33 protein-coding genes are annotated in these 40,831 nt (G+C 65.0%); 15 read left to right on the top strand and 18 right to left on the bottom strand.

All coding sequences use genetic code 11. The annotated features are described in order from the left end of the window. Positions 1-137 precede the first annotated feature (137 nt). The 4 genes from ACM0PY_RS18510 to ACM0PY_RS18495 all read right to left on the bottom strand — a co-directional run bounded on the left by ACM0PY_RS18510 (position 138) and on the right by ACM0PY_RS18495 (position 5,647). Positions 138-1,742 (bottom strand): SulP family inorganic anion transporter, encoded by a 1,605-nt coding sequence (locus ACM0PY_RS18510; RefSeq protein WP_088497235.1) that lies wholly within the window; start codon positions 1,740-1,742, stop codon positions 138-140. Between the two features lie 688 nt (positions 1,743-2,430). Continuing rightward, a complete protein-coding gene (locus tag ACM0PY_RS18505) occupies positions 2,431-4,149 on the bottom strand; it encodes a thiamine pyrophosphate-dependent enzyme (RefSeq protein WP_134972218.1) in 1,719 nt (572 codons plus the stop codon). Positions 4,150-4,276: 127 nt separating this feature from the next. Continuing rightward, positions 4,277-5,131 carry an SH3 domain-containing protein gene (locus ACM0PY_RS18500; RefSeq protein WP_134972219.1) on the bottom strand — a complete coding sequence of 285 codons (855 nt, stop codon included), beginning with the start codon at positions 5,129-5,131 and terminating at the stop codon, positions 4,277-4,279. Between the two features lie 36 nt (positions 5,132-5,167). Continuing rightward, positions 5,168-5,647: a DUF3574 domain-containing protein gene (locus ACM0PY_RS18495; protein WP_134972220.1), complete on the bottom strand. Its 480-nt coding sequence runs from the start codon at positions 5,645-5,647 to the stop codon at positions 5,168-5,170. 214 nt (positions 5,648-5,861) lie between these two features. Here ACM0PY_RS18495 and ACM0PY_RS18490 point away from each other — a divergent pair, with 214 nt between their 5' ends. From ACM0PY_RS18490 to otsA, 4 genes are all read left to right on the top strand, one after another. Further along, the gene (locus tag ACM0PY_RS18490; protein ID WP_414609403.1) at positions 5,862-8,297 is read left to right on the top strand and encodes a TonB-dependent receptor plug domain-containing protein; all 2,436 of its coding nucleotides are present in this window, start codon (positions 5,862-5,864) and stop codon (positions 8,295-8,297) included. A gap of 166 nt (positions 8,298-8,463) precedes the next feature. Further along, positions 8,464-9,222, top strand: coding sequence for a trehalose-phosphatase (otsB, locus tag ACM0PY_RS18485; RefSeq protein WP_061480563.1), 759 nt, complete (start codon positions 8,464-8,466; stop codon positions 9,220-9,222). Positions 9,223-9,263: 41 nt separating this feature from the next. Next, complete coding sequence (locus tag ACM0PY_RS18480) at positions 9,264-11,045, top strand: glycoside hydrolase family 15 protein (protein ID WP_134972222.1); 1,782 nt, start codon at positions 9,264-9,266, stop codon at positions 11,043-11,045. Continuing rightward, positions 11,042-12,406: an alpha,alpha-trehalose-phosphate synthase (UDP-forming) gene (gene otsA / locus ACM0PY_RS18475; RefSeq protein WP_065178921.1), complete on the top strand. Its 1,365-nt coding sequence runs from the start codon at positions 11,042-11,044 to the stop codon at positions 12,404-12,406. The genes ACM0PY_RS18480 and otsA overlap by 4 nt, the downstream gene beginning before the upstream one ends. A 70-nt stretch (positions 12,407-12,476) precedes the next feature. Here the strand turns inward: otsA and ACM0PY_RS18470 are convergent, their stop codons facing one another. From ACM0PY_RS18470 to rluD, 4 genes are read right to left on the bottom strand one after another with little or no spacing between them, the layout of a single operon-like run. Beyond that, positions 12,477-12,914, bottom strand: coding sequence for a thiol-disulfide oxidoreductase DCC family protein (locus tag ACM0PY_RS18470; RefSeq protein WP_072167650.1), 438 nt, complete (start codon positions 12,912-12,914; stop codon positions 12,477-12,479). Then, positions 12,889-13,395, bottom strand: coding sequence for a DUF4166 domain-containing protein (locus ACM0PY_RS18465; RefSeq protein WP_111202048.1), 507 nt, complete (start codon positions 13,393-13,395; stop codon positions 12,889-12,891). Before ACM0PY_RS18465 ends, ACM0PY_RS18470 begins: the two co-directional genes overlap by 26 nt. A 20-nt stretch (positions 13,396-13,415) precedes the next feature. Beyond that, positions 13,416-14,186 (bottom strand): peptidoglycan editing factor PgeF, encoded by a 771-nt coding sequence (gene pgeF, locus ACM0PY_RS18460; RefSeq protein WP_180886146.1) that lies wholly within the window; start codon positions 14,184-14,186, stop codon positions 13,416-13,418. Beyond that, positions 14,186-15,175 (bottom strand): 23S rRNA pseudouridine(1911/1915/1917) synthase RluD, encoded by a 990-nt coding sequence (gene rluD, locus ACM0PY_RS18455; protein WP_080376926.1) that lies wholly within the window; start codon positions 15,173-15,175, stop codon positions 14,186-14,188. Before rluD ends, pgeF begins: the two co-directional genes overlap by 1 nt. Before the next feature lie 113 nt (positions 15,176-15,288). On the opposite strand from rluD, the gene ACM0PY_RS18450 reads away from it, so the two are divergent. Together ACM0PY_RS18450 and ACM0PY_RS18445 are read left to right on the top strand one after the other, a co-directional pair. Beyond that, positions 15,289-16,176: an outer membrane protein assembly factor BamD gene (locus ACM0PY_RS18450; RefSeq protein WP_026347042.1), complete on the top strand. Its 888-nt coding sequence runs from the start codon at positions 15,289-15,291 to the stop codon at positions 16,174-16,176. A gap of 191 nt (positions 16,177-16,367) precedes the next feature. Further along, entirely contained in the window at positions 16,368-17,570 is a 1,203-nt protein-coding gene (locus tag ACM0PY_RS18445) for a lipase family protein (protein WP_134970877.1), read from the top strand. A gap of 113 nt (positions 17,571-17,683) precedes the next feature. On the opposite strand, the gene ACM0PY_RS18440 is transcribed toward ACM0PY_RS18445, so the two are convergent. From ACM0PY_RS18440 to sucC, 3 genes are all read right to left on the bottom strand, one after another. After that, entirely contained in the window at positions 17,684-19,318 is a 1,635-nt protein-coding gene (locus ACM0PY_RS18440; RefSeq protein WP_134970875.1) for an NAD+ synthase, read from the bottom strand. Between the two features lie 232 nt (positions 19,319-19,550). After that, on the bottom strand, positions 19,551-20,426 hold the full coding sequence (sucD, locus tag ACM0PY_RS18435; protein ID WP_005418610.1) for a succinate--CoA ligase subunit alpha: 876 nt from the start codon (positions 20,424-20,426) through the stop codon (positions 19,551-19,553). 24 nt (positions 20,427-20,450) lie between these two features. Then, positions 20,451-21,620, bottom strand: a complete 1,170-nt coding sequence (gene sucC / locus ACM0PY_RS18430) for an ADP-forming succinate--CoA ligase subunit beta (protein WP_005418614.1) — start codon at positions 21,618-21,620, stop codon at positions 20,451-20,453. 407 nt (positions 21,621-22,027) lie between these two features. Here sucC and ACM0PY_RS18425 point away from each other — a divergent pair, with 407 nt between their 5' ends. Both ACM0PY_RS18425 and ACM0PY_RS18420 read left to right on the top strand, forming a co-directional pair. Further along, positions 22,028-23,641 (top strand): sensor histidine kinase, encoded by a 1,614-nt coding sequence (locus ACM0PY_RS18425; protein WP_061480577.1) that lies wholly within the window; start codon positions 22,028-22,030, stop codon positions 23,639-23,641. A 60-nt stretch (positions 23,642-23,701) separates the two neighbouring features. After that, positions 23,702-25,075, top strand: a complete 1,374-nt coding sequence (locus tag ACM0PY_RS18420) for a sigma-54-dependent transcriptional regulator (protein ID WP_180886144.1) — start codon at positions 23,702-23,704, stop codon at positions 25,073-25,075. A 95-nt stretch (positions 25,076-25,170) separates the two neighbouring features. Here ACM0PY_RS18420 and pilB read toward each other — a convergent pair whose 3' ends face one another. Further along, on the bottom strand, positions 25,171-26,901 hold the full coding sequence (pilB, locus tag ACM0PY_RS18415; protein ID WP_134968484.1) for a type IV-A pilus assembly ATPase PilB: 1,731 nt from the start codon (positions 26,899-26,901) through the stop codon (positions 25,171-25,173). Between the two features lie 351 nt (positions 26,902-27,252). Between pilB and ACM0PY_RS18410 the strand changes: the two genes are divergently transcribed. The 3 genes from ACM0PY_RS18410 to ACM0PY_RS18400 are packed head-to-tail and all read left to right on the top strand — an operon-like array spanning position 27,253 to position 30,591. Then, entirely contained in the window at positions 27,253-28,125 is an 873-nt protein-coding gene (locus ACM0PY_RS18410; RefSeq protein WP_180886142.1) for a glycosyltransferase family 2 protein, read from the top strand. Positions 28,126-28,136: 11 nt separating this feature from the next. Next, positions 28,137-29,351, top strand: coding sequence for a glycosyltransferase (locus ACM0PY_RS18405; protein WP_219633487.1), 1,215 nt, complete (start codon positions 28,137-28,139; stop codon positions 29,349-29,351). After that, entirely contained in the window at positions 29,341-30,591 is a 1,251-nt protein-coding gene (locus ACM0PY_RS18400) for a lipopolysaccharide biosynthesis protein (protein WP_180886138.1), read from the top strand. Before ACM0PY_RS18405 ends, ACM0PY_RS18400 begins: the two co-directional genes overlap by 11 nt. Here ACM0PY_RS18400 and ACM0PY_RS18395 read toward each other — a convergent pair. Further along, positions 30,554-31,669, bottom strand: a complete 1,116-nt coding sequence (locus ACM0PY_RS18395; protein WP_180886136.1) for a glycosyltransferase — start codon at positions 31,667-31,669, stop codon at positions 30,554-30,556. The two genes, ACM0PY_RS18400 and ACM0PY_RS18395, sit on opposite strands and share 38 nt — an antisense overlap. Continuing rightward, positions 31,666-32,478 carry an FkbM family methyltransferase gene (locus ACM0PY_RS18390; protein WP_180886135.1) on the bottom strand — a complete coding sequence of 271 codons (813 nt, stop codon included), beginning with the start codon at positions 32,476-32,478 and terminating at the stop codon, positions 31,666-31,668. Before ACM0PY_RS18390 ends, ACM0PY_RS18395 begins: the two co-directional genes overlap by 4 nt. A gap of 170 nt (positions 32,479-32,648) precedes the next feature. Here ACM0PY_RS18390 and ACM0PY_RS18385 point away from each other — a divergent pair, with 170 nt between their 5' ends. Then, a complete protein-coding gene (locus ACM0PY_RS18385; RefSeq protein ID WP_258013459.1) occupies positions 32,649-33,746 on the top strand; it encodes a glycosyltransferase family 4 protein in 1,098 nt (365 codons plus the stop codon). Between the two features lie 26 nt (positions 33,747-33,772). Here ACM0PY_RS18385 and ACM0PY_RS18380 read toward each other — a convergent pair whose 3' ends face one another. The 3 genes from ACM0PY_RS18380 to ACM0PY_RS18370 all read right to left on the bottom strand — a co-directional run bounded on the left by ACM0PY_RS18380 (position 33,773) and on the right by ACM0PY_RS18370 (position 36,635). Beyond that, complete coding sequence (locus tag ACM0PY_RS18380) at positions 33,773-34,189, bottom strand: pilin (RefSeq protein WP_151354677.1); 417 nt, start codon at positions 34,187-34,189, stop codon at positions 33,773-33,775. Positions 34,190-34,192: 3 nt separating this feature from the next. Beyond that, positions 34,193-36,082 (bottom strand): hypothetical protein, encoded by a 1,890-nt coding sequence (locus ACM0PY_RS18375; RefSeq protein ID WP_180886132.1) that lies wholly within the window; start codon positions 36,080-36,082, stop codon positions 34,193-34,195. A 115-nt stretch (positions 36,083-36,197) separates the two neighbouring features. Continuing rightward, positions 36,198-36,635, bottom strand: a complete 438-nt coding sequence (locus tag ACM0PY_RS18370) for a pilin (RefSeq protein WP_032957219.1) — start codon at positions 36,633-36,635, stop codon at positions 36,198-36,200. Between the two features lie 355 nt (positions 36,636-36,990). Here ACM0PY_RS18370 and ACM0PY_RS18365 point away from each other — a divergent pair, with 355 nt between their 5' ends. From ACM0PY_RS18365 to coaE, 3 genes are read left to right on the top strand one after another with little or no spacing between them, the layout of a single operon-like run. After that, entirely contained in the window at positions 36,991-38,247 is a 1,257-nt protein-coding gene (locus ACM0PY_RS18365; RefSeq protein WP_180886130.1) for a type II secretion system F family protein, read from the top strand. Positions 38,248-38,254: 7 nt separating this feature from the next. Further along, positions 38,255-39,118 (top strand): prepilin peptidase, encoded by an 864-nt coding sequence (locus ACM0PY_RS18360; RefSeq protein WP_005418626.1) that lies wholly within the window; start codon positions 38,255-38,257, stop codon positions 39,116-39,118. A gap of 11 nt (positions 39,119-39,129) precedes the next feature. Next, positions 39,130-39,741 carry a dephospho-CoA kinase gene (gene coaE, locus ACM0PY_RS18355; protein ID WP_180886128.1) on the top strand — a complete coding sequence of 204 codons (612 nt, stop codon included), beginning with the start codon at positions 39,130-39,132 and terminating at the stop codon, positions 39,739-39,741. Between the two features lie 79 nt (positions 39,742-39,820). Here the strand turns inward: coaE and ACM0PY_RS18350 are convergent, their stop codons facing one another. Then, positions 39,821-40,207, bottom strand: coding sequence for a hypothetical protein (locus ACM0PY_RS18350; RefSeq protein WP_100473728.1), 387 nt, complete (start codon positions 40,205-40,207; stop codon positions 39,821-39,823). Positions 40,208-40,831: the final 624 nt, after the last annotated feature.

The following is a 40,831-nucleotide window of genomic DNA, read 5'->3' as shown; positions in this document are numbered from 1 at the left end:
AGAGCCGAGCCATGCTCGGCTCAGCGCAGCCGAGCGCAGGCTCGGCTCTACAAGGCGGCAGAAGCAGAAGGGCCGGCAATGCGCCGGCCCTTGGATACCCATGAGCATGCCGGCCAACGGCCGGCACTACCGTGGGATCAGCTGTTCCCACCCAGCGGCTTCACCGGCTGCTTCTGCAGCGACAGCAGGCCCAGCAGCAGCGCCAAGGCCACGTAGGCGCCGGCAAACTGCAAACTGATGATGCGCGCCAATCCTTCCAGGTCCCACGGCAGGTAGATGCCGCCGCGCGGATCCACCGAGTGGATCAGCCCGAACAGGGTCAGTACCGCCGCCACCAGCAGGAAGCCGCAGGCACGGCGCAGGCGGCCATCGACCATCGCCGCCACCGCCGAAATCCACAGCATCGAGGTGATGATGAAGCCGTTGCCGAGGGTGAAGATCACCGCCAGCTCCGGCAGGCCGTGGCCGTCGAGCTTGGTCAGCAGCTGGGGCAGCTGATCCGGTGCGATCCAGCCGGGTGCCTTGATCGCCAGCAGGTAGGCCACCGAAGGCAGGAAACCGAACACCATCGCGCCGGTATGGTGGCGCGGCGTGGCCTGGAAGGCCTGGGTGGTGATGTCGATGGCCACGTACACGATGATCGGTGCCAGCACCGCCAGCGGCAGCCACTGCACCAGCCCGGAGATGATGCCGAGCATGCCGCCGATGCCGACGAACAGGCCGGTCAGCAGCGTATAGCCGCTGCGCGCGCCCATGTGCTTGTACGCCGGCTGGCCGATGTACGGCGTGGTCTGCGCGACGCCGCCACAGACGCCTGCCACCAGCGTAGCCACCGCTTCCACCAGCAGGATGTCGCGGGTGCGGTAGTCATCGCCGGCCGCACGCGCGCTTTCAGACACATTGATGCCGCCTACCACCATCAGCAGGCCGAACGGCAGCAGCAGCGGCAGGTAGGTCATCGCAGTGGGCAGGCCGTCGAGGAAGCCCAGCGTCGGCAGCGGCAGCACCACCTGCGGCGGCACCCACTCCGGCACATGGAATCCCGGCGCACCCAGCCCGGCCAGGCCCAGGCCGTAATACAGCACGGTGCCGAACACGAAGGCCAGCAGCACGCCCGGGCCACGCACCGGCAGCTTGCCCTTGGCGATCAGCACATACAGCAGCAGGCCCAGCGTGGTGAAGCCGACCAGCGGCGAGCGCAGCGTTTCCAGCAGCGGCAGCAGGCCCATCAGCACCAGCGCGATGCCGGCGATGGAACCCAGCAGCGCGGCACGCGGCAGCGCACGGGTGACTGCTTCACCGAAGAACGACAGCACGAACTTGAGCACGCCCATGATGACCAGCGCCGCCATGCCCAGCTGCCAGGTGGCGATGCCCGCCGCGTGCGGGTCCATGCCCTGCTGCTTGAACGCGATGAAGGCCGGGCCAAGCACCAGCAGGGCCATGCCGATGCTGGTGGGGGCATCCAGGCCGAGCGGCATGGCGGTGACGTCGTCACGGCCGCTGCGCGCGGCCAGCCGGCGTGCCATCAGGGTGTACAGCAGATTGCCTATCAGCACGCCGAAGGCCGTGCCGGGGAACATGCGGCCGAACACCACGTCGGCGGGGAACTGGAAGATCCCGACCAGGGCCATGGCGATGAAGCCGAGGATGGAGAGGTTGTCGACGACCAGGCCGAAGAAGCCGTTGAAGTCGCCGGCGACGAACCAGCGACGCGGTGCGGCGGAAGCGGGAGCGGACATGGAAGGGGCGGTGGGGGGGTGGGGAGCGCCGATGGTAGGCCCAGCGGGGCCTGGGCGCCAATTCCGCGGTGGAATGATGGGTTCCAGCCAACGGCGGGGCCCCTCATGGCTGGGCGCGGGTAGAGTCGACTGTTAGTCGACTGGCATTGCGAGTTGGGCCGGTCGGGATGGGCTGCGCAGGACACGCCGTAAACCCGTCCGTGGGGGCTCGATGGCGCCATCCATGGCGCCAACGGTCCTGCGCAGCCCATCCCGACCGGCCTCCCACAGTTTCCTGCGCGTGCCAGCCACGGAAGAGAATCAAAAGATCAAAGGCAAAGGCAGGCTCTCGTTGTAGCGCCGAGCCCATGCCCGGCTGCTGTACGCGAAACCTCCGAGCCGAGCATGGCTCGGCTCTACAGAAGATCATTCCGATCATTCTTTCGTTCATCCACGCATGGCGTGGATCTACCGTGTCGACCAAGGTCGACGCCTACCAACAGCAGCGGAAGACTGTCGAAGGCGGGGTGGGTCCGGTTGCGGGGGCGTGAGCGCCATGGATGGCGCGATCGAGCTTACATGGACGTACTTGCAGCGTCCCCCACAACCGGACCCACCCCGCCTACTCACGGCAAACCTGCTTTTGACCTTGCTTCGGCGGTTGCCGTGGTTTCGGCGGGTGCAGGGCGCAGCCCTGCATCGCCCCCCCCTACTTCTTCAGGAAGTTGTCCACCAGCAGATGCTTCACGTCATCGAAGCGACCGTTCAACACCGCCTTGGCCGCATACAGCGCAGTACCGGCGACCTGCTTGGCCTCGATCTGCGGTGGCATCACCAGCTCGGCGCGGCTGGTGTGCACGTCCAGCAATGCCGGGCCGCGCTGTGACAGGAAATCCTGCACCGCTTCCTCCAGATCCTCGCTACGGGTGACCGTGCGGCCATGGAAGCCGATCACCTCGGCCAGGCGGCCGAAGTCCGGGTTCTTCAGGTCGGTGTAGTTGTCCAGAAGGCCTTCCACCTTCTGCTCCAGCTCGACGAAGTTCAGCGAACCATTGTTGAACACCACCACCTTGATCGGCAGGTTCTCCTGCACCGCCGTCAACAGATCACCCAGCAGCATCGCCAGGCCACCATCGCCGGACAGCGAGATCACCTGCCGGCCGGGGAAGGCCTTCTGCAGCCCCAGCGCCTGCGGCATCGCGTTGGCCATCGTTCCGTGCAGCAGGCTGGTCAGCGTGCGGCGGCGGCCGTTCACGCGGATATGGCGCAGCACCCACACCATCGGCGAGCCGCCGTCGGCGGTGAACAGTGCATCCTCGGTGGCGTGCTTCGAGAGCAGCGCGGTCAGGTGCTGCGGATGGATCAATTCGCCTTCGCCCGGCTGCTCTTCCTGTTCGCGCTTCTTCAGCGCCTTGTCGCGATGCTCGATGCACTCGTCCAGGAAACTGCCGTCCTCGCGCGGCGGCAGCATTGGCAGCAATGCATCCAGCGTCGGTGCGATACCGCCGACCACGCCGAGGTTCACCGGGTGGCGGCGGCCAAGGTGGCTGCCATCGCGGTCGACCTGGATGATGGTGGCCTTGTCCGGGTAGAACTGGCCCCAGGCGAAGTCGGCGCCGAGCAGCAGCAGCGTGTCGCACGCCATCAGCGTGTGGAAACCGGATTCGATGCCGAAGATGCCGGTCATGCCCATGTTGTACGGGTTGTCCGGCTCGACGAAATCCTTCGCGCGCGAGGTATGCGCGATCGGGGCCTGCAAGCGCCGGGCCAGCTCCAGCAGCTGCGCGTGCGCGCCCTGGCAACCGGCACCGGCGTAGATGCCGATGCGCTTGCCCTGCCCCAGCAACTCAGCGATGCGCTGCAGTTCGGCGTCGGAGGGGCGCAGTACCGGCTGGGTGTAATGCACCGAGAACGGCACATCGTGCTTCACCTCGGCCTGGCTGATATCGGCCGGCAGGATCACCACCGCCACGCCACGGCGGCTGATCGCGGCCTGGCAGGCCAGGGCCACCACGCGTCGCGCCTGCTCCGGGCTGTGCACCTGCTCGCAGAACACCGTGCAGCTGCCATAGACCGACTTGAAATCCACTTCCTGCGGGAATTCCATGCCCAGCTCGCTGGTCACCACCTGGCTGGCGATCAGCACCATCGGCGCACGGTTGCGGTTGCTCTCGAACACGCCGTTGATGAAGTGCAGGCCACCGGGACCACAGGAGCCCGCACAGGCGGTCAGTTCGCCGCTCACCAGCGAATCGGCGCCGGCAGCGAACGCCGCCACTTCTTCATGGCGCACGTGCACCCAGGCGATCTCGCTGCCATGCATCGCATCGGTCACATGGTTGAGCGTATCGCCCACGATGCCGTAGCAACGGCGGACACCGGCCTGCTGCAGGGCGTCCACCACGATTTCGGCCACGCGCTTGCTCATCGGATACATCCTCGAAGGGGGGAACGTCCGAGGCTAGACCTGATGAAGTGATGCCTCCGCAAAAAAAGGGGACGGAGGGATTTAAGTCGCTTGTGCCACAAACGACTTAATTCCCTCCGTCCCCTTTCTAGTCGTTGACGTTGATCCAGCCCAGCACGTCGCCGTGCTTCGGGCTGCGATAGCGCAGCTTCACCCAGCCGTTCTGTTCATCCAGCAGTTCCACCCGATCGCCCTGCACCAGGTAACGCTTGGTGCTGGACGCACCAGGCCGGTCGAACAGGAACAGCCGCGCGGATGCCACGGTGGCCTGCTGGCCGCGCAACGGTCCATCCGGCGGTGCGCCCAGGCCATCGGCAATGGCACTCTCCAACACACGGCCGGCGGGATCATAGGTGCGCCAGACGGCCAGCGGACCCTGCTCGTCGGTTTGCTCCCACTGCAGCGCGGCGTTTACCGTATCGCCCAGCATCAGCACGCGCTCGGCGCGGTACAGATAGAGTGTCGCGCCTGCAAACCGGTACTGGTCGGTGTACCACATCGGGCCGCTGCGGCAGCTGCTGGTCAGGGTGCGGCTGGGGTGGTCGACCATCAGGCCCATCAGCTCGCCGCAGCTCTCCCTGCCGTGGGTTGCAGCCCGCAGCGCGCGGAACCCGGCACTGGCGGGATCGAACCGGTACACCGCCACCGCTTCGTTGACCATGCCGACCGGGGCGCGTGCAACCAGCTCCGGGTAACCATCGAAATCGACATCTTCGAGCGACCAGCGCGAATGGCCGTCGGCATCCGCCGCGCCGGCCAGCGTCTGCCGCTTGCCCGACGGTGACAGCTGCACCACGATGCTTCCGTCCTGCTGGGGATCGGCGTGCGCCTGCACATGCGCGGCCACCTGGAAGCGTAGCGTTTCGCCCTCGTCCTCCGCCTGCGCCGTCGGTGCCAGCGCGCCGGCCAACACCAGGCCCAGCAGGCATTCCCTGTAGTTCATCATTGCTCCCTGCGGCACCGCGGCGGCACCTTCAACTCAGAACGATACCTCGACCGGCTGCCGCGACCACAGCACCGACTGATGCCTGGTCTGCTGCTTCCACGCCAGGCGGATCGCTTCGATATCGGCGCGGCGCTGCGGGGTGTCCTCATGCAGCACCACCAGCACCTTGGTGCGCAGGCGGTTGGGCGCGGCATCGCCGCGGAACAGCCACTGGCCGTAGGCATCGAACACGGTCAGCCCATCCGGGAAGCGCGGGGTCACTTCCTTGTCCAGGAACGTGCGCCACTGCGCGTCGCTGATGGTGTCGGCCTGCGGGCGGTTGCCGGCACCCTGCTCCTCGCCCACGCCGAAGTACAGCTCACTGCGCACCCAGCCATGGCCGGCGGACGGGCGTGCGGCATCGCCCTTCAGTTCGGCGGTGGTGGCCGCATAGGCGCTGGGCGCCTGCGAAGAGAGGCTGGCACAGCCGCTGGTGGCCAGCAGCACGGCGAAGACGAGGCCAAGGTGTTTCATCGGTACAGCTCCGGGGAAGGGGACAAGGCGAGCCGGCAGCGTACAGCGCCACCGGCCCGGCGTGCTGATGCCAACCGGGCATCAGCTCCTGCCGGATCGGCAGGGGCTTGCATCGCCAGCGGTCATCACGCGAAGATAATATATCGCTTCATCCGGATGGATGTAAGTGAAACTATCTCCCCCCTTCCCCGTCGTCGTTGTTGCTGGAGCCCCCATGTCCGCCCGCCTGCCCGCGTCGCTGCTCGGCCTCGCCATCGCCCTCTCGCTTTCCTCCGCCGCCGTCCCGGCCCTGGCCCAGGACGCCACCAACCTGGACACGGTGATCGTCACCGGCACCCGTGCCGCCGACCGCACCGTGCTCGAATCCACCTCGCCGGTGGACGTGCTCACCGCCGAGGACATCCGCAAGGCCGGCGTGGTCAACGGCGAGCTGGGCAGTGCGCTGCAGGCGCTGCTGCCGTCGTTCAACTTCCCGCGCCAGTCCAACTCCGGTGGCGCCGACCATGTGCGCGCCGCGCAGCTTCGTGGCCTGTCACCGGACCAGGTGCTGGTGCTGGTCAACGGCAAGCGCCGCCACCACACTGCGCTGGTCAACACCGACAGCAAGATCGGCAAGGGCACCACCCCGGTCGATTTCAATTCGATTCCGGTCAGCGCGATCAAGCGCATTGAAGTGCTGCGCGATGGTGCCGGCGCGCTGTACGGCTCGGATGCGGTGGCCGGTGTGATCAACGTGATCCTCGACAACGGCGGCGACGGTGGCGAGATCGAGGCCAGCTACGGTGCCAACCACACCGACCTCAAGCCGATCGGCCGCACCCTCACCGATGGCCAGACCGGCAACATCAGCGCCAAGGTCGGCACCTCGCTGGGCGAAGACGGTGGCTTCCTGCGCGTCGGCCTGGAATACAAGCACCGCAACGGCACCAACCGCGCCGGCTTCGACCAGATTCCGCCGTGGGACCAGACCCCGGGCAACCTGGCACTGCAGGGCAAGCGCAACTATGTCCTGGGTGATGGCAAGAGCAAGGACATCAACCTGTGGCTGAATACCGAGATTCCGGTGGGCCAGACCTCGACGTTCTACGCGTTCGGTACCTTCAACCAGCGTGACACCGAAGGCGCCAACTACTTCCGCTATCCCGATGACGATGCCAACTGGAAGCAGGTCTATCCGAATGGCTACCGGCCGATCTCCGAAGGTGAGAACCGCGACGTGCAGGCCGTGGCCGGCGTGCGCGGGCAGTGGAGCGAATGGAGCTACGACGGCAGCCTGGACTACGGCCAGAATGACTTCACCTATCGCCTGCGTGATTCGCTCAACGCCTCGCTGGGCCCGACCAGCCCGACCCGCTTCAAGACCGCCGATTACGAATATGCGCAGACCGTGGGCAACCTAGATCTGAGCCGCGTGTTCACCCAGAACGACAGCATCAGCCACACCCTGGGCCTGGGCGTGGAAGCACGCCACGAGCGCTACCAGACCCGTCCCGGTGACCCGGCCAGCTATGCGGCCGGCCCGTACACCGACCGCCCGACCGGTTCGCAGGCCGGTGGTGGCCTGACCCCGCAGGATGCGGCGCGCCTGTCGCGCGATGTGGCCAGCGCTTATGCCAGCCTGTCCAGCCAGTTCGGCGAGAAGTTCTCCACCGACCTGGCCGCGCGCTACGAGCACAACAACGACTTCGGCGGTGAACTGACCGGCAAGCTCGGCCTGCGCTATGAGTTCACCCCGGCGTTCGCGCTGCGCGGCGCGATCTCCAACAACTTCCGCGCGCCGTCGCTGGCACAGATCGGCTACGAGTCCACCTCCACCGGCTACAACGCAGGTGGCCAGCTGGTGCAGGGCCGCCTGCTGTCAGTCAACAATCTGATCGCACGCGGCCTGGGGGCACAGAACCTGAAGCCAGAGAAATCGCTGAACACCTCGCTCGGTTTCACCAGCCGCATCGGCGAGCATTTCGACCTGTCGCTGGACTTCTTCCAGATCGACATCGATGACCGCATTGCACTGTCGGAGAGCATCACCGGCGATGCACTGACCGACTACGTGGCCGCCAACTACGGCGTCAGCGGCCTGCAGAGTGCCAGCTTCTTCGTCAACGCCGCCGACACCCGCACCCGTGGCGCCGAGCTGGTGAGCAACTGGCGCCAGTCGCTGGGCGATGGCCAGCTGCTGCTGACCGGCACCTATGCATATACCAAGACCACGCTGAAGAACGTGCTGGCCACGCCGGCCCAGCTGCAGGCGCTGGACCCGGATTATGTGCTGTTCGGAATTGAAGAGACCAACACGCTGACCGATGCCACACCGCGTACACGTGGCAGTTTCTCGGCCGCATGGAGCAACGACCACTGGTCGCTGAGCACCCGCGTGAACCGTTATGGCAGCGCCACCCGTGTGTTCAACTTCGGAGACGGCTACATCCCGCGCCAGACCTACCAGGCCGAGTGGCAGCTGGATGCGGAAGTCGAATACCGCATCACCCCGCAGTGGAGCGTGGCCATCGGCGGGCAGAACCTGACCGACAACTACCCGGATCGATCCAACAGCGATATCCACTACTTCGGCAACCTGCCCTACGACGTGCTGTCGCCGATCGGCAGCAATGGCGCGTACTACTACGGCCGCGTCCGCTATACCTTCTGATTGCTCTGGGTGTAATTGCCTTGGGTGGGTGCGGACCGTTGGTCCGCACTGCCTGGGTTCAATGCAGGCTGACCCTTTATGCCGACCAACGGTCGGCACCCACCGAAGCAAGGCCGTAGCCTGCCCTCGACCCCACGTACACGCCCACGCTGGCAAGCTGGGCTTCATGGCTGAACCGCTCCCCCTGCGTCCGCCGCCGCCATTGCTGGATGACGCCTGCGCGTTGTTCCTCGATGTCGACGGCACCCTGATTGAATTCGCTGCACGCCCGGATGCCGTGCAGCTGCTGCCGGATGTGCGCGAAGCCATCGGCCGCATCAGCGACCGCCTGGAAGGTGCCGTGGCACTGGTCAGTGGTCGCCCGCTCGAACAGCTGGATCAACTGTTCGCTCCGCTGCAACTGCCTGCTGCGGGCCTGCATGGCCATGAACTGCGTGGGCAGGATGGCCGCGTACTGCGCGACGAACACGACGACGACACCGCCGAATGGCTGCACGCACTGCACCAGCAGGCGATGCGCTTCGCCCACGGCCATCCCGGCGTGCTGGTGGAAGACAAGGGTGTCGGCCTGGCCCTGCACTGGCGCGGCGCGCCGCATGCAGCCAGGGACGTCCGCGCCTTCGCCGACCGCCACGTGCGGGGCCGTGCCAGCTACCGCCTGCAACCCGGCGACCATGTAGTCGAATTCGTGCCCGTCGGCACCGACAAGGGCCGTGCGGTGCTTCGGATGATGCAGTACCTGCCCTTCCGCGGTCGCCTGCCGGTGTTCCTCGGCGATGACCTGACCGATGAGTTCGGCTTCGATGCCGCCAACGGCCAGCATGGCTGGAGCGTGCTGGTGGGTGAACGTGAACCCAGCGCGGCGGTGTTCGCGCTGCCCGACATACGCAGCGTGCACGCCTGGCTGCGTGAGAATGCCTATTGACCCGGCCAACCCCCACGGCCGCAACCGAGATGTACCGCGTGATGACCCAACCCGATCTTGATCTGGGCGTGGTCGGCAACGGCAGCTTCGGCGCCCTGGTCGACAAACGTGCCCGCGTTGTCTGGAGCTGCCTGCCCACCTTCGACGGCGACCCTACCTTCTGCGCGCTGCTCGGCCCCAACCAGCAGACCGGTGGCGACTTCGCCATCGAGCTGGAAGACTTCGTCAGCAGCGAGCAGGAATACCTGACCAACACGGCGATCCTGCGCACCGTCCTGCGCGACGCGCACGGCGGCGAACTGGAAATCCTCGACTTCGCCCCACGCTGGCGCCAGAACGACCGTTTCTACCGCCCGGTCAGCCTGATCCGCCAGGTGCGTCCGCTGGCTGGCAGCCCGCGCATCACCGTACGCGCACGCCCGCTGGCGGACTGGGGCGCGCGCGTTCCGGAATCCACCTGGGGCAGCAACCATGTGCGCTGGGTGCTGCCCGAACACGTGCTGCGGCTGACCACCGACGTGCCGGTGCGCTTCGTGCGCGACGGCCTGCCGTTCGTGCTCAACCATCCCATCCACCTGATCCTGGGCGTGGATGAATCGCTCAACCGTTCGATCAGCGGCTATGTGCAGGAGGCCTTCCAGCGTACCCGCGATTACTGGCGCGAATGGGTGCGCTACCTGTCCATTCCCCTGGAATGGCAGGACGCGGTGATCCGCAGTGCGATCACGCTGAAGCTGTGCCAGTACGAGGACAGCGGCGCGATCATCGCGGCGATGACCACCTCCATTCCTGAAGCCCCCGGCAGCGTGCGCAACTGGGATTACCGCTACTGCTGGCTGCGTGATGCCGCGTTCGTGGTGCGTGCATTGAACCGCCTCGGCGCCACGCGCACGATGGAACAGTTCCTCGGCTACATCTTCAACCTGGCCACCACCGACGGCACGCTGCAACCGCTGTACGGCATCGGCTTCGAAGCCAAGCTGGACGAGGATGAGGTCCCCAGCCTGTCCGGCTACCGCGGCATGGGCCCGGTAAGGCGCGGCAACCTGGCCTGGGTGCAGCGCCAGCACGATGTCTACGGCAGCGTCGTGCTGGCGTCCACGCAGCTGTTCTTCGACCGGCGCCTGCAGGACCCGGGTGATGCGCACACCTTCGCCCGCCTCGAACCCCTCGGCGAGCAGGCCTTCGCCCTGCACGACGTACCCGATGCCGGCCTGTGGGAGTTCCGCGGCCGCACCGAGGTGCACACCTACACCAGCGCGATGTGCTGGGCCGCCTGTGACCGCCTGTGCAAGATCGCCGTGCGGCTGAAGCGCGACGACCGCGCCCACTACTGGCGCACACGTGCCGACACCATCCACGCGCGCATCATGGCCGAATCCTGGAGCGAAGAGCTGGGCCACTTCACCGATACCTTCGGTGGCCATCGCCTGGACGCCTCGCTGCTGCTGCTGGCCGACATCGGCTTCATCGACGCGATGGACGCCCGCTTCATCGCCACCGTCGAAGCCATCGGCCGTGACCTCAAGCATGGCAATTCGCTGTACCGCTATGTCGCTCCGGATGACTTCGGTGAGCCGGAAACCAGCTTCACCATCTGCACGTTCTGGTACATCGATGCACTGGCGGCGATCGGGCGCCTGGACGAGGCGCGCGAGATGTTCGAACTGCTGCTGAAGCAGCGCAATCACCTGGGCCTGCTGTCGGAGGATCTGGCCTTCGACACCGGCGAGGCCTGGGGTAACTTCCCGCAGACCTATTCGCATGTCGGCCTGATCACCGCCGCGATGCGCCTGTCGCGGTCCTGGCAGGAGGCATCGTGAGTCGTCTGGTCGTGGTATCAAATCGTGTGGCCGTGCCCGGCGAGAACCGCGCAGGCGGCCTGGCGGTCGGCCTGCTGGCCGCCCTGAAGGAGCGCGGCGGCCTGTGGTTCGGCTGGAGCGGCAAGACTGTAAAGGAAGGCAGCGGCACGCTGCACCGGCAGAAGGACGGTGACATCGACTACGTCACCATGGACCTGAGCAAGCGCGAAGTCGATGGCTACTACAATGGTTTCGCCAACCGCACGCTGTGGCCACTGCTGCACTTCCGGCTGGACCTGGTCGACTACGACCGCGGCACCCGCGAGACCTACCACAAGGTCAATGCGCTGTTCGCCGACAAGCTCGCGCCATTGCTGCGCGAGGACGACATCGTCTGGATCCACGACTACCACCTGATCCCGCTCGGCGCACTGCTGCGCGAGCGCGGCATCGGCTGCCGCATCGGCTTCTTCCTGCACATCCCGATGCCGTCGGCCGACCTGCTGCAGGCCATGCCCGATCATCTGCGGTTGTTCTCCGCGCTGTACGCCTACGACCTGGTCGGCTTCCAGACCCAGCGCGACGCCGATCGCTTCCAGACCTACCTGCGCCTGTTCGGTGGTGGCCGCGTGCTCGACAACGGTGAGCTGGAAGCACCCGGTGGGCGCCGATTCCGCGCGGCGGCCTTCCCGATCGGCATCGACACCGACCTGATCGCGCGCCAGGCCGGCACCGCCGCGACCAAGGCCGCAGTGAAGAACCTGCGCAGCAGCCTGCGGGACCGCCAGCTGGCGATCGGCGTGGATCGCCTGGATTACTCCAAGGGCCTGCCCGAACGCTTCCTCGGCTTCGAGCGCTACCTGCAGCGCCACCCCGACCAGCGCGGCTCGCTCACCTACCTGCAGATCGCGCCAGTCTCGCGCGGCGATGTCACCGAGTACCGGCAGCTGCGCAGCCAACTGGAACAGATCGCCGGCCACATCAACGGTGGCCACGCCGAGCCGGACTGGACGCCGCTGCGCTACGTCAACCAGAACTTCACCCATGCCACGCTCACCGGCTTCTACCGAGCGGCGGCGGTCGGGCTGGTCACGCCGCTGCGCGATGGCATGAACCTGGTGGCCAAGGAATACGTGGCCTCGCAGGACCCGGAGGATCCCGGCGTGCTGGTGCTGTCACTGTTGGCCGGCGCCGCCGACGAACTGAAGCAGGCACTGCTGGTGAACCCGCACGACCTCGACGGCGTGGCCGATGCGATCGCCACCGCGGCGACGATGTCGCTGAGCAGGCGCAAGGAACGCTGGCACGCGATGATGGAACATCTGCGCACCTACGACATCAACCACTGGCGCCGCAGCTACCTCGACGCACTCGAAGGCTGAAGAAAAAGGGGACGGAGGGGATTAAGTCGTTTGTGCACAAACGACTTAATCCCCTCCGTCCCCTTTTTCGTCAATCCAGGAACCGCGCGGCCTGTTCCGGTGCGGGTAGATGGCAGGTGTCATGCCGACCGAACCAGCGGTAACGGTTGCGTGCCAGCGCGCGATACGCCGCATCACGCCAGCCGCGCGGCACGAGCCGCAGCACGCCGGCCAGGCGCCAAGCGCCGCCCAGCCCCGCAAGTACGCGCAGGATCGCATCGGTATCGGTCCAGGCACCCTGTGCGTCCAGCAGCAGGAACGACATCGGGTCCTGCGGATCCAGCCCGTGCGCGCGCAGCATCGCGCTGCCCTTCTGCCCCTGCATCGCTGCAAAGCGGTAGCGCCCCCTGCGGTCGAAACGCAGCAGGAACCGCACCCAGCGGTTGCACAGTGCGCACACGCCATCGAACACGATCACCGCGCTGCCCGCCTCGGCGGCAGCGTCACCGCGGTTCGAGCCAACCTTCATAGCGGATCAGGGCTCCGGCCCAGGGCAGCGTCACATCGACCAGGAAAGTGTAGCGCTCGCCCTGCCAGGCTTCACGGCAGCGCACACCGCCGAACCAACGCGTCGGCAGCGGCAGCAGCCCGAACGCCCAGACCCGGCGCACCGACCAGTCGATACCACCGTCGCGGGCCTGCAGCACGAACTCGAAGCGCACCGCGCCCAGCTGCTCGCGCAGATGCCCGTCGTGCGCCCACAGCCGCGACACCATTGGCCAGCGGCCGAACCGCCGCGCCCACTGCTCGCCCTGCCGGTAGCGGTTGAACACCACCTCGGTGGGCAGCGCGTCACCGTCCTGTGGCAACCGCGCCAACGCAGCCAGCAGCGGCACCAGCCAGTGCCGCCCCCTCACGATACGCGCCCGCCCCACGTAGCGGCAGGGCAACGGCGCGGCATGCAGCGCCTGCACCGGTCCTGCCAGGGTGACGAAGGCCGGCCCCAGCACACGCGCGAACAGCGGCGGAGTCAGGGCGCGATCCAGGCCAGGGTCGCCATGCGCCCGGTGCGACGATCGCGCCGATGCGAATACAGGTCCGGGTCGGCCATCGTCGACACCGTGCCGCCATACACCTGTGCCGGGTCCATCCCCGCAGACTGCAGGCGCTGCCGCGCCAGCGCGAACAGGTCCACCTTCCAGTGTCCGGGACGGGTCGCGACGAACGCCCGCTCAGCAGCGGGATCATGGCCGACGAAGGCGTGATAGACCTCCTCGCCGATCTCATAGTCGGACGGCCCGGCGGCCGGGCCCAACCAGGCCCGCAGCTGCGCCGGCGGCGTCTGCAGGGCGGCCACCGTGGCCTCCAGCATGCCGTCGGCCAGCCCCCGCCAGCCGGCATGGGCCGCGCCCACCTCGCTGCCGTCCGCGGCGGCGAACACCACCGGCAGGCAGTCGGCGGTCAGGATCGCCAGCACCACGCCCGGCACCGAGGTTACCGCCGCGTCGGCCACCGGCTCGCTCGCGCCGGGCACCGGCGGTGCATCGAAGCGCAGCACGGTGCTGCTGTGCACCTGGCGCAGCCAGTGCGGTGCCGAGGGCAGTGCCAACCCCTGCTGCAGCAGCTGGCGGTTGTGCTCCACGTTGGCCGGGGTATCACCATCGGCCGCGTGCCGGTTGCCCAGGTTGAACTGCGCGAACGGCGCCGGCGAGATGCCCGCACCGTGCCGGCGCGTGGTCAGCGCATGGACGCCTTCGGGCGCCGGCCACTCGGCCTGCAGCAACGGCAGCGCGGCCGCCATCACCAGCGGTCCCGCTCGCGGGCGGCGAAGGCTTCGCTGTCTTCGCGCAGCACCTTCAGCAGGTGCAGCATGTCCTCCGGCACCGGCGCGGTGTTGCGCACCGGTTCACCGGTGATCGGGTGCGTGAACTCCAGGGTCTCGGCGTGCAGGGCCTGGCGCTTGAAGCCGCGCAGCGCGGCCACCAGCTCGTCGCTGGCGCCCTTGGGCAGCTTCAGCGCGCCGCCATACAGCGGGTCGCCGATGATCGGATGGCGCACGTGCGCCATGTGCACGCGGATCTGGTGGGTACGGCCGGTTTCCAGGCGGCACTCCAGCGCGGTGTGTGCCCGGAAGCGCTCGCGCAGGCGGTAGTGGGTCACCGCTTCCTTGCCGTCCTCACGCACCGCCATCTTCAGGCGGTCGCGCGGGTGGCGGTCGATCGGGGCATCGGCAGTACCACCGGCCACCAGTGCGCCCATCACGATGGCCAGGTACTGACGGTGCACGTCACGTGCCGCCAGCTGCTCGACCAGCGCGGTCTGCGCTTCCAGGGTCTTGGCCACCACCATCACGCCGCTGGTGTCCTTGTCCAGGCGGTGCACGATGCCGGCGCGCGGCAGCACCGCCACCGACGGATCGCGGAACAGCAGCGCGTTGACCAGGGTGCCGCTGTGGTTGCCGGCCCCCGGATGGACCACCAGGCCCACCGGCTTGTTGATCACCAGCAGGTGCTCGTCCTCGAACAGCACGTCCAGCGGGATGTCCTCCGGCTGGGCGTCGGTCTGGGTTTCCAGCACCGCGTTGAGGGTCACCACCTCGCCGCCACGCAGCGGATCGCGCGGGCGCACCTGGGCACCGTCCAGCAGGACCTCACCGGCCTTGATCCACTCGGTCAACCGCGAGCGCGAGTATTCGGGGAACAGTTCGGCCACGACCGCGTCGAAACGACGGCCCGCAGCGGTGTCGGGGACGATGGCCTGGCGGGCCGATTCAGAGGGTTGTTCAGACATGGCAGGGGGCATTCTTTGAAATTTTGGGGTCCCGGCGGCCGGTTTCAGTCGCTGGACAGGACACTAGGCTATCATCGACCCTTCGTATTCCAGCCGCGTCCCGCCTCGACCCCATGATCCGACGCTCCGCCATGCTCTCCGCGCCCGTCCGCCTCACCGCCCTGCTGCTGGTGCTGGTCATCGCCGCAACCGGCTGCCATCGCGGCGCCAAGAAGGGTGATCGCCCCGATGAAGGCGTGCCGGTCGAACAGCTGTACGAGAAAAGCCACAAGCTGATGCAGGGCGGCAACTGGAGCGGCGCCGAAGCCAGCTTCCGCCGCCTGGTGGCCCAGTATCCGTACGGTCCGTACACCGAGCAGGCGATGATCGAAACCGCCTACGCCCAGTACAAGGCCGGCAAGCACGATGACGCGGTGTCCAGCATCGACCGCTTCATCCGTACCTACCCGACCCACCGCAACATTGCCTATCTGTACTACCTGCGCGGCCTGGCCAACTCCAACCGCAGTACGGTTTTCCTGCGCCGCGTATGGTCGCTGGATGCCAGCCGCCGCGACCTGTCCACGCCGCACCAGGCGTACTCGGACTTCAACATCGTGGTTGATCGTTACCCGAACAGCCGCTACGCCGCCGATGCGCGCCAGCGCATGCTGGAGCTGCGTGACGTGTTCGCCCAGCACGAGCTGGACAACGCCCTGTACTACATGCGCCGCGGCGCCTGGGTCTCGGCCGCCGGCCGCGCCAACTACCTGCTGGAGACCTATCCGCAGAGCGCGTTCCAGTACGATGCCGTCGCCGTCCTGGCCGATTCCTACACCCACCTGGGCAACAAGACCCTGGCCGACGACGCCCGCCGCGTCCTGCAGCTGAACCAGCCGGACCACCCGTGGCTGGAAGGCAAGTGGCCGAAGTACCCCTGGATGATCCGCAAGCTGAACCCGTTCGCCGGCGAGAAGTCCGCCAGCACCGGCCAGCGCAACGCGCGACTGGAAAAGAAGTAAAAGAAGGCCCCGAAAAGGGGCCTTTTCTTTGTCGGCAGATCCACGCCATGCGTGGAGGGTTCGTGCGCCCATGGACCACGACACTAGGAATTCTACGAATCCCCGGCGGATGCGACGCCGGTCCCGATCGGCGTAGGCGAGGCCATCCACACTGCGGTGCAACGGCCATCCCGGCCGTGAAGGAGCGCCCCATGACCCCTCCGCCCCGCCGTTTCCACCCGCTCGCCTGCATCCTCGCCACTGCCCTGCTGGCGCTGTCCTCGAGCTCCGTGGCGGCTGCCTCACCCGCACCGGGCGATCTGCTGTCCGCAGCCCCCTATCGCGCCACCTGGGTGCCGTCCCAGGCCGCCCAGGCCTACAAACTGCACTACCGCACTCCTGACCACCGCGGGCAGCTGGCCGAAGGCACCGGCCTGCTGTACCTGCCCGCCGGCACGCCGCCCATCGGCGGTTGGCCGGTGGTGTCGTGGGCGCATGGCACCCAGGGCATTGCGGATCGTTGTGCGCCCTCGGTCTCTGGCCCCTATCAACCCGAACGCGACGGGCGCTTCCTCGATCGGTTCCTGGCACAGGGCTATGCAGTGGTCGCCGCGGATTACCAGGGCCTCGGAAGCTCAGGCGACCATGCCTATCTGCATGTGCGCACTGCCGCGCGCAATGCCATCGACATGATCAAGGCCAGCCGCCAGTACCTCGGCAACGGGACGCTGTCGCCGCGCTGGGTGTCGGTCGGCCATTCGCAGGGCGGTGCCGCCGCGCTCACGGCGGGCCACATCGCCCCCACCTATGGTGGACCGTCGCTGCAGTACCGCGGCAGCTTCACCACCGGCACGCCCACCGCAGTCGAACTGACCGCGCTGGTGATGAAGCCGGACAACCGCACAGCCAATCCTGGCGCGCTCAACGCGTATCACGCGTATCTGCTCGATGGCCTGCTGCAGGTCGCGCCACAGATCGACCGCGTCCTCAGCGACGCCGGCCGCGCCCGTGTGGCCGTGGCACGCGAGCAGTGCCTGGGCGAACTGGTCACCACGCTGGACGGCGCCGACACCGGCAGCATGTTCACTGCACCGCTGGCCAGCGTGCCGGGCATCTGGGCGGTGCTGTACGACTATCTCGGCGTACCGCGCCGCGGCTTCAGCCAACCGCTGATGCTGGGCCATGGCAGCCAGGACCGCGATGTGCCCTACCTGACCACCCTGCTGTACGCCGCTGGCCTGGCCCTGCGAGGCGAGCCGGTCGCGTTCCGGCGCTACCCCGTCGACCACCGGGGCACGCTGGACGCAGCCGCCGCCGATGGCCTGGGGTTCGTACGTGCGCGACTGGGGGACGATCCCTTCAACGACGCTGCGGAAACCGCCGGCCTCGAACAGTTGCTCGACGAAGTCCGGTAGATCCACGCGAAGCGAGGATGATCTTCGACCATCGTGCGGACCAAGCTCCGCCCCCACCGGAGAGGGCCAACGGGTTGCCGGCCAGCGGCCGGCACGACCCGCCAAGCGCTGCCTCAGCCCTTGTAGCCGTTGCTGATCGGGTAGCGCCGCTCGCGGCCGAACGCGCGGCGCGAGACCTTCGGCCCCGGCGCGGCCTGGTGCCGCTTCCACTCGCTGATGCGCACCAGGTGCAGCACGCGGTCGACCACGGCTGCGTCGTAGCCGGCGGCCACGATCTCACCGCGCGACTGCTCCTGGTCGATGTAGCGGTACAGGATGCCGTCCAGCACGTCATAGGCCGGCAGCGAGTCCTGGTCCACCTGGTTCTCGCGCAGCTCGGCCGACGGCGGGCGGCTGATCACCGCCGGCGGGATCACCGGTGCGCCGCCCACGGTATTGCGCCACTTGGACAGGCCGAACACTTCGGTCTTGTACAGGTCCTTCAGCGGCGCGTAGCCACCGCACATGTCGCCGTAGATGGTGGCGTAGCCGACCGCGTACTCGCTCTTGTTGCCGGTGGTCAGCAGCAGGCCACCGAACTTGTTGGCCAGCGCCATCAGGATCACGCCGCGGCTGCGCGACTGCAGGTTCTCTTCGGTCACGTCCGGCGCGGTGCCTTCGAACATCGGCGCCAGCGATTCCATCAGGCCCTTGAACGCCGGCTCGATCGACACAGCCTCAAGCTTCACCCCCAGCGCCCGGCACTGCTCGGCGGCCAGGTCGTTGGACAGGCCGGCGGTGTAGCGCGACGGCAGGCGCACGGCGGTCACGTTCTCCGCGCCCATCGCATCCACGGCCAATGCCAGCACCAGGGCCGAGTCGATGCCACCGGACAGGCCCAGCCACACCTTCCTGAAGCCGTTCTTGCGGCAGTAGTCCTGGATGCCACGGGTCACCGCGCGCCAGGCCAGCGCGTCCATGCTCTCGTCGCCGTCGTCCATCCACACATGCGGCATGAAGCGGCGGGTCTCACCGTCATACTCCACCACCAGCCACTGGTCGACGAAGGCAGCAGCGGCCGGGTGCACCGTGCCATCACCATCCGCCACCACCGAAGCACCGTCGAACACCAGCGCATCCTGGCCGCCCACCACGTTGAGGTAAGCGATGGCCGCCCCGCTCTCGCGGGTACGCGCGGCCAGCACGGCGTCGCGCTGGGCGTGCTTGCCACGCTCGTAGGGCGAAGCATTCGGCACCACCACCAGCTGCGCACCCGCGCGCGTGGTGTCGGCCAGCGGCTCGGCGAACCACAGGTCCTCGCAGATCAGCAGGCCGACCGGAATGCCATTGACCTCGAACACGCAGCTGCCACCATCCGGATCGACATCGAAGTAGCGGCGCTCGTCGAAGACCGCGTAGTTGGGCAGTTCGCGCTTGCGGTAGGTCTGCTCGACCAGGCCGTCACGCAGTACGCTGGCAGCGTTGTAGACCACCGCGCCAGCCGCCTGTGGCCAGCCGACCACGGCGGTGATGCCACGGCAGGCGGTGGCGATGCGGGTCAACGCCTGCTCGCACTCGTACAGGAAACCCGGGCGCAGCAGCAGGTCCTCCGGCGGGTAGCCGCTCACCGCCAGCTCGGGGAACATCACCAGCTCGGCGCCGTACTCATCGCGCGCCTGGCCGATCATCTCGATGATGCGCTCGGTGTTGCCGGCGACGTCGCCGACCGGGAAGTCGAACTGCGCCATCGCGATGCGGATCGAAGCCATGGGAATCCAGCCTGTGGTTGCAATGCTTCCATTGTAACGCCGCGTCGTGCGCGCGCCGGGGGCGTTCACTGCGTGGACAGCCCCGGCTCAGTAGATCCACGCCATGCGTGGATGGGGTTACCGGAACCGTCAGGGCGCCAGACGCAGAAAGGCCGCCCAAAGGCGGCCCTTCTGTTTCAGGCAGCCGGCCAGCGGCCGGCTCTACAGCGTCGTCTGCGCGAGGCAGTCGATCTTATTTCACCAGCTTGGCGATGGCGGCGCCCAGGTCGCCCGGCGAGCGGACCGTGACCACGCCAGCGGCTTCCATCGCGGCGAACTTGCCTTCCGCGGTGCCCTTGCCGCCCGAGGCGATCGCGCCCGCGTGGCCCATGCGCTTGCCGGCCGGAGCCGACGCACCGGCGATGAAACCGACGACCGGCTTCTTCACATGGTTCTTGATGTACTCGGCGCCGGCTTCTTCTGCGTCACCGCCGATCTCGCCGACCATGATGATGCCTTCGGTCTGCGGGTCTTCGTTGAACAGCTTCAGGCAGTCGACGAAGTTCAGGCCGTTGATCGGGTCACCGCCGATGCCGATGCAGGTGGACTGGCCCAGGCCGACTTCGGTGGTCTGCTTGACCGCTTCATAGGTCAGGGTGCCCGAACGCGACACGATGCCGATCTTGCCCGGCTTGTGGATGTGGCCCGGCATGATGCCGATCTTGCACTCGCCCGGCGTGATGACGCCCGGGCAGTTCGGCCCGATCAGCACGGTGTCCGGGTAGGAACGGGTCAGCACGTTCTTCACGCGCAGCATGTCAAGCACCGGGATGCCTTCGGTGATGCAGACGATGACCTTGATGCCGGCAGCCGCAGCTTCCAGGATCGCGTCGGCCGCGAACGGCGGCGGCACGTAGATGACCGAAGCGTTGGCGCCGGTGCTCTGCACGGCGTCGGCAACGGTGTTGAAGACCGGCAGGTCGATGTGGGTGGTGCCACCCTTGCCCGGGGTCACGCCGCCAACAACCTGGGTGCCGTACTCGATCATCTGAGTGGCGTGGAAGGTGCCCTGCTGGCCGGTGAAGCCCTGCACGATCACCTTGGTGTTCTTGTTAATCAAAACAGACATGGGAATTTCCTTCGGTGTCGTGGATCAGGCGGCGTTCTTGACCGCTTCAACGACCTTCTTGGCGCCGTCGTTGATGTTGTCAGCCGGGATGATGGCCATGCCGCTGTCACGCAGCAGCTGCTTGCCCTCTTCCACGTTGGTGCCTTCCAGGCGCACCACGACCGGAACCTTGACGCCCACTTCCTTCACGGCGGCGATGATGCCTTCGGCAATCATGTCGCAGCGGACGATGCCGCCGAAGATGTTGACGAAGATGCCTTCAACCTTGTCCGAGGACAGGATCAGCTTGAACGCTTCGATGACGCGCTGCTTGTTCGCACCGCCGCCCACGTCCAGGAAGTTCGCCGGCTCGCCGCCGTTGAGCTTGATGACGTCCATGGTGGCCATGGCCAGGCCGGCACCGTTCACCATGCAGCCGATGTTGCCGTCCATGGTGACGTAGTTGATGTCCAGCTCCGAAGCGGTCACTTCGGTTTCATCTTCCTGGGACTTGTCGCGCATCGCGACCAGTTCCTTGTGGCGGAAGTTGGCGTTGTCGTCGCTGTTGAACTTGCCGTCCAGCGCGTACAGGTTGCCATCGTCCAGGATCGCCAGCGGGTTGATCTCAACCAGCGCCAGGTCCTTCTCGTTGAAGATGCGGTACAGGTTCACCATGATGTTGGCGAACTGGCCGGCCTGCTTGGCGGTCAGGCCCATCTTGAAGCCGATGTCACGGCCGTGGTAACCCTGCACGCCCTCGACGAAGTCCACGTTCAGGGTGTGGATCTTGTCCGGGGTCTCGGCAGCGACCTGCTCGATTTCCATGCCGCCTTCGGAAGAGGCGATGTAGCTGATGGTGCGGGTGCCGCGATCCACCAGGACCGACAGGTACAGCTCCTTGACGATCTCACCGGCGGTGGTCACAAGCACCAGGTTGATCGGCAGCTCGACGCCGGCGGTCTGGTAGGTGGCCATCTTGGTGCCGAGCATCTTGGCCGCTGCGGCCTTCACGTCGTCGACGGTCTTGCAGAACTTGACGCCGCCAGCCTTGCCGCGGCCGCCAGCGTGGATCTGCGCCTTGACCATCCAGGGGCCCTGGCCCAGCGACTGGGCGACTTCAACCGCCTCGTCCGGGGTCGCCGCGACCTTGCCGGCCGGGACCGGGATGCCGTATTCGGCAAGCAGTTGTTTTGCCTGGTATTCGTGGAAATTCATGCGTCACCGTGGGAATAGGAACGACCGCACGCAATTCCTCAGGGCCCCCTCGAAGAGGCACCGGCACGGACCGCGGCGGGCCCACTATTGTGGCCGAGCCGGCGCCGGGGCGCAAAGAAGTCTGTACAAAACGCCAGACCCGGCCAGATTTCCGCCGTCATTCAGGCAGTTGCGCCCGGGGGCCGGCTGGCCAGCGGTATCCATCCCAGGCCAAATGCGCGATCCGGGCCGCACCGGCGGGCGCCCGCCGGCGGCCCTATACTGGTCAACCAGGGTGTGTAGCGTCGGGGGTGCTCGACGGCTTCCACCGCAAGCCACATCGAAGCGACGTACCGCCCGGCCTCAGGGGACGCCGGGCAGGCCCGCCGCAGATTCCAGACCCAGGCAGCCAGAAGGGGAGTTCCGGCGTGTCACCCAGTGCTTCATTGATCGACCGCATCGAATCGATTCCGCGGCGTGAGCTGTATTTCTTCGCGCTGTACCGGGTGCTGATCGCCTCGGTCATCGCCGCCCTGCTCTACAGCCCCCTGTCGGCGATGGTCGGCGAAGCCCACCACCCGCGGCTGGCCGACACCGTCGCCGCCATCTACCTGGTGCTGTCGCTGCTGGCGCTGGTGATCGGCCGCAACGAACGCTGGCTGCGCCCGATCGTGGTCAGCGGCGTGCTGGTGGACATTGTCGCCGCCACCCTGTTGTCGCATGCCCTGCCGGGTGCCAGCGCCGGCATCTCGATGTCGCTGCTGTTCAACATCGCCGCTGCCGCCACCCTGCTGCCGCTCAGCCTGGGGCTGGGCCTGGCACTGGCCGCCAGCCTCGCCACCGGCGTGGAATACACCTGGAAGCTGCTGGAAGGCGGCGATCCCACCCGTACCCTGGCCGAACTGGCCATGTTCGCCACCAGCTACCTGGCGCTGGCCTTCATCAGTTACCAGGTCGGCAGCCGCGCGCGCCGCAACCAGCAGCTGGCCAACCAGCGCGGCGACGAAGTAGCCAACCTGTTCCAGATCAACGAGCTGATCATCCGCCGCATGCGCACCGGCGTGCTGGTGGTCGACGCCGACAACCGTGTCACCCTGGCCAACGAGGCCGCCTCGATGCTGCTCGGTGACAGCGACGGCAGCGGCGAAAGCGGCCGCCTGGACCTGGCCAGCGCCGCCCCGGAACTGGCCCGTCGCCTGCAGCGCTGGCGCAACGGCTGGGCGCAGGACGAACTGCCGCTGCAGCTCAACCCCGACCAGCCCGAAGTGCAGCCCCGCTTTGCGCGCCTGCTGGCCGGCAGCGAGCTGGCCCTGGTGTTCCTGGACGACTCCAGCGTGGTCTCGCGCCGTGCCGAATCGCTCACCCTGTCAGCAATGGGGCGCTTCTCGGCCAGCCTCGCCCACGAGATCCGCAACCCGCTGGCCGCGATCAACTACGCGGTGCAGCTGCTGGAAGAAGGCACCGGCTTCAACGAAAGCGACCGCCGCCTGCTGCAGATCATCCGCCAGCAGTGCCAGCGCACCAACGGCATCGTCGAAAGCGTGCTGGGCCTGGCCCGGCGCGAGCGCGCCACGCCCGAAAACGTCGACCTGGCCGCCTTCGTGCGCCGCTTCGTGCTGGAGTACAAGCAGGGGCAGACGCTGGAGACCGACAGCATCGAGCCGATCATCAACGACACCTCGGTGCTGGCCCAGGTCGACAGCAAGCACCTCTACCAGGTGCTGACCGTGCTGGTGCACAACGCGCTCAAGTACGGGCGCATCGGCCAGCAACCGGCGCGGGTGCGCCTGCGCGTGGCGCAGCACGAGCGCAGTGCGGTCATCGACGTGATGGATCGCGGCCCCGGTATTCCCGAGAGCGTGGCCGCGCAGTTGTTCCGGCCGTTCTTCACCACGTCCGAGCATGGCACCGGGCTGGGCCTGTATATCGCCCGCGAGCTGTGCCGAGCCAACCAGGCGCGGCTGGACTACATCCCGGTTCCCGCTGGAGGCTCCTGCTTCCGCCTGGTGCTGCCCGGCCCGCATACGCTGTTGCCCACCTGATCTCGATTCTGTGCGTCAAACATTTGTCGCTTCCAGCCCCCTCGTTTATCTTTCACGCCCATGAACGAAACCCGCAGCGCCCTCGTCGTCGACGACGAACGCGACATCCGCGAACTGCTGGTACTGACGCTCGGCCGCATGGGGCTGCGCATCAGTACCGCAGCCAACCTTGCCGAAGCGCGCGAACTGCTGGCCAGCAATCCGTACGACCTGTGCATCACCGACATGCGCCTGCCGGACGGCAACGGCATCGAGCTGGTCAGCGAGATCGCCCAGCACTACCCGCGCACGCCGGTGGCGATGATCACTGCCTTTGGCAGCATGGACCTGGCGGTGGAAGCGCTGAAGGCCGGCGCCTTCGACTTCGTCAGCAAGCCGGTGGACATCGCCGTGCTGCGTGGCCTGGTCAAGCACGCGCTGGAACTCAACAACACCGAGCGCCCCGTGCCCGGCCCCGCCGCCGAACAAGGGGCGCGCCTGCTCGGCGACTCGCCGGCCATGGACGTGCTGCGCACCACCATCGGCAAGGTCGCGCGCAGCCAGGCGCCGGTCTACATCCTCGGTGAATCCGGCGTGGGCAAGGAGCTGGTCGCACGCACCATCCACGCCCAGGGCGCCCGCGCGGCCGGCCCGTTCGTGCCGGTCAACTGCGGCGCCATTCCCGGCGAGCTGATGGAGAGCGAATTCTTCGGCCACCGCAAGGGCAGCTTCAGCGGCGCCCACGCCGACAAGCCCGGGCTGTTCCAGGCCGCGCATGGCGGCACCCTGTTCCTGGACGAAGTGGCCGAGCTGCCGCTGCAGATGCAGGTGAAGCTGCTGCGCGCGATCCAGGAAAAATCAGTGCGCGCGGTCGGCGCTGCCACCGAAGAACCGGTGGACGTGCGCATCCTCTCGGCCACCCACAAGGACCTGGCCGAACTGGTCGAGGACGGGCGCTTCCGCCACGACCTCTACTACCGCATCAACGTGATCGAGCTGAGGGTGCCGCCGCTGCGCGAGCGTCGCCAGGACCTGCCGGAACTGGCCGCATCGGTGCTGGCACGGCTGGCCCGCAGCCACGGCCGCCCGACGCCTTTGCTGGCGCCGTCGGCATTGGATGCACTGGCCCAGTACGCCTTCCCCGGCAACGTGCGCGAACTGGAGAACATCCTGGAACGCGCGCTGGCACTGGCCGAAGAAGACCGCATCGGCGCCGACGACCTGCGCCTGCCGCAGCATGCCCCGCGCACGCCCGGCAGCGCAGCACACGCCGAGGCCGTGGTGGACCTGCAGCCCGGCAGCGCCGCCCTGCCCTCCTACATCGAACAGCTCGAGCGCAGCGCCATCCAGCGCGCGCTGGAAGAAAACCGCTGGAACAAGACCCGCACCGCCGCGCAGCTGGGCATCACCTTCCGCGCGCTGCGCTACAAGCTGAAGAAGCTGGGGATGGAGTAAGCACAGGGCCCGACGCGGGCCCGCCAACCTGGTAGTGCCGGCCGCTGGCCGGCAAACTCATGCATCGCGGCATCCACGCATGGCGTGGATCGACCTCAATCCTTGGTAACGCGGTTGATCTCGGCCAGGCTGGTGATGCCTGCAGCGGCCTTCTTCAACGCTGACTGGCGCAGATCGTTCACCCCGATCTGCTGCGCGGCCTCGGCAATCTGCAACGCATTGCCGCCAGCCAGCACGATCGTGGCGATCTCGTCGGTCATCGGCATCACCTGGTAGATACCGGTACGGCCCTTGTAGCCCTCGGTGCACTCGTCGCAGCCGACCGCCTCGTACAGCTCGATGCCCGCGTCCAGCTGCGCCTGGGTGAAGCCTTCGGCCAGCAGCGCATGCTCGGGCAGATTGGCCGGGCGCTTGCAGTTGTTGCACAGCCGGCGCGCCAGGCGCTGGGCGATCACCAGCGTCACCGAGCTGGTGATGTTGTACGGCGCGATGCCCATGTTCATCAGGCGCGCGATGGTCTGCGGCGCATCGTTGGTATGCAGCGTGGACAGCACCATGTGGCCGGTCTGGGCGGCCTTGATCGCGATCTCGGCCGTTTCCAGGTCGCGGATTTCGCCGACCATGATGATGTCCGGATCCTGTCGCAGGAACGAGCGCAGGGCCGCGGCGAAGGTCATCCCGCGCTTGTTGTTCTGCTGCACCTGGTTGACGCCGGGCAGGCGGATTTCCACCGGGTCTTCGGCGGTGGAGATGTTGCGCGTCTCGTCGTTGAGGATGCCCAGCGCGGTGTACAGCGACACCGTCTTGCCCGAACCGGTCGGGCCGGTCACCAGCACCATGCCGTACGGCTTGTGGATGGCTTCCAGGAACAGCTTCTGCTGGTCCGGCTCGTAACCCAGCTTGTCGATGCCCAGCTTGGCCGCGCTGCCGTCCAGGATACGCAGCACCACCTTCTCGCCGAACAGGGTCGGCAGCGTGCTCACGCGGAAGTCGATCTGCTTGGTCTTGGACAGATTGAGCTTGATGCGTCCGTCCTGCGGTACGCGCTTCTCGGCGATGTCCAGCTGCGCCATCACCTTCAGGCGCGCGGCGATGCGCTGGTTCAACTTCACCGGCGCGCGCGCGACCATCTTCAGCAGGCCATCGATGCGCAGGCGCACGCGGTAGTCGTCTTCATAGGGCTCGAAGTGGATGTCCGAGGCGCCCTTGCGGATCGCGTCCACCAGCACCTTGTTGACGAACTTCACCACCGGGGTGTCGTCGCCCTTGGCATCGATGCCGGCGTCGCCGCCCCCGGAAATGTCCTCATCACCGCCGGACACATCCAGGTTACCAATGCCATCGTCGTCACCGCCCAGCGCGTCGCCCAGCGTGTCATGGCTGGCATGCCACTGCTCGAGCGTGCGGCGGATCTGGTCTTCATCGACCAGGATCGGTTCTACCACCAAGTTGGTGTGGAACTTGATCTCGTCCAGCGAATGGGTCGGGTTGCTGGTGCCCACGAACAGCTTGCCGCCGCGCTTGAACAGCGGCAGCACGTTGTGCTTGCGCAGCAGCTCCTCGCTGACCAGGCTCATCGCGTTCTGGCTGGCGTCGAACGTGGACACGTCGAACAGCGGCATGCCGAACTCGACCGCATTGGCGGCCGCCAACTGGGCCGCCCCGACCACCTTGTTCTGCGCGAACCAGGTCGGCAGCGGCTGGCGGGCCGCAGCGGCCTTGGCCATCGCGTCGCGGGCGGAAGCCTCGTCCAGCGCACCATCCTGGACCAGGCGACGGGCCAGGCCGGTGATGCCGACGAGATTGGCAGTGGTTACGGCGTTCATATGAATCCTTGGCTCATCATGGGTCAGGCAGTGCGGCGCGCCTTCCAGGGGCACCGCACAGGGCAGTAGAACCTGCCGCGACCCGCTGGCCGACGACGACGCCAATCCTTCAGCATGACTGCCTCGCCCGGCACTCCCAGCCCGGCAGGCACGATCCTGACTCCCCCGGGGATGATAGCCCCGTCAACGGCCCGCCAACATCCCTTCAGATCACATGTTTCCACACCACTCTCTCCCAGAGCGCCCCGTCCGCGCCAAATCAGGGCAGGCCCTTGACCCTGTCCTTCCTGCCCAATCCCATTCATGCACCGCAGCGGAGTACTATTGCACCGGGGAAAATGGGGACACATTTTGAATCAGCTCAGCATCATCCTACCGGCCAAGAATGAAGCCGAAGGCCTCCTTCGTACGCTGCCGGCACTTCGTCTGCAGTACCCACGTGCAGAGATCATCGTAGTCGATGACGGCTCCACCGACGCCACCGCAACAATTGCGCGTGAACAGGGCGCCCAGGTACTTTCCAGCCCTTATTCCATGGGCAACGGCGCTTCGATCAAACGCGGTGCGCGTGCAGCCTGTGGAGACATTCTGGTGTTCATGGATGCCGATGGACAGCATGACCCGGCCCACATTCAAGCGTTGCTGGACAAGTTGGCCGAAGGCTACGACATGGTCGTCGGCTCTCGTGACAGCAGCGGCCAAGCCAACGTCCACCGTGGCCTCGCCAATAGGTTCTACAACTGGCTGGCCAGCCACATGACCGGCTTCAAAGTAATGGACCTCACTTCCGGCTTCCGTGCGGTACGCGCCGGACGCTTCCGCGAGTTCCTGCACCTGCTGCCCAACGGATTCAGCTATCCAACGACCAGCACCATGGCATTCTTCCGAAGCGCCTATCCTGTTGCCTATGTGCCAATCCCGGTTGCAAAGCGTGTGGGCAATGGCAGCCACATTCGCCCGATCAAGGATGGAATCCGCTTCCTGCTGATCATCTTCAAGATTGCGACCTTGTATTCGCCCTTGAAGCTGTTCGCGCCGGTGGCGCTGGCCTTCTTCTTTCTGGGCTTGGGTTACTACGGGTATACATTCGCGACCATGCATCGCTTCACCAACATGAGCACACTACTGTTCAGCGCATCGGTGATCATCTTCCTTATCGGCTTGGTATCGGAGCAGATCACCGGCCTTACTTACCTTGCATCGCGGAAGGACTCAACCGAGTGACTGAGGGAGGCATGCAGACCGCCTCCCTTCCGGGGCTGCTGGTAGTGGCGTCCACCTATCCGCGGTGGGAAGGAGACACCGAGCCTGGGTTCGTGCACGCCCTCAGCCGGCATCTAACCGGTGATTTCCGGGTCACTGTGCTATGTCCTCACGCCCCTGGCGCCGCCACCCAAGAGAAACTGGACGGTGTACAGGTCATTCGCTATCGCTACGCGCCGGAAGCCATGGAGCAACTTGTCAATGGTGGTGGCATCACCTCCAACTTGCGCCGCCGCCCTTGGATGCTTGCACTGTTGCCCACGTTCCTGCTGTGTCAGTGGTGGGCATTGCAACGCGAGCTGCGGCGAAATCGTCACGAAGTGCTGCATGCACACTGGATCATTCCGCAGGGACTCACAAGCGCACTGCTGCCAAGACACCTCCGCCCACCGATGCTGATTACATCTCATGGCGGAGATCTCTTCTCTCTGAGGGGGCGGCTTCTCTCGGCCGTCAAGCGATTTTCCCTGGCTCGCGCACAAGCGGCCAGCGTCGTCAGTCAGGCGATGGTAGCGCCCTTTCGCGCCTTGGCGGCAGACCTTCCCTTGGCGGTTTCGCCAATGGGCGTGGACCTTCAACATCGCTTTGTCCCCTCCCCAGCGAAGCGGGCACATAACGAACTGCTGTTCGTCGGACGACTGGTCGAGAAGAAGGGATTGACGTACCTGATTGATGCTTTGCCACTCGTTCTGGCTCGTCATTCCCAGGTCTTCCTCACCATCATCGGACACGGACCGGAACTACCAGAACGGGAAGCTCAGGTGGCAGCATTAGGTCTGCAAAAGCACGTCCGTTTCGTCGGTCCGGTGAAACAGAACGCGCTTCCCGCCTACTACCAACGTGCGACTGCGCTCGTCGCTCCCTTCGTCGAGGCCCGCAACGGAGATCAGGAAGGGCTTGGATTGGTTACTGTGGAAGCTCTCGGTTGCGGCTGTCCGGTCGTGACCACGGACGTGCCGGCAGTACGTGATGCATTTCCAGCGGGCCCGCCCCGCTATCTGGCCACGCAACGATCCTCAGCTTCGCTTGCATGCGTACTCATCGAACTTCTGAGTGCACCGGAACAGGCGCAAGCGTGGGCGCACGCACAACGACCTGGGCTGGTAGCTCGCTTCGACCATTCGCAAGTCGCCGCAGAGTATGCGAAGCAACTACGCGCCATCATGGAACCCCAGAATGTTCGCTAGGTTACCGCGCATTGGCAACCTTGCCAGGACCTCGATCCTGGTGATGTTCTGGCAGGGCATGCGGATGGCGTGCTTGGCTGCATGGATCATCCTCGGCGCTCGCGTTTTGGGAGCAACCAACTACGGCCTGTTCTCCGGCACGGTTGGCACGGCCTCGGCTCTTGCCGGCCTGGTAGGGCTGGGCAGCGGCATGCTGATGTATCAATACAGCACTGCGGACCACGGGAAGTTTCCCCGTTATTGGAAGCAGAGCCTTGTGCTCTGCGTCCTGAGCGCAGCGCCACTTTCCTTGGCCTTTGCTCTACTGACCGCTGGCTTGATGTCGTGGCCCGCACTCGGCCTTGTCGCGCTTTCGGAGATCATCGCATTCCCTATCGTCACCAATGCTGCATTCGCATTTTCCGCCAATGATCGCTTGGGCTGGGCCGCTGCCCTTCCCGCATTGAACGCAGGCATGAGGCTTGCAGCCATCTGCATCTTCGGGCTGCTACCGGTCGACCACGACCTGACGACCTATCTGTTGCTGCACCTGGCCTCTTCGGTATGCAGCGCGATGCTGGCCCTCATGCTGGTCCGAAGGATATTACGCCCCGGCCCAGCGAACCTGCAGATCGGACGCAGCGATCTGGCTCAGGGCACGGGACACGCCGCTGCCTGGAGTTCTGCCGTTGCCGTGACTACGCTGGACAAATCGTTCGTCCTGCATGCAGGTGGAAGCGAGCTAGCCGGCTTGTATGCTGCGTGCTATCGCATCGCGGCGGTAATTGCGATGCCACTGGATGCAATGGTCATGTCCGCGATGCCGCGGTTGTTCCGTGCGCAACCAATGTCCCTCCAGCATCGACACCTGATTGTTTCAATGATCCTGGTCGCGACGGCGTATGGAACGCTGGGGGGCCTCGTGCTGTGGTGTACCGCCAGCATCTTGCCCTCCGTGCTCGGTACTGAGTTCTCTGCTGCCATTCCCGGCCTACAATGGATGGGCCTGTTCATCATCGGCTACAGCCTGCGCCAAATCGCTTGCCATGTCTTGATTGGACGTGGCAAGAAAATGCACCGATTCGTCATCGAGACTCTCGGGCTGGTGATAATGGCCTTGATTGCCGCAGCCTGGATTCCTGAAAACGGGCTGTTGGGAGCGGTTTGGATGATCATCGTCACCGAAGCACTGATGGCGATAGCCGCATGGTTGACCGTGATTTTCAGTGCCGGCCCTGAAGTCGCTCACTTGCCAAGCTGAAGAGCTCCAGATACGCCTCACAGGCTGAGTCGATGGAGAATGCTTTGCTCCGTTCGCGAAGATCTTCAGCAGCCACCTGCTGCCTTCCATCCAGCACATTCCGCATGGCCTGGGCCAATGCATGCGCATCTCCCACAGGCACCAGTTGACCAAACTGACCGCCGCCCAGGACTTCCGAAGGACCGTGTGGGCAGTCGGTAGCAATCACCTGAACGCCGCAGCTCATGGCCTCGACCAGGACATTGCCAAACCCTTCGTAGTCTGACGGCAGCACCAGCGCCGTGCTTCGGGCCATCCAGGGCAGCGCATCCTCTACCCGCCCCGGCAGTGCACAGTCGCTCTGGAATTTGCTCCTCTCAATCCACTGGGCCACACGCGCACCTTCCGGCCCCTGTCCCAGTATGAGCAAACGTGCCGGATGGGTGGCTCGCAGCAGCACAAATGCCTCCCAAAGAAGATCGAGGCGCTTCTCCGGTGAAAGGCGCCCCGCATAGATAAAAACCGGAATATCGTCATCCGGGAAGGGCCACGCCTGAGAAATGTGCCTTGCCTGCACACCCTCCATACTGACCAATGGGTTGTGAATCACTCGTATTCCGGAGCGAGGGAGCTTCAGCTCAGACGCCATTTCTGCCGCCAACGCCACAGAAACAGCGACCAGACCCTGGGACCGCGTCAGCGTGCCCCGCATCGCCCAACGAATCAATTCCAGTTTGAGCCTTACAAACCCACGAGCCGCCCGCCTGGGTCCTGACAGCGAAAGATGCTGAGCCACGACGACTGCCGTAGAAGGATAGAGAATGCGGCGCCAGAAGGTGATCCATACCGCAATGTCATTGGAGGTGGTGACCACGACGTGTGGTCGCTCTCGCCGGATGCGCCAAGGCAATCCAAGGAGCATCTGCCAGGCCCCGCGCGGAGCGATGAAGGTTACTTCACCGTTATCACCCGGCCCATTCAGATCACGCCCGGCGATGATACTCACCGAGTATTTTCTCATCTTGAAGCCACGCGCGAGGTTCAATTGCACGCGCTCCAATCCGCCGGCTTCCCAGCGGCTGGCCAGCAGCCAGATCATGCAACCTCCAAGGCTCGGGCGGGCCCTGCAATGCAGATCACATCCTGATAGTCACGCAGATCTTGAACTTCGATTCGAACCAACCGCCGCCTCGCCTCCAAGCGATAGAAGCGATAGCCCAATGGCGATAGCAGCTCCAGAATCTCGCGACTACGGTATCCAGCGGCCAGGCTGGAGCGCTCCTGCACTTCCACCGCAATTATCGGCAGGAAGCGTCGTAGCGTTTCGATTCCCCCCTGCAGACAGGGCAACTCACCGCCTTCAATGTCGACCTTCAATAGATCCAGGCGTGACAGGCCAATACGCCGTACGAGTTCGTCCAGCGTCGTGATGTCGACCATTCCAATGCGCTGGTCGACGCCCTCGGTTCCATGCAGGCTCCCCAGCCCCAGATTAACTTCATCCACATCATGCTGTCCGTAGGAGGCATACATCGCCTGTCGGCCCACCTCTCCCGCCAAGCCTTGCTGATGGACCTGCACTATCCCCTGCAGCCCGTTGCGCCGCACATTCAATCGCAATTCGTCAGCAATCCCGGCTATCGGCTCCAATGCGACGACATGACCGGCACTGCCCACTCGATTCGCGCAGACCAGACTAATCTCCCCAATGTTGGCACCCACATCGATCACGGTCATTCCCGGCTCAAGGAGATGGTCGAGGAGAGAAACGAGGCGAAGGTTGTAGTAGCCCATCCAGAACATGCGACGCTGCATATGCTCGGCAAGATCGAGGGTGATGATGAACCGGTCATCGAAGTCGCGTATGGTCTGCCGCCCGCGGGCGTGACGGAACAGGCGTCGCAGCATGCTCTGCCCCCAGCCCGGCCGCTCCCCAAGGCGCAGCTGATTACCCACCCACCTCAGCGCTGTTGCAATTCCCATACCCCCACCCCGCAGGTGACTTCCGACCTTCAACTGGCCCATGATGATGCACTACCCATCTGATTTTCCATACAGGTCTGTCCATGCATGTCCTCATGCTCAGCAAGCGGCAGTACACCGGACGCGACCTCATCGACGACCGCTATGGCCGACTCTGGGAGATCCCGGAAGCGCTTGCGCGCCGTGGGCATGCCGTCAGCGGAATTGCACTGAGCTATCGGCATCGAGATTCCGGAAATTTCCTGTCTGCGGCAGGGGTTCAGTGGCGTTCCATCAACGCTCTTTCACTCGAGACCATTCAGTTGGAGCGTGCAATCAAGCGACTTCATCAGCAGCACCGTATCGATGTCCTCCTAACAAGCTCCGATGCACCATGCACCGTGCTCGGTGCAAGCTTGGCGAAGCACATCCATACTCCTCACGTTGCAGATCTGTACGACAATTACGAATCTTTCGGACTCAGCCGGATCCCAGGCATGCGCGCCGCGTTCCGTCGCGCATGTGCAGGCTCAAAGGCAATCAGCGCAGTAACACATGCACTGGCTGATCATGTGAAATCCACCCTTTCAACACCGGTTCCAGTACATGTCATTGGCAACGGCGTCCGCCGGGATCTGTTTCATCCGATCAACAAACGTGTCAGCAGGGAGATGCTTGGTCTTCCCGTGAAGGCTCGCCTGATTGGCTGTGCCGGCGCCCTCGACCAAAGCAGGGGGATTGAAGATCTACTCCGAGCATTCCAGGCACTTTCAGAGCGCCACCCCGACATCCACCTCGTCATTGCCGGCCCCAGGGATGCCACCCTTCACCGCTACCCACATCCCAGGATCATCGATTTAGGCGTCATCGGCTGGAAGCAGGTTCCGTTGTTAATCAATTCACTCGATGTATCGGTCGTCTGCAACCGCAATTCCGAGTTTGGGCGTTTCTGCTATCCATTGAAACTGGCTGAATCGATCGCATGTGGCGTGCCGATCGTCGCATCAGACGTTGGCGACACGCGGCGGATCGGCGGGGGCTCAATACGCGCATACGCCCCCGGCAACATCAATGAACTCGTAGAAGCCATCGATCTGCAGCTTCAAAGGCCGCTTTCCAATAGCGACCTGCGCGCGTTCGACTGGGAGGAGCGAGCCGTTCAGATGGAAGCGCTTCTTGTTGAGGCGACGCGCCAGATCAACTCTGAACTCTGATTCGGGACCCGGAGCCGCCCTGTCGCCTAGCGACAGGACGTGGGCACATACCTGGCGTCCAACCCTCCACAAGACCAGTTCACTGACCCATTGGTATCGCTCGCGGTCAGAACCAGTGTCTGTCCAGCGACCTTTGCGCTGGCCGAAGACGCAAAGGCCACCGAGATCGATCCGGTGCTGTCAACGGTCACCGATCGGACGAATTTTCCAGATACCGACCCCGGGGCAGCCATTCCTGCGGCACGGTTGTCGGCAGGAAATTGCCCATGGTCAGAGTAATACGTGGCTATTGCCTCCTTGGCTCCGGTTGACAACGAGAGTCCCTCAGCCACCTGCCCTCGAGCAACATAGTCCTGATAAGCCGGCAGCGCGATTGCCGCCAGGATGGCGATGATCGCAACCACAATCATGAGTTCGATCAAGGAAAATCCACGTTGATACATGCACTACCCCCCTGTTGATTGTTGGCTCGCCGCCAGCCAATGCTCCAGGCCCTCAATGTCCCGGTCATAGGCATGACGATGATTGACGGCTCGCAGAATCCCCAAACCCTGCCTAGCCTCACTGACCTCAAGCAAGTTCGATGCCAATCCCATCCTCAACAACCAAAGACGGCATCCCAGGTCTTCCGGCGAGATCTGCACGGCCTCACGAATGAGCCTCATCGCTAGAGACGGATCCTTCATCACATTGAAGGCGTAGTTGGAGAACACCACCCGGACTCTCGACGATCGAGGATTCTCTGCCGTTGCGGTCGACAACAGAGCAAAGAGCGCCTGCTCTTCGGCCGGCCTGCACCCTCCCTCAACCCGACATGCGACGATCGCTTCAAGCGCCCCGACTTCCTGTGGTCCCAATGACCGCCTGGATATCTTGCGCTCAAGGGCACCCCATATCTCCGGGGGCTGCGCCCGCCCTTGATGCGACTTGAGAATGATCAGTGCCTGCTCGGGAAGTGGGGAACTGCCGGGCAATGAGGCCGCATGCGTGAACTCCTTCTCAGCCAGGGCCCAAGCCGGGGAAGCAGGATCGGCGGGGGCTGACGCCAGCAGTGCTCGTCCAAGTTCATAACCGGCCCGCGAAGAATCAGGATTACGGTTAGACAACGTGAGAGCAAGGCGCATTGGATCTGCCCACGTCTGCACCTGGATCCACCCCATGGCCGAAACAAATAGCAGCAGGACTCCCACTACCGTACGGCGGGCCTCAACGGTCCACCTCTGCATCAGTGCAGTCAGTGGTTGCACCAGAGCAAGAGCGACACCCGCGATTGCTAGGTAATTCCGATGTTCGAAAGCCAACTCCAGCGGCACAACATTACTGGTCAACAAATGGCTGGCAAAGAACCATCCGATGCCAAGTGCCGTAAGGGGCCAGCGCTTGCGCAGCCCCCAGGCCGCGGTCGTCACCGCGACCAGCGCCAGCATCGGGACTATGAAAGTAGTTGAACGCCAGGATGGCGGGACCTGTGCATTGTCGTAATAGAACATCAGCGACTCAGGCCAGGGAAGCATGATCTGCTGAAGATAGTTCAGCAGAATCGCCGGTTGCGAGTACAACCGGCCAGCCAAGCTGAAATCACGTGCCGAGTAGCGTTCCGGCGCTAGAGCGCCAGGCAGAATCACTGCGAAATATAGAAAGATCGCCCCTATGGCTCCAAAGGCATATAGGAGGGAAATTGCGCGCGCGCGTGTTCCATCCGGATTCCGGAACTTGAGGAGAAACACCTCGATCAACAGTGTGTAAGCTGGGATAAGTATCGCGGTCTCTTTGAAGCCCAGGCCAATCCCCGCTCCGAACACCGCACAGCACCACCAGAGCAACGATGCCCGGGACCAGGGAGCGCTGCCGCGCGCCTTGAGATAGCAGAGAAGTGCAATCAGGACTCCCGTCGCTCCTCCTATTTCCATGCGCTGCACGACATAAAGGACGGTAGACACCTGCAATGGATGAACCATCCACGCGGTGGCGACCATGAAGGCCGTCAAGCGCACCTGTGACGACGAAATGCTGAGCACTCGCCTGATCAGCATGGACGCCAGGGCGAACACCAGCACCGAATTCAGGAGGTGTAGAGCCAAGCCGGTCGCCTTCATCGGCCAAGGAGCCAAGCCAGTAAAGTAGTAATTCAGGCCGAAACTGAGAATTGCCAATGGGCGGCCCACGTCGCCCGTGACCCCATTGCCCATGACCTGCGCGATGGAAGTAAAGTCCATCGAGGTCAAGCGCCAATCCGGATCGTCCACCAGATTGGGAAAGTCATCAAAGATGAACCCCCCATTCAAGCCATTCCAATAGACGCCCACACCCAGCAGCGCCAGCAGGACAAGACCCACCAGAGGCAGCAGTCGCTGAGCAGGCACACTTCGCATCGAATAGAACTCCCCTTGCCCCAAAAAAGAAAGGGCCGCAAAGCGGCCCTTTCCCCATACCGCTATGCCGTCTGCGCGATTAGCGGCAGGACGACGGACGGTACTTGGCGTCGATGGTCGTGGCGGAGCCCTTGCAGTCCCAGGTGATCGAGCCACCAGCGTCTGCCGGGACCAGCGCAAAGTCGCGACCGGCGACCTTGGAGCTCACCGAGCCCGAGCCCTTCATCTTGGCGGTGATCACGCCGTTCGCACCAACGGTCACGCTGGCCACGTACTTGCCGTTGATCGACGACGCGCCAGCAAGGCCGGCCATCGCATTGGTGGTCGGGAAGGCGCCCTTGTCGGCGTAGTACTCGGTAACAGCAGTCTTGGCACCCGAGCTCAGGGTCATCGCTTCGGAAACCTGCGAGCGTGCCACATAGTCCTGGTAAGCCGGCAGCGCGATGGCAGCCAGGATGGCGATGATCGCAACAACGATCATCAGTTCGATAAGGGTGAAGCCCTTCTGGTTCTTCATTTGGTACATCCCCAAGATAAGTGGTGGTTGATTTCAGAAGTCAGGATCGGTCTGACCAGTGGCCAGCTGAGCGGGTCCTGCCCCCTGCGGGTGGATCAACGCAGGTTGCGTGCCAACCCCGGCACGCCTCCCCCTGGATTTCCCCGCGCCCATGATGGCAGCTATTTCACGGATGGGAACCCCCCGGATGCGAATCTGCGATGGACGCGGCAATGTGACGCAGTGCGTCACCTTTGGTCGGCACCCGGCACGAATTCGCATGATGGTCCCCTCAACAACTGCCCAGACGGGCATGAACCCGCTACCATCGACGGCTAGACGCCCGCCTGGGGATGGCGGGTCTTGGGGAGCCGATATGTCTGTCAGTCGCAGTGCGATCAAGAAGGAGCCCGTGGCGCGCAGCACCACGGACCTGCAGCCGTTTGTCTGGGAGGGGACGGACAAGCGGGGTGTGAAGATGAAAGGGGAGCAGGCCGCGAAAAACGCGAATCTGCTACGGGCCGAGCTGCGCCGCCAAGGCATCACCCCGGGCACGGTCAAGCCAAAGCCCAAGCCACTGTTCGGCACAGCCGGCAGCAAGATTTCGCCCAAGGACATTGCCTTCTTCAGCCGCCAGATGGCGACGATGATGAAGTCCGGTGTGCCGATCGTCTCAGCGCTGGACATCATCGCCAGTGGGCACAAGAACCCGCGCATGAAGAAGATGGTGGACGGCATCCGCACCGATATCGAGGGCGGATCGTCCCTTCATGAGGCAATCAGCAAGTATCCGGTGCAGTTCGACGAGCTCTATCGCAACCTGGTGCGTGCAGGTGAAGGCGCCGGCGTATTGGAGACGGTGCTTGATACCGTGGCCAACTACAAAGAGAACATCGAAGCCCTGAAGGGCAAGATCAAAAAGGCTCTGTTTTACCCTGCAATGGTCATTGCGGTAGCGCTCTTGGTCAGCTCGATCCTGCTGATCTGGGTGGTTCCACAGTTTGAAGACGTTTTCAGGGGATTTGGTGCCGATCTGCCTGCCTTTACTCAGATGATCGTAGCCGCATCCCGGTTCATGGTCTCTTGGTGGTGGCTGATCGCGATCGTCGTCATCGGCAGCATCGTCGGCTTCACCATGGCCTATAAGCGCTCGCCAAAGATGCAACACGGGATGGATCGCTTGATCCTGAAGGTGCCAGTCATTGGCCAGATCATGCATAACAGCTCGATCGCACGCTTCGCCCGTACCACCGCTGTGACCTTCAAGGCCGGCGTGCCGCTGGTAGAAGCCTTGGGTATCGTGGCAGGCGCCACCGGCAATACGGTTTACGAGCATGCCGTACTGCGCATGCGCGACGACGTCTCGGTCGGTTACCCGGTCAACATGGCCATGAAGCAGACCGCCCTGTTCCCGCACATGGTCATCCAGATGACCGGCATCGGCGAAGAGGCCGGCGCCCTGGACGCCATGCTGTTCAAGGTGGCCGAGTACTATGAGCTAGAGGTCAACAATGCCGTTGACGCCCTGAGCAGCCTGCTCGAGCCGATGATCATGGTGTTCATTGGTATCATCGTCGGTGGCCTGGTCATTGGCATGTACCTACCCATCTTCAAATTGGCATCGGTGGTCTGACACATACATGGCATTTCTCGACCAGCATCCCGGCCTCGGCTACCCCGCCGCGGCCGCCCTGGGGCTGCTGCTGGGCAGTTTCCTCAACGTCGTCATCCTGCGCCTGCCCAAGCGGCTGGAGTGGCAGTGGAAGCGCGATGCGCGCGAGGTCCTGGAGGAACCGGACTTCTATGAGCCCCCACCACCGGGGATCGTGGTCGAGCCCTCGCACTGCCCGCACTGCAAGCACAAGCTGAGCTGGTACGAGAACATCCCGCTGTTCAGCTGGATCATCCAAGGCGGCAAATGCCGCCACTGCAAGGCGCCGATCTCGCTGCAGTACCCGCTGGTCGAGGCCCTGACCTCGGTGCTGGTGCTGGCCTGCGTCTGGCAATTCGGCTTCGGCTGGCAGGGCTTCGGCGCCATCGTGCTGACCTGCTTCCTGATCGCCTTGTCCGGCATCGACCTGCGCACCCAGCTGCTGCCCGACCAGTTGACCTTGCCACTGATGTGGCTGGGCCTGATCGGCAACATCGACAACCTGTACATGCCGGCCAAGCCTGCCTTGGTCGGCGCGGCGGTGGGCTATCTGTCGCTGTGGATGGTCTGGTGGCTGTTCAAGCAGCTGACCGGCAAGGAAGGCATGGGCCACGGCGATTTCAAGCTGCTGGCCGCCCTCGGCGCCTGGTGCGGGCTGAAGGGCATCCTGCCGATCATCCTGCTGTCGTCGGTGCTGGGCGCCATCATCGGCTCGATCTGGCTGTACACCCGCGGCCGTGACCGCGCCACGCCGATTCCGTTCGGCCCCTACCTGGCCATCGCGGGTTGGCTGTACTTCATGTGGGGCGCGCCCGTGGTCGAGCAGTACCTGGTGTTGAGCGGGCTGCGCTGAGGGGAATCCCCATGAGCCGGTATGTAGTGGGCCTGACCGGCGGCATTGCCGCCGGCAAGAGCGAGGTGACCCGGCGCTTCGAGGCGCTGGGCATCGTGGTGGCCGACGCCGACCTGGCCGCCCGCGCGGTGGTTGCTGCCGGCAGCCCTGCCCTGGGCCGCATCGCCGAGCGCTTCGGCGCCGACATGCTGCAGGCAGACGGCGGCCTGGATCGGGCACGCCTGCGGGCCCACGTGTTCGCCGACCCGGCCGAACGGACCGCGCTGGAAGCGATCACCCATCCGGCCATCCGCCTTCTGATGCAACAGCAGTGCGAGCAGGCCACCAGCCCCTACGCGATTGCCGCCATTCCGCTACTGACCGAGGTCGGTGGGCGGACCGCCTACCCGTGGCTGGACCGGGTGCTGCTGGTGGATGCGCCCGAAGCCGTGCAGCACGCCCGGCTGATGCAGCGCGACGGCATCGACGCCGCACTGGCCGACAAGATGATCGCCGCCCAGGCCAGCCGCGCGCAGCGCTTGGCACTGGCCGATGATGTGGTGGTCAACGATGGCCACCCGGAAGACCTGCAGGCGCAGGTGGAAGCGCTGCATGCGCGGTATCTGGGGTTGGCTGGGAGTTGAGGCCGGGTTGCCGGCCAGCGGCCGGCACTACCGAAGCCAATCGACGCACTACCGAGGCGCATCCACGCATGGCGTGGATCTACTCCAGCTGCAGGCGGGCGTAGCGGGCCAGTTCGCGGGCGCCGAGCAGCAGGCCGTCTACGACATCCGGGCTGAGTTGCTGGTGGGCACCTCCCTGTTCGCGGGCGGCTTCGGCGGCGTGCAGCACCTGCATGAGTGCATTCAAGCCGGCCAGGGTGCGGCTGAGGCCGGCCATGGTGGCCGCCTGGGCCGGGCTGAGGCCCTGCGCCTCCAGTCGGCGGCCGTCGGCTGCATCGCGGCCGTCCATGCGGGCCAGCAGCGCGGGCAACAGATCCTTGGGATCATCGAGCAGGGTTTCGACGCGCTCGGCGACGTCGGCCGGCAGCAGGTCAGCGGCTTCGCCGATCAGGGCGTGCAGCTGGGGGAACAAGGGGCGTGCGGACATAGTGAATCTCCTCGCAGACGACGAGCCACCTGCGGATGCAAGGTGGCGGACGGTGCGGGTTGGCGTACCGGAGACCCAACAATTCAAAAGCTAAGGAAAAAGACTCCAGCGGATTCTGACGAATCCCCACGCACCATCCGCCGAAACGAGGCAGGTGATGCATTTTCCATGATGGCCGCTGCACATCTGGAGCTTTTGAATTGTCGGTTTTTTTTCAGGACGCCAATCCCGGCCAGGGCACCTGCCCCGACCGCCCCATCTGGCCATCACGCAGCGCTGTGATCTGTAAGGAAATTCTCAAGCCGCAGTTGGGTGCACGAATGCGTGCATGCGGACACGCGCGCGGCGTGGCGGCGATCACGGTGATGTCGTGTTGGGCTTCTGGCCCATCACGACTGCGAAGTTATTTCGATGGCACTAGCGACACAGGGCGCAACACGAACCCGGTGTAGAGCCGAGCCAATGCTCGGCTCCGGGAAGCCACCGCAGCCGAGCGCGGGCTCGGCTCTTGTGTCTTGGATGGTGCCCTGATCAGGCACAATTCCCCGGTGACCCGGGAGGCTCCGATGACGCTGCCTCGGCTCTTAAGCCTTCGAGCTTGCAAAGTAGATTCAGCGCGTCGGC

Source organism: Stenotrophomonas sp. BR163 (genome assembly GCF_047520985.2).
GTDB lineage: Bacteria > Pseudomonadota > Gammaproteobacteria > Xanthomonadales > Xanthomonadaceae > Stenotrophomonas > Stenotrophomonas sepilia.
Note: the sequence above shows the minus strand (reverse complement) of the source record. Positions and strands in the feature narration are given on the sequence as shown.

Bases quoted from the DNA above. Each gene is read 5' to 3' on its own strand.
- ACM0PY_RS18480 (WP_134972222.1), top strand. From the start codon at position 9,264: ATGACCCAACCCGATCTTGATCTGGGCGTGGTCGGCAACGGCAGCTTC.
- ACM0PY_RS18390 (WP_180886135.1), bottom strand. From the start codon at position 32,478: ATGCTGCGACGCCTGTTCCGTCACGCCCGCGGGCGGCAGACCATACGC.
- ACM0PY_RS18510 (WP_088497235.1), bottom strand. From the start codon at position 1,742: ATGTCCGCTCCCGCTTCCGCCGCACCGCGTCGCTGGTTCGTCGCCGGC.
- ACM0PY_RS18380 (WP_151354677.1), bottom strand. From the start codon at position 34,189: ATGTATCAACGTGGATTTTCCTTGATCGAACTCATGATTGTGGTTGCG.
- ACM0PY_RS18490 (WP_414609403.1), top strand. From the start codon at position 5,862: ATGTCCGCCCGCCTGCCCGCGTCGCTGCTCGGCCTCGCCATCGCCCTC.
- ACM0PY_RS18470 (WP_072167650.1), bottom strand. From the start codon at position 12,914: ATGAAGGTTGGCTCGAACCGCGGTGACGCTGCCGCCGAGGCGGGCAGC.
- coaE (WP_180886128.1), top strand. From the start codon at position 39,130: ATGAGCCGGTATGTAGTGGGCCTGACCGGCGGCATTGCCGCCGGCAAG.
- ACM0PY_RS18405 (WP_219633487.1), top strand. From the start codon at position 28,137: ATGCAGACCGCCTCCCTTCCGGGGCTGCTGGTAGTGGCGTCCACCTAT.
- pgeF (WP_180886146.1), bottom strand. From the start codon at position 14,186: ATGGCGGCCGCGCTGCCGTTGCTGCAGGCCGAGTGGCCGGCGCCCGAA.
- sucC (WP_005418614.1), bottom strand. From the start codon at position 21,620: ATGAATTTCCACGAATACCAGGCAAAACAACTGCTTGCCGAATACGGC.
- ACM0PY_RS18350 (WP_100473728.1), bottom strand. From the start codon at position 40,207: ATGTCCGCACGCCCCTTGTTCCCCCAGCTGCACGCCCTGATCGGCGAA.
- ACM0PY_RS18440 (WP_134970875.1), bottom strand. From the start codon at position 19,318: ATGGCTTCGATCCGCATCGCGATGGCGCAGTTCGACTTCCCGGTCGGC.
- ACM0PY_RS18445 (WP_134970877.1), top strand. From the start codon at position 16,368: ATGACCCCTCCGCCCCGCCGTTTCCACCCGCTCGCCTGCATCCTCGCC.
- ACM0PY_RS18495 (WP_134972220.1), bottom strand. From the start codon at position 5,647: ATGAAACACCTTGGCCTCGTCTTCGCCGTGCTGCTGGCCACCAGCGGC.
- ACM0PY_RS18385 (WP_258013459.1), top strand. From the start codon at position 32,649: ATGCTCAGCAAGCGGCAGTACACCGGACGCGACCTCATCGACGACCGC.
- rluD (WP_080376926.1), bottom strand. From the start codon at position 15,175: ATGTCTGAACAACCCTCTGAATCGGCCCGCCAGGCCATCGTCCCCGAC.
- sucD (WP_005418610.1), bottom strand. From the start codon at position 20,426: ATGTCTGTTTTGATTAACAAGAACACCAAGGTGATCGTGCAGGGCTTC.
- ACM0PY_RS18365 (WP_180886130.1), top strand. From the start codon at position 36,991: ATGTCTGTCAGTCGCAGTGCGATCAAGAAGGAGCCCGTGGCGCGCAGC.
- ACM0PY_RS18370 (WP_032957219.1), bottom strand. From the start codon at position 36,635: ATGAAGAACCAGAAGGGCTTCACCCTTATCGAACTGATGATCGTTGTT.
- ACM0PY_RS18400 (WP_180886138.1), top strand. From the start codon at position 29,341: ATGTTCGCTAGGTTACCGCGCATTGGCAACCTTGCCAGGACCTCGATC.
- ACM0PY_RS18360 (WP_005418626.1), top strand. From the start codon at position 38,255: ATGGCATTTCTCGACCAGCATCCCGGCCTCGGCTACCCCGCCGCGGCC.
- ACM0PY_RS18505 (WP_134972218.1), bottom strand. From the start codon at position 4,149: ATGAGCAAGCGCGTGGCCGAAATCGTGGTGGACGCCCTGCAGCAGGCC.
- ACM0PY_RS18450 (WP_026347042.1), top strand. From the start codon at position 15,289: ATGATCCGACGCTCCGCCATGCTCTCCGCGCCCGTCCGCCTCACCGCC.
- otsB (WP_061480563.1), top strand. From the start codon at position 8,464: ATGGCTGAACCGCTCCCCCTGCGTCCGCCGCCGCCATTGCTGGATGAC.
- pilB (WP_134968484.1), bottom strand. From the start codon at position 26,901: ATGAACGCCGTAACCACTGCCAATCTCGTCGGCATCACCGGCCTGGCC.
- ACM0PY_RS18395 (WP_180886136.1), bottom strand. From the start codon at position 31,669: ATGATCTGGCTGCTGGCCAGCCGCTGGGAAGCCGGCGGATTGGAGCGC.
- ACM0PY_RS18500 (WP_134972219.1), bottom strand. From the start codon at position 5,131: ATGAACTACAGGGAATGCCTGCTGGGCCTGGTGTTGGCCGGCGCGCTG.
- ACM0PY_RS18420 (WP_180886144.1), top strand. From the start codon at position 23,702: ATGAACGAAACCCGCAGCGCCCTCGTCGTCGACGACGAACGCGACATC.